This window comes from Lacrimispora brassicae (assembly GCF_054772055.1).
Window position 1 is genome coordinate 57,497 of record NZ_BRYH01000026.1, and the last position, 57,671, is coordinate 115,167.

Here is a 57,671-nt window from a genome sequence, read left to right on the forward strand (position 1 = left end):
GACAGGCTGCAGCAGCGGTATGTGGCAAATCTCAACGCAATCCTAAGGGAGTATCCTGAGCTGCAAAACATGTCTTTGGAGGAGCTCCTCTCAAACCCGGAAAACCTTCCTGAGGAGGCCCGCCAGGGCATCATAAATAATGGAGGGGGAGTTTATAACCACATCCTTTATTTCGCCGGAATGACCAATTCCATGACACGGTCCCAGGCAGAAACATTGTTTCCTGCCATCGTGCAAAGATTTGGAACGGTGGAACAGTTTTTTGATGAATTCAAAAGATACGCAATGTCGGTATTCGGATCCGGATATGCATGGCTGGTGTCGGATTCCAACAACACGCTGATGTTTGTAACAACACCAAACCAGAATTCCCCTATCTCAAACGGCCTTTGTGTAATTGCCGGCATCGACGTCTGGGAGCATGCCTATTTTTTAAAACGGTTTAATGACCGGGCTGCATACATAGAAGACTGGTTCCACGTGGTAAGCTGGGAGGCAGCGGACGAACGTTACAAGCTGTGCACCAACGCTGAGTCTTAATATGGGCGGCCCGGATTATATAATTCAAATCGTCTCTGTTTTTATTGCTGTCCTAAAAAAACCTTCAAACTGATGAGCGGATCTGTTTGAAGGTTTTTATTCATCGGTCATTTCCATCCAGGCCGGCCGAGACCCACTTTTTATGGCATTGGGGACCGATTCAATATTAGACCAGGCCGCGCAAAAAAGGAACCTTTCCAGAATATTTTAATAATCAAAAAGAGGAACCGGCAAAGCGACTCCTCTTTCTCCAAAAGTAAAATCCCCTGTAAAATCAGGACTTTTCCTAGGATTTACCCTCTCTTGCAGCTTCTCAATCGAAACTGTGAGGACTGGATTTTCAAGGGTTTTAGGGGTGTTTGTGAGCTATGAGTGTGCTACTGTGCACTGCTGATTGCTCCCTTTAGCCTTACCTGCGTGTATACAAATATTTATCAACGAATCACTTTATCAAACAGCCTTTCCATTTTTTCGTAATCACAAATAAAAGAAGCGATACTGGCATTTAACATTTCAGTCTCACCAATATCAGCAAAGTAAACACTATAACCTTCATATAAAGCAAGTTCACGTATAAATTCTCTTTGTGCCCTGCCATTTCCCTCTCGAAAAGGATGCAGCGCATTAATCTCAGAAAAATAGTATGCGGATTTTTTAACAAATTCTTCTCTGGATATTCCATTCAAAAAATTATCAGACTTAAGATTGCTGAAAATCTCGTTTGCCTGTGTATCAATAAACTGAACCTTACAAAACATATTTGACTTTGCAATATCAACGGTACGAATTTTTCCTGCCCACTCATAAATGTCTTGAAATAGATATTTATGGATACTTTGCAGATGTTTCAAATCAAATTTCCCTTTTATCGGATTGTTAAGCAAATCATCCAGGCGAAGCATTGTAAGTCTACGTTCTGCCTCATGGAGTCTGTCTATTTTTCTAATGTCTAGTTTATTGACCAATACCTCCGAATCAGGGTAACAATAGACTTTATCGCTCATTCAGTCCTCCCTGTATTCAGCCATTAACTGCTTTCTTATCTTTTCCTTATCCTCTGATAACTGATACTCTTTCAATAATTGTATATCCTCTGATGTCAACTGCATATTTTCCATTGACATTGTAGCTTGTATTTCACTGAGTTTTTCATCATTGGTATATGTTTGAGGCATTTTAATCTCAAAGGGAATACTTTTCGTTAAAATAATCTGTTTTAACAACATATTTACTACAGAAGAAATATTTGTACCCAATCCTTCAAGTATCGTATTTGCCTGCTCTTTATCGCTTTCATTTGTTCGAACTTGCAAAAATGTCTTGCCCATACAATCACCTCCATCAATATAATTTTAAATCAACGTCATGACATTGTCAATACAATTCTCTGATATTAGAAAAATCAAAAAGCTGTACCAACCATAAGATGTCAGTACAGCTATCAAAAAATCTTATTTTATACAGTTTTTCTTAAAATCTTCCTTCTTTAGCAGCCATCTCGATCCCAACAGCCACAGCCACGGTAGCTCCAACCATAGGGTTGTTGCCCATACCGATCAGACCCATCATTTCCACGTGAGCCGGAACTGAGGAAGAACCTGCGAACTGGGCATCAGAATGCATACGTCCCATGGTATCGGTCATACCGTAGGAAGCCGGGCCTGCTCCCATGTTGTCCGGATGAAGAGTACGTCCTGTACCGCCGCCGGAAGCTACGGAGAAATATTTTTTGCCCTTCTCTGTACATTCCTTTTTGTAGGTTCCTGCCACTGGATGCTGGAATCTGGTTGGGTTGGTGGAGTTGCCTGTAATGGAAACGTCAACGCCTTCCTTCCACATAACAGCAACGCCCTCTGTTACATCGTTTGCGCCGTAGCAGTTGACCTTAGCTCTTAAACCTTCTGAGTAAGACTTTCTCCAAAGCTCTTTTACTTCGCCTGAGTAATAATCCATCTCTGTTTCTACATATGTAAATCCATTGATTCTGGAAATGATCTGAGCCGCATCCTTTCCTAAACCATTTAAAATAACTCTTAATGGCTTCTGACGGACCTTGTTTGCCTTCTCAGCAATACCAATTGCGCCTTCTGCTGCCGCAAAGGACTCATGGCCTGCCAAAAAGCAGAAGCAGTCGGTCTCTTCTTCCAGAAGCATCTTTCCTAAGTTACCATGTCCAATACCTACTTTACGCTGGTCGGCAACGGAACCTGGAATACAGAAAGCCTGAAGGCCTTCTCCAATAACTGCTGCTGCGTCTGAAGCCTTTCTGCAGCCCTTCTTGATTGCAATTGCCGCGCCCACAATGTAAGCCCAACAAGCATTTTCGAAACAGATTGGCTGGATCTTCTTCACCTGCTCGTACACATCCAGACCTGCATCTTTTGTAATCTTTTCAGCTTCTTCTATAGAAGCAATGCCATAGCTGTTTAATACAGAATTGATTTTGTCAATTCTTCTTTCATATGATTCAAATAATGCCATTATCTTGTCCTCCTTATTATTGGCCAAATATCTTCACTTTGATAACCGGTAACCGACAGTCTTCCGTCAATCCGATTATTCATGTCTTGGGTCAATGATCTTAGCAGCTTCGGCAACGCGACCGTACTGTCCCTTTGCTTTTTCCCAAGCAGTATTCGGATCATCGCCTTTCTTGATGAAGTCAGTCATCTTTCCAAGGCTTACGAACTGATAGCCAATAATCTGATCTTCCTCGTCCAGGGCAATACCGGTTACAAAGCCTTCCGCCATCTCTAAGTAACGAGGACCTTTCTTCAATGTTCCGTACATGGTACCAACCTGTGAACGGAGACCCTTTCCTAAGTCTTCCAGACCTGCACCTACTGGAAGTCCGTCTTCAGAGAATGCGCTCTGGGTTCTTCCGTATGCGATCTGTAAGAATAATTCTCTCATTGCGGTGTTGATGGCATCACAGACAAGGTCTGTATTTAATGCTTCTAAAACGGTCAGTCCTGGCAGAATTTCTGCCGCCATAGCAGCAGAATGAGTCATACCGGTACAGCCGATTGTCTCTACTAATGCTTCCTGAATAATACCCTCTTTTACGTTAAGAGTCAGCTTGCATGCGCCCTGTTGGGGAGCACACCAGCCAACTCCATGTGTCAGACCGGAAATATCTTTAACTTCTCTGGATTTTACCCATTTCGCTTCTTCTGGGATTGGAGCAGCGCCGTGGTGAACGCCCTGTGCCACTGTGCACATCTCTTCTACTTCCTGTGAATAAATCATGTTAATACTCCTTTCGAATAAGTAATAATTGTGAACAGTACTTTGTTAATAATATCACATCATACTTGATCATATTTTCTCATATATTGTCGGTTTCCGCAAGCGTTTTTTCCAAAAATAGGAGGGAGGAACGAATCCCTCCCTGCTTTCCATATTCTCTATAAAACTCTCCTGACAGAAAGAATCGTCCGGTAGGTGGCTGTTCCCACTTTAATTCCCGTTGCAGGAGAACTTGCGTGAACAATTTGTCCATTGCCGATATAAATCCCTATATGGCCTGCATAGCAGATTAAGTCTCCCGGCTGGGCCTCGGAATAAGATACCTCCCGGCCTGCGGAGCGCTGCTCCGAAGAGCTTCTTGGAAGAGAATAGCCGAAATGCCTGTAAACAGACTGTACGAAACCGGAGCAGTCCGCACCACTGGTCAGGCTGGTTCCTCCAAATACATAGGGGTTCCCCACAAACTGAAGTCCGTAATCTGCAACCGCACGGCCTTCCGCTGTTCCGCCGTTGCTCTTGTTGGCTGTGGGACCGGTATACTTGTTGTTGGCATTGGAGGACTTAGGTTTGGAGCTGGTGTTTGCCGCAGCCTTTCTTCTGGCCTCTTCCTCTGCCTTTTTCCTGGCTTCTTCTGCTGCCTTCTTCCTGGCCTCTTCTTCTTTTGTCTTGCGGATCTCTTCATTCTTCTTTGCTACCGTCTGGGCATAAACAGTCGCATCCTGCTTGGCCTGTGCAAGCTGGCTGTCGAAATTGGAAACTTCCTTTTTCTTCGTGGAGATCAGCGTTTCAAGAGCGGACTGCTGTTCCTTATACTCCAGCTCCATGACCTCCATCTCAGCCTTGTCCTCTTCAAGGTCTGACTTATAATCGGCAACCTTCTGCTTTGTCTCCTGATAGGTGATCAGCATATTCCGGTCGTATGTATAAATTCCTTCTACGTATTCCGCCTTATTGAGAAGATCAGACATGTTTTTCACCTGAAGGAAAATATCCAGATATTCCGTATCCCCCTTCTCGTACATGTACTGGATTCTCTTTTTCATGGAAGAGTACTGCTTTTCTTCATCTTTCTTAGCCGCAGAATAGTCCAGCTCTGCCTGATTGATCTCTGCTTCCTTACTGGCCATATCACTTTCCAGAACCTTGATATCAGACAAAAGTGCAGTCAGATCAGTGGTCAGCTTGGATACCTGATTTTGGGCGGCGCTCTTTTTGTTTTCTGCTTCCTGAGCTTTTTTATTAGCCTCTTCTAACTTTTTCTGGGCTTCCTGTTTCTCTTTTTCCACTTTTGACGTTGCCCAGGCGGGAACAGTCTGGCCGCAGACCATTGCACTTACCAGCAGACCGCAGAGAAGCTTTTGCAGCATTTTTCTGTTTCTTTCATACATAATCTGTATTTTTCGTTTCATCGTCAGTCCCTTTTCCCTTTTTTTCTACCTTATATGTTACCGTAAAACCATGGTATAATTCAAGTCCTATTTTGGAAAATTTTGATATTTTTAAGAAGCAGCCAATGTTTCATTTACCAGCCCCTTCCATGAAATTTATTCAAGCCCCTCTTCCATCAGGACGCATGGTTTATCCTGGGGCAGTTTTCCTGCCACCACAAGGAAAGAGAAAAAGAATAAAATCCCTTTGATGATGCTTGAAATGGTAAAAGCCCACCAGACTCCGTCAAGTCCAAGAGCTGTGCTGCTTAAAACTATGGCAAAAGGGATCCTGGCGGAAGTAAACACAACACTGATGACTGAGCAGAGCAGGGTCTTTCCAAGGCCGGAAAGGGCCCCTATGGTTGTCAGTTCTATGCACATAAACATCTGGCAAAAGCCAAGGATCACCAGGTAACGCACTCCCATGGGAATGACCTCTGCTTCGTGGATGAACAGCCCAAAGATATGCTCCGGAAGGGCGAGCAAAAGGAATGAGCAGAACAATCCCCAGACAAACATGACCCCGGCCGCTGTAAAATAGCCCTTTTTCACTCTTCCATACTGCCCGGCTCCGTAATTTTGTCCTACAAAGGAATTAATGGCTGCTGCAAATCCGTCTGCCGTCATCCATGATATGGACTCGATCTGCCCGCCCACGCGCAAAACCGCCACGGCACTATCGCCGAATCCGGTCACAAACCGGGTCAGGACCATGGAAATGCTGGTATAGATAAGGTTCTGTACGGAAGCAGGGAATCCGATCTTGATCATGGCTTTCATATGATCCCAGGATACCTTATGGAACACCTTCACCTTATGAAACAGCAGCCGGTCCTTTTTCACGGCAACAAAGAATACCATGGTGACAACCGCCTGAGCCATGACCGTGGCAATGGCGGCCCCTGCCACCCCGGTGCCCTTTATGGGACCTATTCCAAAGATCAGGACAGGGTCCAGCACCATATTCAAAACCAGGCCGACAAAGTTAGCGAGCAGCGGTGTTCTGCTGTCTCCCATAGCTGTCATGATCCCGGTAATAATCGAATTCAGATAGGAAAATATGATCAAGCCGCAGGTGATCTTTAAATAAACCTGGGCATTATGTACCACAGAAGCATCGTTCAGTCCGAAAAACCCAATCAGGGGCTTTGCTCCGAAAAACGCTGCAGCTCCATACAGAAGGGCAAATAAAAGCCCCATCTGGATGGCACCGGAAGCATAAATAGCCGCATCTTCCTTATCGCCCCTTCCCAGGGAATGGGCCACCTTTACCTGGCCGCCCATTTTTGCCAGGGCAACAACGCCCTGGGAAAGCCAGACATACATGCCCCCTGCGCCTACCGCCGCAACAGCCGGGGAACCTACGAACCCGATCCACGCCATATCTGTTAAGCTGTAGGCCATCTGAACCAGGGCTGTGACCATGATGGGCAGGGCAAGACCGGTCAGGGAGGTAAAAATATTTCCTTTTAGCAAATCAATTTTCTTATTCATAAAATATTGTCACAACCTTTCAAAAGGGCCGCCAATGAAATGGCAGCCCTTTATTTCTGCAATTATTCTTTTTCAGAAAGGTATTCGTGAATTCCTCTTGCTCCAGCCCGTCCGGCTTCCATAGCCAGAATCACGGTTGCGGCTCCTGTTACCGCATCTCCTCCGGCATAAACTCCATCCTTGCTGGTTCTTCCTGTAGATTCCTCAGCAATGATGCATTTACGCCTGTTGATATCAAGACCTTTGGTTGTGTTGGAAATAAGCGGGTTAGGTGAAGTTCCCAAAGACATGATAACGGTATCCACATCAATGATGAATTCGGATCCCTCTACCTCCACAGGCCTTCTTCTGCCGGAAGCATCGGGTTCGCCAAGTTCCATTCTCACGCATTTCATTCCATTTACCCAGCCTTTTTCATCGGTCAAAATCTCCACCGGATTGCTTAAAAGGTTAAAAATGATTCCCTCTTCCTTTGCGTGATGAACCTCTTCGGCTCTTGCAGGAAGCTCTGCCTCACTTCTTCTGTACACCACGTGTACCTCTGCTCCAAGACGAAGGGCTGTCCTTGCCGCATCCATAGCAACGTTTCCGCCGCCTACGACTGCTACCTTATTACCTGCCACGATTGGGGTATCATAATCACTGCGGAAGGCTTTCATCAAATTGCTTCTGGTTAAATATTCGTTGGCGGAGCATACGCCGTTGGCATTTTCTCCCGGAATTCCCATGAACATAGGAAGACCTGCTCCTGATCCGATGAACACGGCCTGGAAGCCTTCTTCATCCAAAAGCTCATCAATGGTCACGGACTTGCCCACGATCACATTAGTCTCGATCTTAACTCCCAGCTTTCTTACGTTGTCGATTTCCGGCTGAACTACCCCTTCTTTTGGAAGACGGAATTCCGGAATGCCGTAGGTCAATACGCCGCCAGGCTCATGGAGTGCTTCGAAAATAGTAACTTCATAGCCCAGCTTAGCCAGGTCGCCGGCACAGGTCAGTCCGGAAGGACCGGAACCGATAACAGCTACCTTCTTGCCATTGGTCGTTTCCGGAGCATCCGGTACAAAACCGTGTTCTCTGGACCAGTCTGCCACAAAACGCTCCAGCTTTCCGATGGAAATGGGTTCCCCCTTGATTCCGCGGATGCACTTACCTTCGCACTGGCTTTCCTGAGGGCATACCCGGCCACAGACTGCCGGAAGGGCGGATGACTGGGCAATGACTTTTGCAGCCTCCTCGTGATTTCCATTTTCCACTTCCTTAATGAAGCCTGGAATATTGATGGATACCGGGCAGCCGGCTACGCACTTCGGGTTCTTGCACTGAATGCAGCGGCTGGCTTCTTCCCTTGCCTCTTCTTCATTATATCCAAGACAAACCTCTTCAAAGTTTGTCGCTCTTACCTTTGGGTCCTGTTCTCTTACTGGTACTTTCTTTAATACATCCATTACTCGTTACCTCCACACAATCCGCAGCCGCCGTGATGAGTATCGCCTTCACGTGTTTTTAAAGCCGAGCGCCCTTCTTCTGATTTATACATCATCTGGCGCTTCATAGCCTCGTCAAAATTAACCAGGTGGCCGTCAAACTCCGGTCCATCCACGCAGGCAAATTTTACCTCGCCGCCAACTGTCACACGGCAGGCGCCGCACATACCGGTTCCGTCTACCATGACCGGGTTTAAGCTGACAATCGTCGGAATGCCCAGTTCCTTGGTTACAAGGCAGGTGAACTTCATCATGATCATGGGTCCGATGGCTACACATACATCGTATTCTTTTCCCTGATTCTGAACAAGGTCCTTGATCACCTCAGTAACCAGACCCTTTCTTTCATAAGAGCCGTCATCTGTTGTCACATATAAATTCCCGGCCTGCGCTCTCATGGCATCTTCCAGAATCAGTAAATCCTTGGTCTTGGCTCCCATGATAACATCCACATCAATGCCGTGTTCTCTCATCCATTTCACCTGAGGATAAACCGGAGCCGTTCCCACACCTCCGGCTACAAATAAATATTTCTTTTTCTTCAATTCTTCTATGTCATCGTGTACGAATTCTGACTCATTGCCCAAAGGACCCACCACGTCTGTAAAGCTGTCTCCTGTCTTTAATTCAGCCATCTTTTCTGTGCTGGACCCCACTGTCTGAAATACAATGGTAATGCTTCCCTTCTCACGATCATAATCACAGATGGTAAGCGGAATTCTCTCTCCTCTGTCATCTATCTTAACGATAACAAATTCTCCAGGCTGGCAGGCTTTGGCAATCCGAGGTGCTTCCACATCCATCAGATAGATCTTGTCAGCTAACATCTCTGCTTTTAAAATCTTATACATCTTCATCCTCCTAATGTCTTCGTGAATATACCTGTACACCGTTCCTGATAGCCTTCCCCAACAATCAGGTGAATAGTACTCGTAACATCTTACCATTTTTAAGGGTTACTGACAACATTTATTGAGAAATATCATTGATTTTTTATGGATACCGGTGATTTTTCGCTATTTTTTTCCAGATTTTGCGTACTAAAAAATCAACTGAATATGCAGGCATATCCAGTTGATTCACAAACCTAGGGGTTGAAAGACGATTTTCTTTTAACCTTTTCTCTGATATAGGCGAAACGTATAACATAAATCAAAATAAGTCTGTTCCTCGCTCTCCGCCGTCATTTCCCATGACGGATCCTTATCCAGATTAGTAAAATAAGTGTCGGCGCTGTAGGTATAGTCAATATAGGTCACATGAGCCGTATTACAATATGGAAGGAACTGTTCATAAACGCTTTGCCCGCCTATGATAAAGCAATCCTCCACAGAAAATTTACTAAGCTCTTTCAGGGCCTCTGAAAGGCTGTGGCAGACCACTGCTCCTTTCACTTTGTAGTCCGGATTTCTGGTCAAAACGATGTTGGTCCTTCCATAAAGCGGCTGCTTTCCAGGAAGACTCTCCAGGGTCTTTCGTCCCATGACAATCGCCTTTCCCATGGTTTCTTCCCGGAACAGCTTCTTATCCTCAGGGATGGAAACAAGAAGCTGGCCCTGATTGCCGATGGACCAGTTTTTATCCACTGCAACGATGATATTCATAGGTCAACCCCTCCTTTCTCTTTATTCCTCTTCCCCAAGGATCAGATCTTTTCCATAGGGAAGGTTTTCAATCCACCGGCAGAAGGTATGCCACTCTTCCAGCTTGTGGCTCCGCCTTGCAAAGTAGATGTTGATCAGTGTCTCGTAATTTAAGGTGCATGTCCTCATCTGATTATAGCTGGAGGGAAGAAGCTGGATCAGATCATACCAGTCCTCTTTTTTCTTTGTCTCTATGTAACGGAGACGGATCTTTTCCAGTTCAGCTACCACAGTTTCCATGAAGGCAACTGTTCCCTCTGTCATATGATCGTGGCTGAAATCCTCCAGCTCAAAAGGCTTGCTGTGGATCTTATGCATGGTGCTGGTGGAGTTGGCTACAGTAGCCACCTTATAGGTATCGTATTCTTTCCACCAGTACATGGGCGCCGTAATATCCACAGATACCAGAATCTGACGAATGTATTTGCGGTGGTCGCTTCCAGCCTTTCTTAACCGTTTGGCAAGTCCAAGATCGTTAGGGCCAAGGATGTATTCTCCCTTTTCGTTATAGCCGCTGTCCATCCGGTCCCAGCTATTCATGGGGTTTCTTGCGCCCCTGATGGCATTTTCTATGTTCATCACACTGACTCTTTCACAGTTTAACATGGTATCTTCCTTTCTTTTTCTATTTCTTGTTTTATGGTCCTATTTAATTATAGAGCAAAAGGCCTGTTTCATCCATTGATTTATTTCTCAAGAAGTCTTATGTTGTACGATTTTTTTTGAGCCGTATAGATGGATCTGTCTCCATTGAATATATAGGCAACGCTGCATACAGCAAAAAAATACGGAAGATAAGAATAACCAAAAACCTCAGCTCCTATAAAAACAGGCGCTAAGAGTGTATTTGTGGCGCTTCCGAAAACTGCCGCATATCCCATTGCGGCAACAAATTCAACAGGCAGTCCCAGAACTCCTGCAATGGCAGCTCCCAGGCTTGCGCCAATTGCAAACAAAGGAGTGACTTCTCCTCCCTGAAACCCTGCTGAAATGGTAATGATGGTCAAAATGAGCTTTAAAATCCAATCCCAGCCGTAAATAGGTCCTCCATGATACCATGACCGCCCCAAAAGATCCAGTCACTTTATATTTTTACATTTTCATAGGAATTCAAACACTGACAATTAAGAAAAACACGCTTTGTAAGTTTTTTTTAATTGTTGCGGTATTCGCCCAATGAATATGTAAGGATATTTGTTGGGCTCATTGCCCGTGCAAATTAAAAAGCTGATGGCTTCTGCATATTCATTCAAAATATACAGAAGCCATCAGCAAATTGCGGTTTTGATATTCCTATCACGGGAGCGCTTCATTCCCTTTTCTTACTTATTATACAGGCATGTTTTGTCTTGTCAAGTTTTTAATCGTCCCATTGAAATTGTCTCATGAGAATTGTCCTGTTAGCCTAAAAAATGATCCTTTCACTACCAATATTGTAGTTCCATTATTATCCATAATGATATCTAAATAATCATCGTTTCCTTTGAGTTGGAAAGATACACATAAAAATGGTGGAAATATGTCACTTAACACGTAAGGAGATTGTCGATATATTTCAAACAATTCATTCCAGTCAGAGCAATAATAACCTAGTTCAGTAGGTGGAAAAAATGACACAACGTTTTTTTTGTCAATCACAAGTATTTTGTCCAAATACCTTTCCTTTGTCTCTAAGATGATTTTATCATGCTCAATCTGTTGTGCATCAGTTTTCACTTCGACCTCATGGTACTCAACGCCTTCGCCTAAATATTCTGTAACTTTCCAATCTCCTGTGACAGCAAGAAATTCTTCTGATGCTAACTGCTTATTTAGATAATTGTCGTTATGCGTTGATAGAGAGTTGTAATAAATAACTATGGATACAAAAATAATCGATATGATGAACAAAATTATTTTAATTCTTCGGCTTCGTAAAATCTCTATTGACATCATAATCCCTCACAAAATCACCAAATTTTAGTATTTCATATTGATCCATCCGCCTAAGTTTTAATCCTTCATAATACACGCCGTCTAAATTTTTTGTTTCTTCCATGAGAATTTCTAGTATCTTTTTATCATTCTTTTCTGAAACGGCGACTATTAAAATGGCTAGTGAGCTATAAGGCTTGCCAGATGCTTTTAATTCAGGACGCTTAACAAGACCACCACCCCTATTAAAAGCAAAATCAATTAAAAACAATATTTCGTTCTCAGTAAAATTATTAGCATCAATATTATAACCGAATTCCGAATTTAATGTTTTTACATAGCCCTTAATAGAAACATATTTTGAATTCAAATCATCAATCGCCAATTCTAATGCATCTTCCATGCTTAGACCGCTCTTATAAATTCCGCTTTGCTTTTCGGTCTCATTTAAATCATGACCATAGCCTATTGTTTGTCCGGCATTATCTAGCACAAATCTTCCATCAAGCATTTTGTGCGTTTCGTAAGCCTTGATTATGCCATCAATATATGCTTTGGGATATCTTTCAATATAGTCCCCCGTGCCCTTAGTTATTTCTGTTTTTGGAACCTCTACAATCCTTATAATTCCCCCATACTGACAAACCAAGACCGCGTTATCCAATAACAATGGTGCATAGCCTTTTGCATATGTTTTTGCCATAACTCTATGATCTACCTGTTTCCATTCCGACCCTTCCGGTATCAACGGTATGCATATGTGAGCATATTCGTTACCTGCCGCTTTTCGGGCTGGTTTTCCATCACTATGTACCCCTGGATTCATTGACAGGCGACCTGAATAGTTTGATTCAGGACATAAGCAAGAGCCAAAAGGGGCGATGTTTGCCTTTCCGCAGTCTACCGTTGTCAGCACCGGTACATTTCCATTATAAATTCCATGATCAAGCACCAGATCCAGACACGAATAATCGGTTCCATATGAGCAGCTCAAGATAGAGCCACGAAGTACATATTTGTGATTTTGAATGATCCCATTGTATTGCTGGTGCACATACATCAATTCCAGCGACTGCTTCTGCTGTTCTTTTTGTCCCTTTTCTTGCTTTTCTTTCTCCTCACTAGCCCATACAAAATCTCCAATCTTATTAAAACTTGACATGATAACCTACTTACTTCCTGTTTAGATAACCTACTGCCCTCCTGTCAAACACCTCCGGAAAGCGTATCCATATCCCACAAAATCCTGCTCCCTTTTTCCGTCTTCTTCACCAGAATCTTCTTTCCGATCTGTTCCTTTAATTCCGTTACATGGGAAACAATCCCGATCAGTCTGTGTCCACCGGCAAGCTCCTGGAGGATACGGACTGCTTTAAGCCTGGATTCCTCATCCAGAGAACCAAAGCCTTCATCAATGAAAAGCGCATCCATACTTACATTCCCTGCCGTGCGCTGGATGATATCCGTCATGCCAAGGGCCATGGCAAGAGCTGCCATAAAAGACTCTCCGCCGGAAAGGGTTTTAACATCCCGCACCTTATCCGTTGCCATACTGTATACATCCAAATCCAGGCCAACCTCTCCCTGCTTTCCTAGGGTCTCCAAATCCCTACACTGAAGCAGAAATTGGCCATCCGTCATGATGTCAAGCCGTTTGTTTGCCGCATGAATCATCTGGTTAAAGTACTGCCTCTGGACATAGGTCTGAAAGTCCAGGCTGACGGAGCCGGCCATTTTCCCGTTGGCAGCCTGAAACAAGGTGTGATACAGCCGGTACTTCTCTTCCAGCTGTGCTCTCTCCTTCCACAGCCGGCCCAGATTTTCTGCAGCCTGCAGCGCCCGGCTGCCAATGGCTGTAATTTTTGCTTCCCTGGTCTGCAGCCGCCTCTGTTCCTCCTTAAGAGCTTCCGCCTGTTCCTTCCACTGTTTCGTTTCTATCCTTTCACGCCCCTTTGTCTGCTCCTTATACTGGCTGTAAACGGTGCGGGCCTTTAACAGCTCCTTTTCATAATTCCCGGTTTCCTGCTCCCACTGCCTAACAATTTCCGGTGCCTGCTTTGCTTTATGGTAATCCTCTTCTCCCGTAAACCCCAGCACCTCCAAGGCCGACTGAAAAGCGGCATATGCCTGCTCTAATGCAATTCTTCGCATCTCTTTGTTTTCCTCTTCCGAGGCCAGACGTCCTTTTCCTTCCTTTTCCTTTTCTATCATCTGCCGGAACCGTTTATCCGTTTGCTCTTCTGCTCTTAAAAGCTCTTCCTTCCTCTTTTTAGAGACAACCAGCTTTCCCATGGCTTCCTCTTCCTCTGGGTATGGCAGACGCTTTTTTACGTGATCTGCCTCTGCGAAAGCATCTGCCCGATCCAATTGTTTATCCTGCCAGTCCTTCATGGCCGCTTCTTTTTTATGTTCCAGTTCTTCAAGTCTCCCCCGGTCCGCTTTCCTTTCCTCCAGAAGCTTCCCTAACAGGCGGTTCGATTCCAAAGCCTCCTGCTCTTCCTTCTCCGCCTCTCCCAGAAGCGTGCCGACCCGTTCTCTCTCCTCAGACAGACAGGCATGAAGTTGGTCTTGATGGAAGGTAGTCCCAAACCATTTTTCTTCCTCCCCCTCCAGAAGCTCCTTTAAGTGGCGGCATGCTTCCAACGCCCTGACAACAGCCTGGGCGGCCTGGGAACGCCGTTCTTCCGCATGGTTCCTGGTCTTCTTTGCCTGTTCCACTTCTTCCTGGGTGACAGCGCCCTCCGTCAGCTCCGCTTTCCGGGGATGATTGGTAGAACCGCAGACAGGGCAGGGCTTTCCCTCGGTCAGCTCCTTAGCCATAATTCCGGCCTGCAATGCCAGAAACTCCCGGAACCTGTCATTGTAATACGTTTCAGCCTGTTCATAATCTCTCTGGGTGCATAATGCCTCTTTCTGGCATTCTTCTTTTCTAATTTCTGCCGCCTCCCCAGCCCTGACCGCTTTCCCAAGGCTTTCCATGGCCTGTTGCCGTTCCAGGAGCACCGCCTTTTTTTGTCTTATTTCCGGCAGATTCCTTGCCCCTGTTTCCAGTTGCTCCTGCCTTGCTTCGTTTGCAGACAGGCGTCCCTTAATCCGGGACAGCTCTGTCTCAATGCTATGTAAGAGTTTTCCAGCTTCCTCTTCTTCTCTCTTCTTTTTAAAGGAAGCCATTTCCATGATTTTCCAATGACTATAGAGCGGAATGGCCTCCTGCATCCGGTCAATGAAGACCGACAGCTTTGGCACTTCTGCCTCAGAAGCTTCTCTGCTTTCCTTTGCCTCTTTTTCCGCAGACGCAAGGACAAGGGTTAAATCCTCCAATTCCTTTTTAAGCTGACCTGCTCTCTTTTTGGCAATCTCATATTCCTTATTTTTATCTAAAAACTGAGTTTCCGGGCCCTTTGCCTTTTCCGCCCGGACAGCTTCCTTTAACTGCTCCTCTATTTCCAGCCATTGTCCCTTCTGGCCTTCCAGAATATCCAGCTGAGCCTTTGCCTGCATAAGACCGTCAAAAAGCCGGTTCACCTCCTGGGCCCGGCTTAACTGCCCTTCTACTTCAGAAAGAAGATTCCCTTTGAAATTCCGTTCCTCACGAAGCATCTGTTCCCCCTCATCTATCTCTTCCAAAATGGAACCTAAAAGGCTTTGGATCTCCTCCGTCCTTGTCTCCTTAAAATTCAAGAGTTCTTGCCAAGATTCCTGATGAGCACTTTCCTCCAAAAGCACCACTTGATCCAGTTCATGAAAACACAACCTGCGGTTGTTCTCCAGGCTGTCATAATAAAGATTGTTCTGCTCCTTTAACTTCAACTGGATGCGGCTGTAAATTCCGGTGTTAAAAATCCTGGAAAATATCTCCTTCCGTTCTCTGGAAGATGCATGAAGAAGCCTTAAATAATCTCCCTGGGCGATCATGGCGATTTGGGAAAACTGATTCAGATCCACGCCTACGATTTCCTGAATCTTCTGGTTAATATCCCGAAGATTGCCTGCATATTCCGCCCCATCAGGCAAGAGTAGGGATGCCTTTGCCGGAACAGGAACAACGGAATATTCCCCACTTTTATTTCTTCTTTTGCTGATCCTTGTATAGGAAGGGCTTCTTGTAATTTCATACTTCTCGCCCCCTTCAGAAAATTTCAGGGAAACATAAGTTTCCCGGTCTTCTGCCGCATACTGGCTTCGCATCATGGAGGGTTCCCGTTTCTGCCCGCTGGTTTCCCCGAACAGGGCAAATGACACAGCATCAAAAATGGTGGTCTTTCCAGCTCCCGTATCTCCTGTAATAAGGAAGATGCCGTGGCCGATTTTCTCAAAATCCACGGTTTCCGTTCCTCCATAGGAACCAAAAGCGGACATAGTCAACTGCAATGGCTTCATAATCCCTCTTCCTCCTTTGCTTCCTGAACGATCCGCTCCATGGCCTTTTCTTCCTCCTTTGTCATCTCTTCCCCTCTTACCGCCTTGTAAAACTGCCGGAATGCCTCCAAAGGCTTAAGGACCGGTACCGCCTCTCCCTCTTCCTGGCGCTTTTGTCTGGTCCGCTTATTATCCACCCGAAGCTCCAGCAAATGATCGAACACCTCTTCCAGACGTTCTCTGACCCGGTAAGGCTCCTCTTCATCGGTAATCGTGACACTGACAAAGTCATGGCGTTTTTCTTCCGTAGCCCTTTTAAGGATTTCAGACAAAGTTCCTCTTTCCCGCCTCACATCCTGGATTCCCCGGAGCGGAAGGAATTCAAATTCCGGTTCCTCTCCTTTTTTTCCTATATTCACCACAGTGACCGATTTTTTATGGTTTTCCTCGCTGACAGAATATTTATAAGGAGTCCCGCTGTACCGGACCGAAGCCTTGCCCACCTTTTGGGAACCGTGGAGATGGCCCAGGGCAACATAATCAAAGGCGGATAGAAGGTCAGCCTCCACCCGGTCCAAGCCGCCCGCCATAATGACCGCCTGCTCCGATTCACAGGTTTCCGGATCCTTATTGCCTGATACATAAAATTGATGGGATAAAAGGATGTTGCGCTCTCCGGCATCAATGGTTTCCCTCTCCAAAACAACTTTTACTGCGCTCTCGTACCCTTCCGGCTGGCTATCAGGAAAAAGCTGCCTCACATATCCTGGCTTTAAAAAGGGCAGAAGGTAGAAATTCACCGGACCGTTTTCATCCCGTAATACCACCTTTTTTAAATATTCCTCCCGGTTCCTGGGCGGAAACACGGATAAATGGATGCGATGACGTTCCAGAAAGGCTGAGGCATAGGACAGCCGTTCCGGCGAATCATGGTTTCCTGCTATGATCAGGACCGAAAGCTCAGGCTTTATCCCGGAAAGGGCTTCCAGGAAATTGCCGAACATGGTGTAGGCCTCCCCGGAAGGAGCCGTTTTATCATAAATGTCGCCACAGATCATGACCGCATCCGGATGATGTGTTAACCCATAATCCACGATCTGATTTAAGACCGCTTCCTGGTTTTCCTTTAAACTATAGCCATTTAACTGCTTTCCGATATGCAGATCCGACAGATGAAAAATCTTCATGTTTTCCTCTTTCCTACCCATGCTTTTGGGACATGTAGGTATTCTCGTAGGGTGTTTCTTTTTTCCTGCCCACGATTTTGGGGCCTGTCCAGCTTTATGGGGCATAATGCTATGTCCATGGGCTGTCACCTCCCAGGCATTTTTTATCTTAAATGTTTAAAATACTCTTCCAGCACATGTTTTATATAATAATACCGCCTTGCATAAGAGTTCTCCACCCGGATCAGCTCAAATCCGTGTTCCCGGCATATGGCTTCTTTCCTTTTATCCCGTTTTTTCACGGACTCGTCTGCCAGATGTTCCTTTCCATCCAGTTCAATGGCCAGCACCGGGATCTCTCTGTCACCAAATTCCTTTTCGTACAGGACAAAATCAAACCGGCCGTTATAAAACAGGCCGTCTCCCGTGGTATTTTCTTCAAATACCTGGGATATGGCTACTTCCTTTTTTACGGAGCACTTCCTGTTATCATTTAATATGTTTTCAAGGGCATGATTTAAGCTGGTCAAAAAGGCCCTTTCCGTTTCCGTGCTGTAAGGCTTTACGCCCAGAGCCCTGGAATGGACCTCATCGGGAGTGACTTCACAGTTTCCCTTTGCCTTTACGTATTCCACCAGCTCATATACATCATCCTTTTCCTCTTCCCGGTGAAGCCTGTCTAAGTTTTTTCTGTCTGAAATAATCACAAGCTGTTCCCTTGCCCTTGAGGTGGCCACATTGATCAGCTCCCGGTTGTTTTTAAGCCACTCATAGGTCTTTTCTGTCGTCTGGTCCGTTAGAGCCAGGGAAAACAGGATAATATCCTTTTCATCACCCTGAAAGGCATGGACCGTTCCGCAGCTTACGTCATGGATCCCATTTTCAGCCAGCATTTCGCTGATACATTCTTTTTGATTGGTAAAGGGCGTTATGATACCGATTTTCCGGTCAGGAAAGGCTTTTACATATTCTACGATAGTTTCCGCCTCCTTAGGCGCCGTATTCTTGTAATCCGTCCGGTTGTCCCGGACATCCATAAAGACCAGAGGATTTTCCGACTGGACCCTGCTGTCTATATTCAGCCGGTTGTTATAATATTTCATGTTATTGAACTGAATGATCTGTTTGCTGCAGCGGTAATGATGACGAAGCAGGATCTCGTCGCTGACGGAATCATTGGCAAGAAATGCCTTGTATATGGAATTTTTGCAGTAATCATATTCATCAGGAACCATATACCGCTTCTTTAAGATGTCATTGTCCTTTTTATCCAGAAGAATCACCGGGTTTAGCTGCTGGGGATCGCCTACCAGCATTAAATTCTCCCCCCGGATAATGGGAACCAGGGAAAGGGCCGTGTTGCACTGGCTGGCTTCATCCATTACCACCAGATCAAAATACGGCTCCGGATGCCCGATCTTGTGGGATGAAATGCAGGTAGAAGCCACCACGGGAAAGATGCGGAGAAATTTCCTTACATTTTCAGGATTTCCCAGATATTCATTAAAGGCTTTCACCTGATCCGCCTTGTCCTTCATCTCCACAATATTCCAAAGGTCTTCGTTCTTAGGCTCTCCAAGGCGTTTTAAATATTTCACAGAAGTGAAATAAAGATATTTTTTAAACTCCTCTTCCTCATCGTCAAGAAGAGCCAGAGCCTGTTCCTCGGTCACCTCTCCGATTTTTGCCAGCCTTTCCTTCACCCGTTCCAACTGGCGTCCCTGAAGATCTGTCTGAAAGGTCAAATGTTTATTGGCAGCCATCATACATTCAATGGCTTCCTTTTGTTCCCTTAAAGCCAGAATCTCCTCATGCCTTTTAAGAAGAGTGGTCAACTGCTTCATGCGTTTTGCCTTATCGTCCCTGTTCTTTTCCAGAGTGTTTTCAAAGACCTTCCATTTCTTTACCTGCTCATAAAGCTCTTTCATATAAGAAAGGGCCTCAGATACCCTTTCATCGCTGCCCAGACGGATGACAGGAAAAGGGATGAGGCCGCTTCCTTTGTAGGAAATGGACCGGAGGTCCTTTACCACAGTATCAATGGGATGATTATTATAGGAAGTGAGAAGCACCGTTTTTTCATTAAAAAATGCCGTCACAATGGTATTAACAATAGAGTAAGATTTCCCGGTCCCGGGAGGGCCCTGGACATAGGTCACCGGATATTTCACGGCATTATGGATGGCAAGAAGCTGGTCTAGGTTAGCCCGGCGCTGCAGTAAGGTAATGGGATAATCCTTTCTTCTGTCTGCCTTGGCGGTGAGGTTTCCAAAAAAGGCCCTGACCGGATAGGTTGCCCGGTCCTCCTCAAACATGGTGAGTATGCCGCCGTATTCGTAGTTTAAATCCACCTTCACCTCAGATTCCAGGGCAATGAGATAGGGCCTGTCATCCACTCCTCCCGCAGCATGGCTGCTGCTTATGATCCGGTCTTTTATAAGCTCCTGGTTTTTTTCAAAATCCTCCAGAAGCTCATATTCGGAAGGATCCAGAAACTTGCGGATGCTCTGGCATTCTCCGCCGACGGTAAATTCCCTGCATATGGTGATCTCTTTTGCCGGTTTCAGCACACGCCGCTTTACATCCAGAAAAAGCCGTTTGTATGCTAAAACATACAGGGCCTCCCGCTGCCGCCCTTTCCCCTTAACCACAATGCTTAAGACATTCATGGAAAGCTGGCGCAGCTTCCAGTTTTTCCTGCTTCCTGTTCCCGCCGCCTCTTCCTGGAAACGATTCACAATCTCTTTAAACTGCTGGTCACTTAAGAGATACTCCCCCTGGGTCAGACATTCCCCATCTAAATGATGAATGAGAGCATAATCACTTTGATAAGGTCTTGTGTCCAGACGACTGCAATCCGTCAAATAATCCAGTATCTTTAAATTCACAGAGGAGGCAAAGAGATTCCGGTACTTTTCAGGATTTTCACTGATATCCCGGACAAGGAACGGATTTCCCTCATAATAGGAACCGTCCACCACAGAAGAAGATAAGATGGAGTCCACATAAATATACGGAAATTTATCCACTGTAAACAAGGAAAGATGAAATCCCTCCACCTCCAGGGTCTTGTTCTTTGGGTCAATGCCGTGAACGGCAATCCAGTATTTGGTTATCTCATCCTTTTTATTTCTATATTCAATGCTTAGCCACTTACTTTCATGGACTGCTCTGAAAATGTTTCTGGCCGTCTGCTCCATAAAAATTCATCCTTTGCTCATTGTGCCTGTGATCCGTTTTTTTAATCATACCATAATTCTAAAGCCCTGAACAGGGAGCGACAAGAGGTTATTGCAGCAGACAGGAGCGGTCCATTTGGAAAATAGAAGAAACAATTACAGGAAAACCTCCAAAAAACTTTTCCCATACTTCTCAAATTTAAATTCTCCGTCTCCGGATACTGACAGCGCCTCTTCCTTTGTCTTTGGTCTTCTTACGGATATATGTACCAGAGTTTTGTCAAAAAATACGATATAGGGCGACACCTAAGCCATATAATATTTTCTAAAAATGGTATGGGATTTTTTTGAATTACGATTTCGGCAGTTTCCGACAAATGGGCATAGTTAGACTGGTATTGATTTGTGACCGGATTATAATGTGCGCTGTAATTACTTTTTCTTTTGTCTTCCATGGTGTCATTTCCTTTCCCATGCAGGTAATCTGAGGATCGGTGACAAAAATGTTTTATATTTTTAAATAACTCCACTCAATATTAGTACGTTTCAGGTACGATTAAATCAAAGAAAAAGTATCAGGGTGGTTTTTGCTTTATACTAATGGCTGATCAAATAAATGAATGTCAGTAGCGCTAACAAAAATAGTCCGAACTGCATCAAGTCACTAAAACTGAATTTGTTCTTTATAAGCACCACCCCCATTTTATGTAGAATGAAGGTCAAGCTACCCTGTAACACGTTTGTTCCATGTATATATTCTATCACTACCCTTACATTGTATCAACTATCCGTTCATAAGTTCTATAATTTCATATAACGCAAACTTATGTTGTGTTTTTTCAATATGTGCTATTCTATTTACGTCAAATACTCTATTCGTGGATTGAAAGACATTTTATGAAATTTGTGACTCTGTTTTAAAAAGGCAGTTGCTTGCAAAAACAAGCAGCCGCCTTTCTCATTTACCTACATTTTTTCAATCTCCGTTTACTAATCCGCTTTTAACCTCAATTTCAAATTCTACGCCTTTGTCCTTCCATCATTTAAGCGTAATTCCTTCACACAGGCTAAAATCAGCTCTCCATACGCCATCATCTCCAGGTCCCCTGAACGTGAGAATATCAATGAGGTCTTCACAAACCTCTTTTGCTGCACAACCGTATTACTTTACAGCCTGGTTTAAACAGTTAAAACCGCACCCGGTTTCTGCCTTCTTTTTTAGCCTGATACAGAAGACGGTCAGCGTTTTCAAGAAAGCTTTCCAGTTGTTCGTATTGATATGGAATCGTGCAGATTGCACTAATGCTGGAAGTTATCCTTGTAATTTCATTAGAATTACTCCTGAGCACTTCCAAAGCCTCGATTCTTGAACGTATTTTCTCTGCAATTAATAATAATTCTTCCTGACTGGTTTCCGGTATGAGAACAGCAAATTCTTCTCCGCCCCAACGGCAGGGTAAGTCAGTAGAACGGTTTAAAGTCTTTTTCAAAACCCCTGCCACAGCTTTTAGCATGGTATCTCCCTGCCTGTGGCCATATGTATCATTGTAATTTTTAAAGTTATCCAAATCCAGCAGCAGCAACCCGATGGTAGTCTTTTTCCGTAATGCCCGCTGCCATTCATATTCCATATGATAATCAAACTTACGGCGGTTCGCAAGGTCGGTCAATGCGTCGTAAAAACTAAGTTTTTCGATAGTGAGCATTTGTTCTACGATTTTAATATGAATTTTTACACGCGCATTCACTAAAACTTTGTTAAAAGGTTTCCGTACATAGTCCACCGCACCTAAATGCAGTGCTTTCTCCTCAGCCACATCGCTATCCAACCCTGTGATAACGATAATGGGAATGTTCTGAGTGGATTGGTCTTCTTTCAGTTTCTTTAGGATATCGAACCCGTTTGTATCCGGTAGTATGATATCAAGCAAAATTAGATGAGGCCGAAATCGCTTGACAATTTGCAGTGCTTCTTTGCCAGTCGAGACAACGTTGACGTTATATGTATCTTGTAAGGCATCCACCAACATCTTCTGGCCTATTTTTCCATCCTCGACAATGAGTATTTTATATACAGTTTTACCTTCCATTATAATCCTCCTGTGTTATGGTCGAACAAAATGGCCAGAAACAGCCAATGTGCGAATGCTCATAAAAATACTGGCGGCTGCTATTTGAATGCCGTCCATTTAGTCATGTACATTGGCAGAACTTATGTTTTACAATTTTACCCTGTGGCATTTATATTGTCAAGATAAGCTTATCCTTATTACGCCTCTTTTCGCAGGAATTACGTAAAATGTTCGCTCTGCCGCCTTAATGATCAGACGTTCTTTTATCTGTCTTGGTTTTCGTGGACCATTTCTATTTATCCAGCCAGCCTGACCGGCAAGCTTTCAACCATCTCAAAAACCACCACTCGATTCCTTCACACAGACTAAAAACCGCTCCCCGTACTTCTCGTACTTAAATTCCCCCACCCCGGATACTGACAGCATTTCTTCTTTTGTCTTCGGCTTCACCATACACATATGCACCAATGTCTTATCCGAGAAAACAATATAAGGCGGCACCTTTTCCTCTTTGGCAATCTCCATACGAAGTGCCCGCAAAGCCTCAAACAGCTCTTCCTCTTTTTCGGAAAGACTAGCACTGGATGCCGCTGACATTTTGCTTTTCTTTGATTTCTTCTCTTCCTTTATTTTCGCCGTATGCTCCTGTTCTTTTGCCATTTTCATGACAATTGACTCGCCATCCCCTAAAACTGCCTTTGACTTTTCGGTTAGTTTTACAATCGCATACTCGTCATTTGTGACTGACAGGAATTCATTCAGCATCAAATAATTTATGACCTGCCTAAGCTTGTAAGCAGGCACCTTTGCCAACGCTCCATAATAAGCATTCTGATCCATCCGGTAGTTCCGAATTTTCGCAGTATTAGCTCCATGAACTGTATCAATAATCACATTCACACCATACCGCTGACGGCAAGATTCCACACAGCCTGTCAGTCCCTTTGCAATATCCGTCACATCCACTGTCTCGAACTGGCTTAAACAGTTAGAACAATTCCCGCAGTAATTCTCCCCATACTCCCCAAAATACCGAAGGATGTAATCCCTGAGACACTCATTGGTAAAGGAATAAAAGGTCATCTTCCTAAGCCGCTCACGGTCCCGTTCCATAACCATTTGGTGGGTAAGAGAATCCAGCTCCTGATTGTCCTGGTTGTTGTCGATAAACATCTGATTGGTCACCACGTCCTGGCCGCTGTACAGGAGAATGCATTCTCCCGGTTCCCCGTCCCTGGCGCACCGGCCTACCTCCTGATAGTAAGATTCCAGATTCTTAGGCATGTTGTAATGGATGACAAACCGCACATTGGATTTATCGATCCCCATGCCAAAGGCATTGGTTGCCACCATGATCTGGCTTCTGTCGTAGATAAAATCATCCTGGTTCTTCCGCCGTTCTTCATCCCTTAGCCCTGCATGGTACCTGGTGGCCGAAAATCCTTCCTGATTTAACCGGTCACATACCTCTTCCACCAGCTTCCTTGTCAGACAGTAAATGATCCCGCACTGATCGGGATGGCACTCCACATAGTTCTTTAAGGTGGCATACTTATCCTTGGGAGACTGGACACCCAGATAGAGATTGGGCCTGTCATATCCCGTAGACACCACAGAAGGCTCCCGGAGCATAAGGATATCGATCACATCATCCCTGACCTCTTTTGTAGCGGTTGCTGTAAAAGCACTGATAACCGGACGCTTGGGCAGCCTGTCAATAAAATCTACGATTTTTAAATAGCTGGGCCTGAAATCCTGTCCCCACTGGGATACACAATGAGCCTCATCCACGGCTACCATGGAAATGTTTGTGTGCAACGCAAAATCCAGAAATTCATCCGTTACAAGACGCTCCGGTGCTACATAAATAATGGGATACCGCCCTTCCCGCGCATAGGCCAGGGCCTTATAATACTGACTTGCAGTCAAAGAACTGTTAAGATATGCGGCATGAATGCCTGCCTGATTGAGAGTTGTTACCTGATCCTTCATAAGGGAAATCAGAGGGGAGATGACCAGTGTGATCCCTTCCATCATAAGGGCCGGAATCTGGAAACACAGGGACTTTCCCGAACCGGTGGGCATGATTCCAAGGGCATCCCTTCCAGCCAAAATACTGTCAATTAGTATTTCCTGCCCTTCCCGAAAACTGTCGTAACCGAAATAATGCTTTAATACTTGAATTTTATCCATATAACGTTTGTTTCTGCTCCTTATCCTTTGTTTTTTCCATTATACCATTTTTACTGGAAATATGCCACTGGCTTTCTTTTATTGGGTGCAGTTTTTAGTCTTTTTTTATAAATCCCGAAAATTGCAGTTGAGAACTGATTCCCGGTTCCGGTCCCGGATTGGAATCGGCCTTATGATTGCATTGACCAGAAAAGCTGATTTCCGGTATGGTAAGGCTCAGTCATCTGTATATTGTATTTTTATAACGGTTTTTAAAACTTGCCGGAAATGCGAAATAGCGCTGGCTTTTCCCAAACGATCATAATATAATTACTTATGCATTCCATTGCATCATGTATTTTATCATTACAACTAGGAGAATAACTTTGAAAACTAATATTGGATTGTACCTGGCTTTGTTTTTTGGCGTCTTTTCCCTTTCCACTTCCGCAATTTTCGTGCGCTTGGCAAATGCCCCATCCGCCATAACCGCATTTTTTCGGTTATTTTTTGCTTCATTGATCCTTTTGCCATTTTTACTTGCCAGTAAGCAAAATAAGCGTCAATTGCTGTCTCTATCGAAAAAGCAATGGGCACTTGGGATTTTGTCAGGACTGCTTTTATCCGCCCATTATATGCTGTGGTTTGAATCCCTGAGACATACGTCGGTGGCAAGCTCAACCGTTATTGTAACATTGCAGCCCCTTTTCTCCATTGCCATCGGATACATTTTTCTAAAAGAACGGTTCCATAAGCTGGCAATCGGAGGATGCCTGATGGCCATTGCCGGCTGTTTTATGATAGGATGGGGAGATTTTCAAATAAGCTCCCAGGCCCTGTTTGGGGATCTGTTGGCATTCTTGGCGGCAGGTATTATCAGCGTCTACTTTTTTATCGGCCAGGCAATAAGAAAGGAATTATCCGCGGTTCCATATTCCGTCATAAGCTATTTAAGCAGTTCCGTTTTCCTGGGAGGCTATGCCATGATAGAGCGCAGCTCATTTACCGGCTACTCCGCTGCCACCTGGATGGCCTTTGGGGGATTAGCGCTTATTTCAACTGTTTTTGGACAATTTATTTTTAATTGGCTGTTAAAGTGGATTCCTGCAACAGTTATATCCATGAGCATTTTAGGGGAAACCATAGGCACATGTATTCTGGCCTATTTTATTTTAAATGAAGCACTTTCCCTTCAACAGGGGCTGGGGATAACAACGATTTTGTTAGGATTGATGCTCTTTTTCCTCAGCCCGGCAATACATAGGGATCGGTGACAGATTGTATCAATTATGAAATGAAGTATAATGGAAGAAGTAAATTTAAATTGCAGCCGAATATATGGACATCAGCTTTTCAGCCGCAGTTTAGCTTCTTCCATTTTCTGATTTTACTTCTAAAGGACTTAAAGGGCGCGACCGTATTGATGTGGATCCATTTCCAGACCGGCCAGTTGGAAGGGGTTGAAGCCGCCCACCTTCTGCCTCCGGGCTGAAAAATCTCGGCATCAATGTAACCTTCCGTCAAATCCACGATCTTCTCCACCGTTTCCTCAAACATGCCGCATAATTCCTGTAAACTGCATTTTTCGTATTGCCTGTAAAAGTTCTCATACAATCCGCCCAGATTGTTCCACTTATAATCAGGATGAGGGGTGATAACTGTATTTCCCTGCTGCTCCTGCTCCTCCCATTGAAGAAGGAGGTTAAGCCACCCTAATTGATAGGCCACCATCTGTGCAGGCGTTCTGTCCACGCCGTCAATTGATTTGTCCTTGTCAGCTTCCCGGACGAGGGAAAATTCATCAATGAACAGCTTCGCCCGATTTGAGATTTCATCTATCAATTCCTGCTTATCTTTATATTCCGTCATATGACACCTTCCTTTCCTATTCTTATCTTCTATTACTGCCGGCCGGTGATCATGCCTGTATAAGCCCACGGAAAATCAGTAGGGCTGATTTTCTTCCTTTATTTATGGGTTTTTCAGATGACCGCAGCCTTTAGCAAATCAGTACTGGACAGCAAAAGGAGGATTTCCGCCATAAAGGTATCATGGAATCCATAAAAATCAGGAAAATCACCGTGAAAAACAGAGTAGCTGATAAATGCATATATCTCCACCCTGACGAATTTGCAAGGTCCTGATTGCCCCCTGGTCTCTCACTTGGCCGCCTGTGGTTTCATTTTCATTATTCAAATTTATTCCGACTTCATATCTATGTCCAGTTTCTTTATTTCTTCATCCAAATGCCTGCTATACTTTTCCACAAAGCGAAGCATACTGTCAAATTGTTCCTCGGTTACCTGCTCAAATATGGCTTTATCCCGCTCTTGAAACTCTTTGTGCAATTCCTCATGGAGGTTATAAACTCTTTGCCCTTGTTCCGTAAGCCGGAAATAGATTTCCTTCTTATTATCTGGTTTCTGATAGCTTTCAATGATCCCCTTTTTTATGAGCTTTTTTGCCATCTTGCTTATGGCGCCCCTGGTCATATAAAAGGACTCCGCAAGTTTTGTCACGTTGGAATCTGCATTTCTTCCAATGTGTTCGATGTAATGTACCTCGGAAGACTTAAAACCTTTAAGGCTGTTTTCCATCTTAATCTTATTAAGCCAAGACATTTTATTAACTAGTTCCCTGAAACCCATTATGACCTGTTCTTCTTTGTTCATGACCAGTCCTCCCACCTATTGATGCATTAATAACATTATAATGATTTTTTGTTTCTATTACAACAATATTAAAATAATTATTTCAGGAATTGAGCCATGCATGAAAAAAGTGAACTGAAAGCATGAATGCCCTGACTCACATACACCCAAACCCAGGCCGTGACTCTGGAAATAGTATCCGCCTACATCAATCAATTTTATTTTAATGTTCATTTCTACATTTCCATGATATACTTTGAAATATTACATATAAGGCGGTGATAGAATGATTTTTCAGATCAGCATATTTGCGTTAATAACCTGTTTTTACATTGGGTATTTTATGAAACAGATCCTTCTTCGAAAAAAAGGCATTCATACAAACCGGCTGGCAAAGGGCCGCAAGCCTCCTAAAACGGCTGCAATAGAAACGGCTCTCCTTGCAGCTACCTACGGCATTGCAGTCATTCAGTACGCAAGCGTTTTCTTTTCCCGTTTCATGCTTACTCTTTCATTCCCTGCAACTGTGCGGTGGGCAGGAATCGCGGTCACGGGAGGCGGAGTCATTTTCTTTGTGCTGGCTATTACCTCCATGGGGGCTAGCTGGCGCGCAGGTGTGGACGAAACCCAAAAGACTGCCATTGTCACAAGGGGGATTTACAAAGTCAGCAGGAATCCGGCTTTTGCAGGCTTTGATATGCTGTATATTGGTTCTGTGCTTGCCCTGCCAAACGCCATCCTTCTCGTTGCGGCGGTCATTGGCATCCTGCTGCTGCATTTTCAGATTTTAGAGGAAGAAAAATACTTGCCTCGTGCCTTTGGGGATGAGTATTTGCGGTACAGGAGCAGAACGCCCCGGTATTTTCTGTTTTTCTAACCTTTCCTTGAAGCAATGAAACCGGTCAAAAGGATTCATTAATAACTGGGAGATGCAACTGCTTCTATATACATCCCTGCGCCCCAGCCTTGAGGGATCTGAACCTCCAAAAGTTTGTGAAGTATACTGGTTGGTCATCATTACTGCTGCCGATCTCATACATACCAGCATATACGTCCGAAATCCGGCCGGCTGCTTCCAAACTTCTCTCTCCATTCCCAGAATGCGCCTATGATCAGGGCCAGGCCTATACGCAACGTAATTGTGACCGCATTCAGTTCCTGAAAATCACCTGCGTTCAGCCTACGAGTCACCATCCACACTCACTACAGAAAATCCTTTTCCTTCCAACAGTTCTTTGCAGTCAGAATCCAAATGCATGCAAAACACTCTTTTTCTCATCTCACGAGGAATACATGCCTCCAGTTTACTATAATGGCAGTGGGTCGGGTGATCGGAATCATGAGTGCTTGTATCATGATAAATGGTTTTGATTTCTCCCTTTAAAAAATCCTCCAATAAGCTTGGGGGCAATTGAGAGGAATCCCCGCTGTAAAAAACTTTTTCCCCATGTACTTCTATGATATAGCCAAAGCACTCCATATTGTCCACATGCTCTACAGGAATGGCATCAAATTTTACACTGCCACCATCATAGGCCTCTTGATAACGGTAATATTCCCTTCTGATCCCCATGAGGCTTAACAGCTCAACAATGGTGTGTTTGGGATAAATAACGGTAACCTGCTTTTTATTTACCATGCAATAATTATAAGAAACCAAAGAAGCCAGGCTGCCCACGTGATCCGCGTGAAGGTGTGTAATCACAATGTAAATTTCCCTGTATTGTTCAAAATCAACCAATGGAAGCAATGCCTCAAATACGCTTTCTCCGCAATCAATTAAATAGAGGTCATTGTTTAATTCAAAATATGCACTGGTATTTTTATATTGAGGACAAAACGCCGATCCACTGCCCAAAAAATGTAATTCCATCGTCCTCTCCTCCTACTCCTTGATGCCTGCGCTGACAAAGCTGCTCATAAACTGCCTCTGCAGGATGAAAAAGGCTATTAATAACGGCAGTATGATAATTAATGTGGCTGCGCAGACATTTGCCCACTGCATATTTGCCTCCTTGGACTTTGCAAAAATAGCCAGCCCCACCGTCAGGGTGCGGTTTGCAGGAGAATTTGTCACGATCAGCGGCCACAAATAGTTGTTCCAATGATAACTGACCGAAATGACCGCAAATGACATGTATGCCGGCTTTGCGCATGGCATATATACCTGCCAGATGGTCTGCCAGATATTTGCACCGTCAATTCTTGCCGCTTCAGATAAGGCCCTGGGTATTGTCTTAAAGTGCTGCCTTAAAAGGAAGATTGCCAGAGCACTTCCATAGAACGGCAGCATGATGCCCAGCTTTGTGTCCGTAAGTCCCAGCTCCGACAAGGTCATAAAGTTAGGCGTAATAAGTACATCATTAGGTATAATGATCTGCATGAAAATCACTGCCATCACCAGATACTGCCCTTTAAACTCCATGACCCCAAGAGCATATCCGGCCAGGGTGGATGTAACAAACTGAATACAAAATGTTACTGCAACAAGGATGAGCGTATTTAAATAATACCTGCCAAAGGGTATGGCATTCCACACATACTTAATATTGCCCAATGTAAACCTGGTATTGGGAAAGAAAGTCATTTTAAATGTAGGTTCCGTCAAAGCTGTACACACAAGCCAGAACAGAGGAGTCAGCCACGCGGCTGCCAGCAGCACGGATCCTATGGATATTAATAGTTTTTTCAAGTTCTTCATAACCTTCTCCCCTCTAATTATAATGAATCTTCTTATCCTGGCTTATAAATCTCGGCAGTGACACAATTAGCAGCAATACAAGCATGATAACCGTCAGTGCGGAAGACACACCATAATTAAAATTGGTAAAGCCCTGCTGGTAAATGTAGTAAAGAAGAAGTGTGCTGGCATTGTTTGGGGCTCCTTCTGTCATGATCACAACATGATCCACAAGCTTAAAGCTATTGGTAAATGCGATGGTCGATACGAATAGAAATGTAGGCGCCAGCAATGGCAGGGTGATCTTTTTAAAGATTTTAAAACTTCCTGCCCCGTCGATCTTTGCAGCCTCCATGACCTCCGCTGATATGCTCTGGATCCCGGACAGGAAAAATACCATTAAATATCCGGCCTCCTTCCATACGTACATCACCGCCATGGCAGGCAGCACCGTACTCTTCTTAGACAGGATATTCATGGGCCGAACCCCCATGCTTATGAGCATCTGATCGAACAATCCGTTCTTTGCCATATAGATGAACATCCAGACACTGGCTATGGCTATCATAGGCATTACAACCGGATAAAAGAAGGAGGTTCTTACAAAACCCATTGTCCGGCTCCTTCTATTCACCAGAACAGCAAGGCCCAATCCCACGGCCATGCTGGGCAATACAGTAATCAGCGCAAAAAAGACCGTATTTCCCATTACCTTCCAAAACAGCTTTGATGAAAACAGTTTTCCATAGTTTTCCAGCCCAATAAGCTCCGGTGCCGCCATTCCCATCTTGTATTTCATAAGGCTTAAATACAGGCTCCTGAATACAGGATACACTGTAAAAACCAGCATGAACGCCAATGCCGGCGCAGCAAGCATCCACGCCGTGAAATTATGATTAAATTCCTTTCTCTTTTTTAAATCACGATTCATCGATCCATCCCCCTTCTTTAAAGAAAGGGGTTTGCAAGCTGCAATCCCCTTCCGGTTTCTATATTATTGAAAATCTGCCAAGACTTCCTCCGCTTCCTCCTGGGCCTGATCGAGAGCTTCCTGTGCCGTCATATCTCCCACTACTGCCGCCTGGATGTTATCATTTAAAATTCTCCATATTTCTGCTGCATTATATGTAGTCAGCTCCGGTTTCGCATATGGAAGCTGCTCATAAGCGATGGAGGCCTGAGGAACCTTTGCGTAATAATCCTTAATCAGATCCGTATCATAGCAAGACTGTCTTGTAGCTACGTAACCCGTATCCAGACTCCACTGGGCAGCCCTTTCCGTAGAAGCAGCAAACTTGATGAATTTCCACGCTGCATCCCCACGCTCTTTTGAAATGCCGTTTGAGATATAGAAATTTCCGCCGCCTGTGGGAGCCGCATCCCGTGTATGTCCCGGCAGGAATGCCGTACCAAACTCAAACTTGGCGTTGCCGTTGATATTGGCCATATTTCCGGTGGTATGATAGATCATAGCCACTTCCCCTGCCAGGAACTGTGTGGGCAGATCAGTCCACTGTACAATCCCTTCCGCCATGCATTTGTACTTATTCTGCAGATCCAGCCAATACTGAAGGGCCTCTACATTTTCAGGGGTATTAAAGTAAACGGTTTTGCCATCCTCACTCATAAGGTTTTTGCCGTCGGTACTGTTCTGTAACGCAAAGCCTGTAAACGTCCACTGGGCAGAACCGGAGTTCAAAGCAATGCCCACGCCATAATGGTCGCTGTTTGTCAGTTTCACCCCATAATCCGCCAACTCTTCCCAGGTTTTCGGCGGCTTCTCCGGATCAAGTCCGGCTTCCTTGAACAAATCTTTGTTATAATAGAGGATCTCCGTACTTCTCTGGAAGGGAATGGAATAAATCGCTCCATCCACATAGGAGTCTTCCATAAAACCGGACAGAAAATCTGCAATGAATGCTTTTCCTTCTTCTCCGTCTGCTGCAATAAATTCATCCAGCGGCATGGCCATACCTGTAGACGCCATGGTAAATCTCTGAGTCGCCAGACTAACAAACACATCCGGCGGAGTTCCTCCCTGTACGGCCGTCTGGATTTTCGTAACAGTGTCATCATAATTTCCTGTATAAACCGGTTCAACAACAATATTGGGATTTTCCAAGTTAAAGTCCGTGCAGATCTTCTCAATAAGCTGTGCTGCCGATCCGCCTACGTTGACCGGATAGTAGAAGGTCAGGTGCAATGCCTCCCCCGCAGCTCCCTGGGTCTCTGTTTTTGCAGAATCTGTATCCGCCAAAGCTGATTCAGCCTTTGTTTCTGCTTGCTCTGCCTTTGCTGCACCCGTTGAATTGCCTCCGCAGCCAGCCAATACACCTGCTGCTGCCATGACCATTGCCAATGTGGTTGCAGATAAATGCTTCATTTTTTTCAAAACAACCCCTCCTTAAATTCAACAATCGATGGTTACATGGATAGTCTATCACTACAATTGAAACGTGTCAATATTATTTTTATATATTTTATACAATAAATTAACTAATATATGCGCTTTAATGTTTGTTTTTCACATTAATAAACAGGTTTTATTTTTTATTTTATGTGATATACTATAGATAAACCATTTGTCTTTGGTAAATTATGGAGGTATTTTATGGTTACTATTAAAGATATTGCCAGGGCCGCCGGTGTTGCTCAGGGAACCGTTTCAAATGTTCTGAATGAAAAAGGCAACGTCAGCAGCGAAAAAATAAAACAGGTAATGGATGCAGCCGCATCTCTTGGATATATCCCCAACGAAAGAGCCAAATTACTGCGCAAGGGGCGCTCCGACTTATTAGCCGTAATTCTCCCAAACCTGCGCTCCAAACAATACATCGATTTCTTTATGAGCTTTAAGGCTTACGCCGAAAATCATAATTATTCCGTATGCCAGTATCTCACCAACGACGATCACCTGGAGGCTGAGGTCAATGCCTTACAGGATATACGTTCCCTCATGCCTGCCGGAATTGCTTCCTTCACCTCCTTTACCTCTCAGTCAGACTCTATCCCCTATCAGGATGGGAAAGGAAAGATCAGGGAAAATATCATTTTCATTGAGCGGGATCCTGATATACCCTGTAAATATATTGGATTTGATTATGGACAGGCAGGAAAGGAATTAGCCAGGAAGGCTCTGGAAAAGAAATATACGAATATCTGTATTTTGACCGGCAGTCTGCGGCTGTCAAATGAGCTGGCATTTTATGACGGCTTTATGGACACGATGAAGCACTCCTCCTGTTCCGTGTATCACATACAAACGGACTCATACAGAAAACTGCAGAACATCATGCAGATCTTCCATGATTCCCCGCCCCAGGCCATTTTTATATCCAATTACGGTTTTGCTGAATCTGTAAAAGATATACATAATACCTTTTACCCGGAACTCAGCTTAAATATATACACCGCTTCTCCTGTGTTTACAATGCCTGAAAATGACTTTGAAAAATACGAACTGAATTACCGCCAGTTGGGAAAAATCGCCGCAGAAACCCTTATCAAAAACATTCATCCAGGTAAATATCCAGAAAAAAGAATTTTAGAAAATTCAGGCTTCCGTGATTGGTTTTCAAATATTATATACAGCGATGACAAAGCACCTTTAAATATCCTGACCCTTGACACCCCCAGTGCTTACACCCTTCGCAGCCTTTCCCGCCTGTATACGCAAAAAACCGGGATACCTGTTAACATTACCATTTATTCCTACGATGAAATCTATGAAGCTTTTACAAATATGCCAAAGGATTCCGTATTCGATATCCTGCGTCTGGATGTTACCTGGTTATCCTGGTTTGCGGAAAAAATATTACAGCCATTAGATGAAATCGATCCGTCGGTCTCCCAGTGTCTCAATGAATTTATTGACGGCACCATTGAACCGTATTCAATGATCAACGGACATGTTTACGCTTTGCCTACCTCCCCAAGTATGCAGCTTTTGTTTTACAGAAAGGATTTGTTTAACGACCCTATTTACCGCCGCATGTACTTTGAAAAATACCGGGAAGAACTGCTTCCGCCGGATACTTTTGATAAATTCAACCAGATTGCCGGATTTTTCACTAAATCCCTGAACCCAACCTCCCCTGTGGATTATGGGGCCACTCTCACACTGGGTTCCACCGGAGTTGCCGGCTCTGAATTTTTAGCCCGCTTTTTCAGTTATCAGGATAACTTATATGACGAGCACTACAATGTGATCCTTAATTCCCCGGCTGCGGTCCGGGCATTGGAACAGCTTGTGGAGATACGCAATTATTCCAGCCCAAAGTATAATTCCTGGTGGACCAATACCGCCACCTCCTTTGCCGGCGGAAACATTGCCATGACCCTGCTCTACAGCAACTATGCTTCCGACCTGCTCAGTTCTACTTCTAAGGTTGTGGGAAATATCGGCTATGCTCTGGTTCCCGGGGGTAACCCTGTCATCGGCGGCGGAACTCTTGGCGTTTCAAAATACAGCCGCCGGGCCAGCGAGGCCTTGTCCTTTATCCGATGGATATGCAGTGAAACAATCGCGTCAGCCGAGACACTGTTGGGAAGCGTTTCTCCCTGTAAAAAATCCTATGAAAATTACGAAATCGTCAATTCTTATCCATGGCTGAATTATGCAAAGGACTGCTTTGTGATGGCCAAAGGACGGCGGGTGCCTGAGTTGTCCGGTTTTCCATTTGACGAACGCCGCTTTTTGAGCATTATTGGTATGGCGGTGAAAAACACTTACAGCAATGTTCAATCGCCTGCCGCTGCATTGGATTATGCGCAGAAGATGTATGAGGAACAGTTTTTAAACAGAAATGTGTGATTTGTATCGTGACAAGATATAAGGAATGGGATTTAAAAAATATCTTATGAAGGACTCTTCATGTATGGATATGGAAACAGAATTACAGATTAAGAAAGCCAATGCCATTCATATACTCCTTGATATTTACACCCATCTTTGCTATAATCGTCCAAGGGAATGAAGTTCTCCCTGTGCTGTTAAAAGCCGAACCGCTTATTAAGCTGATGACTTCTGCGATTATTTCATTGCAGAAGTGTCAGCTTTTTTGCATTTCTGCACAAAGGAGGATGTATATGCTTTTCAGTCTTGGAATTATGGTTCTTTGCGGCATGATATTAAGCGGAACCATGCAGAAACTAAAACTCCCCGGCCTTGTGGGCATGCTTCTGACCGGTATTGTGTTAGGACCGTATGCGCTGAATTTAATTGCGCCGGAGCTATTGAATGTTTCCGCTGATTTGAGGGAAATTGCCCTGATCGTGATTCTCACAAGGGCGGGACTTGCGCTGGATATTAAGGATTTGAAAAAGGTCGGCCGCCCGGCAATCCTTATGTGCTTTATTCCGGCAACTTTTGAAATAACTGCCACTACTATTTTTGCGCCTATGTTCTTTCCTGTTTCTCATTTGGAAGCAGCTATCATGGGAACCGTACTGGGCGCAGTATCCCCGGCGGTTATTGTACCTAAAATGCTAAAGCTGATGGAAAATGGCTACGGCAGGGCAAAGAGTATTCCGCAGCTTATTATGGCCGGAGCGTCTGTTGACGATATTTACGTGATTGTCCTTTTTACATCATTTATGGGCATGCACGGGGGAAGCAGCTTTGATGTTATAAGCCTTATTAAAATACCAATCGCCATTGCAACAGGCTTGCTGGTGGGCATTTTACTTGGCCTTGCTTTGGTGAAGCTGTTTCAAAAAGTCCACATGCGGGATACCGCCAAGATTTTGATTTTATTAAGCACAGCGTTCCTGCTTGTTTCTCTTGAAACAGCCATGAAACCGTACGTGCCCATGTCCGGCTTGTTGGCTGTCATGGCTTTAGGAGGTACCATCCTGAAGCAGTATGAGGTTTTAGCAAAGCGTCTGTCAGGCAAATTCTCGAAAATCTGGGTGGCCGCCGAATTGATGCTGTTCATATTGGTAGGTGCAACGGTGGATATAAGCTATGGGGCAGAGGCCGGATTTATGGCCGTCGCTCTTATCTTTATCGCCCTGCTGATACGCATATGCGGCGTATTTATCTGTCTTGTGAAAACCCCAATCAGTCCAAAGGAGCGTCTCTTTTGTGCCATTGCCTATTTGCCGAAGGCAACCGTACAGGCGGCAATCGGCGGACTTCCCCTGGCGGCCGGTGTTGCTGCCGGCAATATTATTTTGACGGTTGCGGTTTTAGCCATCTTGATCACTGCCCCCCTTGGAGCCATTGGTGTGGATGGGACTTATAAAAAGCTGCTTACAAGGAATGACGGTCACGGGAACCCCCTTACGCTTGACAAACAATAAGGAAGCCATACCGGTGTAAGGAGATTTCATTGCTGTCAATCAAGAAATCTTACAACTCAGCCACATGCCCGCCGCTCATATGGGTATGTGGCTTTGCTTATCCCTTGGGCAGGCAGAAAACCTGCTATAATTTACAGCAAAAATGAAGTTGTGAAATACTGATTACATTTAGTAAAAGTTTTCAATATGTCCATAAACTTCCGAAACAAAAGAAACTATAATTTCGTTTATCATTCTGACTTTTCTTTTAGTCTTTCTTTAGTCCCTCCTTCGTCTCTCCTTAATTTTTCCTGAATCACGGAATATACGGTCAGATCTTAATCAATACATTAACTAACTCAATGGATTAAATAACTCAATGCATTAGCTAACAGATATTTGTTGCAATTCATTCATCACTGGCACACCATTTATTCTTTAGGTAAGATAACCATATCCCTAAAATCATTAAATTGTTTTTTTATATCCGGGTTTTGGAGAAAAAACTCCATCAGCACCTTTATTTCCAATACCGTCAAATCACCCAGCATGTGTTCAACCAGTTCTGCTTCTTCCAACGGGCGGGGGCTTCTAAGCATTACAAAAAATCTCTCCAAAATATTATGACGTTCCAGCAGATAATTTCCGGCTATTTTTCCCTCATCGGTCAGCAGGATATTTTCAAGATGATCGTACTTCAGATAGCCAAGCTGGGCGAGTTTTGATACCATCTTTGACGCAGATGACGGACGGACATGCAGCCGCTGCGAAAGCCTGTTTATGCGGGTGCAGCTTTCTTCCTGGCATAACCGGTATGCCATTTCAAGATAATCCTCAAGAGCAGGCGTAAGTCTGCTTTCATTTAGTTTTTGCAGTTCATATCCGCGAACGGTATGGAATTCCTGGGGCGGAAGCTGGCTCATTATCGTTCATCCTCTCTTCTTCTGACTTTATATAGTATATTCGTAACACCTGCCGCTTAGGAGTCATAGATTAGTCAAGGGAAACGTTATTTCCCGCCCCTAACAAATGAAACATGGTAAAACTGTGTTTTCACAGGGAAACCACTTGCATTTTCATTTGTTTAGGCATATAATATAATTAAATTTAGGTATGCCTAAATAATGAACTCGAAATTCAAACTACACAATTGGAGAAAATTATGGATATTTATACAAAACGGCTTTTTTGCCGCAAGATACCTACTCTCATAATAACCGCCCTCATCCTGCTGATGGGATGGTTTTTGAAAATTTTTGCGGTATAACAAAACTTTATACTCTTTGAAACAATATCTTTACTTATACAGTCACCCATGCAGTCCGCGGGGTATACATGTTTAAAACGGAGGAAAATAAAATGACACCAAATAAAGAAGATTACTTAAAGGCCATATATAAGCTGGGCGGTATGGAAGAACTGGTAAACAATAAGCAGATTGCAGAGGCTTTGCAGATCGCCCCCGCCTCTGTGACGGAAATGCTGGGAAAACTGAAACGGGAGGGACTTATTCATTATGAACCTTACAAAGGTTCATACCTGACGCCTGAGGGAATTGAAGTTGCCATTTCCCTGGTGCGCGGCCACCGGCTCTGGGAGGTTTTCCTCATGCGTCATCTTGGCTACTCCTGGAGTGAAGCCCACGAGGATGCGGAAATGCTGGAGCACATCACTCCCTCACGCCTGACCGCCCGGCTGGATAAGTTTCTGAATTATCCGGCATATTGCCCTCATGGCAGTGCAATCCCTCATCCTGACGGCCAAATCAACCACGCTCCGCTAGTGACCTTGAACCTGCTTCCTATGGGCAGTGCTTCTCACATACGTCGTGTGAAGGAAGAAAAGGAACTGTTAGACTATCTGCAGGAAAGCGGAATCACCATTGGAAGCTCCATCTGTATTATAGAAACTGCAGCATATGAAGGGCCGCTAACGCTTGACCTGGAAGGCAGGCGTATTCAAATCAGTTATAAGGCCGCCTGTCAAATCTATGTAGACGAGATAGAAGGACTGTGACACAAAATATTTTTTTAGGAGGTTTCTCATGAAGCAAAAAACCAAAGGCCTTCTTGGCATGATCCTGAGTTTCACATTATTGCTGGCGGGCTGTTCTGCTCCGGCAATAAGCACAGACTCTTCAAAAGATAAATTGAACATCGTCGCTACCACCACCATGCTGGCTGATCTGTCCGAAGTCATCGGCGGAGAACGGGTTACGGTAAATGGTCTGATGGGGCCCGGCATTGACCCACACTTGTATCAGGCAAGCGCGGGAGATGTTTCCCTGATGCAGAAAGCGGATGTGGTAGTATATAACGGCCTGCATCTGGAAGGAAAAATGGGAGAAATATTTGAAAACCTGTCCGTTCAGGGGGCAACAGTCATATGCATTGAAAAGGGGTTAGACGAATCTAAGCTTCTGGCATGGGAGGCTGACAGCTCGATCCATGACCCCCATATCTGGTTCGACGTTTCCCTTTGGAAGGATGCTGCAAAAACTGTTGCAAAGGGATTGGCCGAAGCCGATCCCAATGGGAAAGCAGACTATGAAGCGAATCTGGACGCCTACTTAAAGGAGCTGGAAGAAACAGATGCATACATCCGCGGCCGGGCTGCAGAGCTGCCGGAATCACAGCGGGTGCTGGTAACCGCTCACGATGCGTTTCAATACTTCGGTAAAGCCTACGGCTTTGAGGTACGTGGCCTGCAGGGGATCAGCACCGATGCGGAAGCCGGTACAGCCGATATGAGCGATCTGGCCAATTTCATTGTGGAACGGCAGATCAAGGCAATTTTCGTAGAATCCTCGGTGCCGCCGAAAACCATTGAAGCGTTACAGGCTGCGGTAAAAGCAAAGGGCTTTGATGTTGCCATCGGTGGAGAGCTTTATTCCGACTCCCTGGGCGATGCCAGGTCCGGAGACGACTCTTACCTCCTGACCGTCAAAGCAAATATTGACACGATTGTTGATGCCTTAAAGTGACAGGAGGGAAACGTATGGAAAGACAACAAAACTATGCGGTTGAGGTAGAGGATTTAACCGTAGCCTATGACGCCAAGCCCGTTCTTTGGGATATTGATCTGAAAATTCCAAGGGGAAAGCTGATGGCAGTAGTCGGCCCCAACGGAGCCGGTAAAACAACCTTAATAAAAGCAATGCTGGGGCTCTTAAAGCCTGTCACCGGAGCCGTCCGGTTTCTGGACGGAAACGATGATATACGTACCTTGAAAAAACGCATCGGCTATGTACCCCAAAGCGGCAGCGTGGACTGGGATTTCCCGGCCACGGTGCAGGATGTGGTGCTGATGGGCTGCTACGGCAAGTTAGGCTGGATCCGCCGTCCCCGCAAATCAGATATAGAGCTGACAAAACAAATGCTGGCAAAGGTGGGTATGCAGGAGTACGCTTCCCGTCAGATCAGCCAACTCTCCGGAGGCCAGCAGCAGCGGGTTTTCCTGGCCCGTGCCCTGGCCCAGGAAGCGGAGGTCTACTTTATGGATGAACCCTTCAAGGGGGTAGACGCCCAGACGGAACTGGCTATCGTAGCATTGTTGAAAGAGCTGAAGGAGCAGAACAAAACTGTGGTGGTGGTCCATCACGACCTGCAAACGGTACCCGATTACTTTGACTGGGTTACCCTGATCAATCTGCGTGTGGTTGCCAGCGGGCCGGTGGAGGAAGTATTTCATGAAGAAAATCTGAAAAAAACCTACCACAACTCCGGTACGCTTTTAAGGGGTGTGATGTGATGTTTAACAATATTATTTCATTATTTTCCGACTATACATTCCAGACTGTGGCTCTGGGTTCCGCCCTCCTGGGGCTGATCAGCGGAGTATTAGGCAGCTTTGCCGTGCTTCGCAGGCAAAGCCTGCTGGGAGACGGAGTGTCTCACTCCGCCCTTCCCGGCGTGGTAATGGCTTTTGTTCTCCTGGGCAGTAAAAATACAGAAGTTCTGCTGCTGGGTGCCCTTATTTCCGGCTTGCTGGCAACTCTGTTTATTGTCAGTATTGTGCGGCATACCCGCGTGAAATTTGACAGCGCGCTGGCCCTGGTGATGTCGGTATTCTTCGGTTTGGGCCTGGTGCTTCTCACCTACGTGCAGAAGATTCCAAACTCCAATCAGGCAGGGCTGAAACGCTTTATCTTCGGTCAGGCATCTACTCTTTTGAAACGGGATATCATTCTTATGGAGGTCTGCGGCCTTATATTGCTTGTACTGGTGCTGTTGTTCTGGAAGGAGTTTAAGCTTTTGACCTTTGACAGCGATTTTGCCCAGAGTCTTGGCTTTTCCCCAAAGAAACTGAATCTGCTGCTGTCATTTATGATCGTACTGGCAATCATTATGGGATTGCAGACAGTAGGCGTTATTCTCATGAGCGCCATGCTGATTACTCCTGCTGTTGCCGCACGCCAGTGGACAAATAAGCTGTGGGTCATGGTGACCCTCTCAGCCCTTTTCGGAGCCCTGTCCGGTGTCGCAGGAACGGCGGCCAGTTCTCTCATCCCAAAGCTGCCCACAGGCCCGGCCATTGTGGTTTGCGTCAGTATCATTGTAATAATCAGCATTCTGTTTGCCCCGGGTCGCGGTATTCTCCACAGAATATATCAACGGAGAAAAAATAAGATTCTATACAAACTGGAAGGAGGTGTGCCGGATGGCACCGCAAATTGAAATTCAAATCATAGCCGTCATTGTGGCTGTTGCCTGTGCTCTCCCCGGAACGTTTCTGGTACTTCGGAAAATGTCAATGATGTCCGACTCCATCACCCATACGATCCTCCTGGGAATTGTGCTCGCTTTTTTCGGCACCCATGATCTTTCTTCGCCTCTGCTGATTGTTGGGGCAGCGCTGATGGGGGTGGTGACCGTCTGGCTGACGGAGCTGCTGAGCCGGACCCGGCTGCTGGCGGAAGACGCCGCCATTGGCGTGGTATTCCCCTTGCTCTTTTCCGCCGCCATTATCCTGATTACCCGTTATGCAGGCTCGGTTCACCTGGATACTGATTCTGTACTTTTGGGAGAGCTGGCTTTTGCTCCTTTTGACCGTATGGTCATAGGCGGCATGGATATTGGTGCAAAAGCAATTTACACAACAGGGGTGCTGCTGCTGATCAATCTGGCTGTAATCATCATTTTCTTTAAAGAACTTAAAGTGGCAACCTTTGATCCTATGCTGGCCGCCGTGCTGGGCTTTTCACCGGCGCTGGTGCATTACGGACTGATGACGCTGGTATCCCTTACCACTGTGGGAGCCTTTCAGGCAGTAGGATCCGTGCTGGTGGTGGCCTTTATGATCGGCCCTCCGGTGACGGCTTATCTGCTGACGGACGATCTCAAACAAATGCTGATTTTAAGCGGGATCATAGGAGCTGTCAACGGTATCCTGGGTTATCAGGCAGCGGCGCTGTTAGATGTGTCCATCGCAGGCACCATGGCTGTAGTAACCGGATTGGTCTTCTTCCTTGTGTTTGTTTTTGCACCTCACAGAGGACTGATCCGTTCTTTGCTCAGACGCAGGAATCAGAAACTGGAATTCGCTAAAGCAACGCTGCTTTTTCACCTCTCTAATCATGAAAACAGTGAAGAAGAAGATTCAGAGGCTGGCGTTGATACCATAAAGACCCATCTCCACTGGACTGGTGAGTTTACATCGAAAATCATCAAATCCTTAGAACGGGAGGACTGCATTCAGCTATCCGGTGGTCTGGTGAAACTGACGGCTGAAGGACGGTATGCCATCATGCGTAACTATATCACGCTTTTCTCACCATAATGTTTTTTATAAATATCCAGAACCTTATGGAGTATCTCAAAAAGGACCTGTTGGTAAATTCCTTTTATCATAAAATTTTGTCTTCACCCCCGCATAAATGGGTTGAAAATTTTAATCAAAATGGAATTCGTCAACAGGTCCTCTTTGAATCATTCTGCTTCAACACAGTTACTGACCCAAGGTACAAACATTTTAGATATAGAACCGGCTTAATTATGCATATTCTTACTTTTCCAAGCAGCAGCTATGGCCTGCACTGCCACATACATGATTCCTGCGCAGGGCCAGATAATCCATGTCTTTCCCCAATTTCCCGTCAAAAAACTGATGCCAATATACACCGCTGTAATGGTGCACCAATAGATAGGAGACAGGTGTTCTGTCCTCTTCTTTTCCAGCTTTTTCTCTGCCGCGTATTCCCCCTCCTGCAGCAGCATCTGAAAACATCCTTTTTTCTCTCCAGCCAGTACAAATAAAAATACAGCGCAGGCTACTATGATCAGCAGGAAATCTATGCACATAATATATACAAAGTCCGGACTGTCTAGTGCAGCAGCTATCATCAATGGCAAAGGGCAGATAATGCACAGGAAAACACCTGCTACATTACATATTCTATAGGTTCCGTCATACTCTGCCATCCTTTTCCGCACAATCCCTTCCACCCCATATTCCAGGCGAAAGACTTCCTTCTCCAAATATTCATAAGGTTCCATTTTCATTCCATGCATGACGAAAAATACTGTGGCAATTCCAGCTATCAGAAGTAATATGACCACTCCAAATCCTCCTGCCATGCCTTCACTGATAGTTTTATCTCTAAATTCTGATAATCCCCCAAGAAAAATCAAAGTCAACGGAGACAAAATATAAGCCGCTGTAGCCGAAGCCACCTTTTTTGCCCCTGGGATCTTAGCCTCCATGAAATCATTGGCCGTTTCAAGGGTAACCGCCTTGTATCCCTCTTCATTATCAGACTCCAGAGCAATAGCTGCCGGAGCTGCCTCTATCTCTTCTTTTAATAAATAATCCGTACTGACACCGAATACCTGGCTAAGCTTTAAAATTCGCTCCAAATCCGGAATCGATGTTCCAGACTCCCACTTGGATACTGACTGTCTTGATACGCCCATCTGGTAAGCCAGTTCCTCCTGGGACCATCCGGCCTTCTTACGCAATGCAATAATTTTTTCTGCTAAAATCACAATGAACCATCCTCTCAAAATTTATTTATGCCATTCCATCTTCAAGTGCCCTATAGGAAACACCTGTGCTCACCTGTTGATATACGACTGTCTGTATTATAGGATTTTTACCGGTTGACAACTACCAAGTGCGCTGTATAATTTGTCAACCAATGGTTGCAGATTATACTTTGTTATGTTATTAACGGGTTCTCAAGCATATGTGCGATGAAAAGATAGAAAATCTTTAGGGAAAAGTCAGATGACCTGCATCAATAATACGGTCGAACCGCTAAACCGTGAGATAAAACGCCAGATAAAGGCAAATGGTGCTTTTCAGGATGGGCAAAATGCCCTGATATTTGTATGTGCCAGACTTTGTCACGTAGCAGGAACCAATGGCGCTAAATACTAAATGAATTTGGCCCCCCACTAAGTTTCTGCTATGTAACGCAGTCTGGCACACAGATTGGCACAGATTGGGACGCCCAGAAGACACTTGAAATCAGGACTGAATTGTGTTATATTAAATATGAAAGAAAGCACCCACTCCAAAGGTGGATGCTCCTAAGAAAAGTCAGATGTCCTTACGGACACCGCCTATCCTGTGGTTCAGACAGGATAGGCATTTTTATTTACGCTTGTTTCTCTTGTCGAGAAAGGTAAGCAACGCAATGATTAAACCGCCAAAGGAAATTAGCAAAGCCAATATCCCAAGAAAAACCGTTATAATCTCATAAGCTGTCATATGCGCCACCTCCCTTCCTATGTATTCCGGCGGACCGGTCTTTCATTGGCTTGGGAGGCTACCACCCTGTCATGGGTACTTTCCAAAGGGATTGTATCATACATTCCTATCCGTTTCAACAGAATTTACTTTAACTGAAAAAAGTATACACTTCACTTTCTTAACATCATATTAAACATCACAAGTCATTAAAAAGGCCCTGAAATCCTTTAAGATAAGGATTCCAAGGCTAAATGTCTGTTATTCGAATTCTATCGTAGCCGGCGGCTTCCCAGTACAATCATAAAGCACCCTGTTCACGCCCTTCACTTCATTGACGATCCGCCTGGTCACTATCCCCAAAACCTCCCAAGGCAGTTCCGCAGATTCAGCCGTCATAAAGTCAGAGGTAAGCACTGCTCTCAGGGCAATGGCATAATCATAGGTTCTCTCATCTCCCATGCAGCCAACAGAACGCATATTGGTCAATGCCGCAAAATACTGTCCCAGTTCTTTATCAACACCGGCCTTGGCAATCTCTTCTCTATAGATGGCATCCGCCTCCTGAACGATCCTCACCTTCTCAGGGGTAATAGCACCAATGATCCTGACGCCAAGTCCCGGACCTGGGAATGGCTGACGGTAAACCAGATATTCCGGAATGTCAAGTTCCAGGCCTGCCCTTCTCACTTCATCCTTAAACAGAAGTCTCAATGGCTCAATGATTTCTTTAAAATCCACATGCTCAGGAAGTCCTCCCACATTGTGATGGGACTTGATCACAGCAGATTTTCCAAGACCGGACTCGATCACGTCAGGGTAAATGGTTCCCTGTACAAAGAAATCCACTGTTCCGATCTTCTTGGCCTCATCCTCAAATACGCGGATAAATTCCTCGCCAATGATCTTACGCTTTGTTTCAGGATCTTCCACGCCTTCCAGCTTGTCATAAAAACGGTCCTGGGCATTCACACGGACAAAATTCAAATCATAAGGCCCTTCCGGTCCAAATACAGCCTCCACCTCATCTCCCTCATTCTTACGAAGAAGGCCATGGTCAACAAACACACAGGTGAGCTGCTTTCCCACCGCTTTTGCCAGCATAACTGCAGCCACGGAGGAATCTACACCGCCGGATAAAGCGCAAAGCACCTTGCCGTCTCCAACCTTTTTCCTGATGGACTCAATGGAAGCCTCCACAAAGGAGTCCATCTTCCAGTCACCGGAACATTTGCAAACATTATATATAAAATTGGAAAGCATTTTAACGCCTTCCTGGGTATGCATGACTTCAGGATGGAACTGTACCGCATAAAGTCCCCGCTCCTCACATTCCATACCGGCAACCGGGCATACCGGAGTATGGGCTGTAATACGGAATCCTTCCGGGGCCTTCTCTATATAATCCGTATGGCTCATCCAGCAGACTGACTTAGAGCTAACACTTTCTAAAATTTTGCTGTCAGCTTCCACGTCAACCTCTGTCTTGCCGTATTCACTGACTGGCGCTGTGGCAACCTTGCCGTCCAGCATATATGCGATTAACTGAGAGCCGTAGCAGATTCCCAGAATCGGGATTCCCATTTCAAAGATTTCCTTCTCACAGCGAGGGGACTCGTCCTTATATACGCTGTTTGGACCACCTGTAAAAATGATTCCTTTTGGATTCATTTCCTTGATCTTGTCCAGTGACAGTGTGTAGGGGTGAACCTCACAGTAAACATTGCATTCTCTGACCCTTCTGGCAATCAGTTGGTTGTACTGTCCGCCGAAATCCAGAACGATAATCATTTCTCTCTTCACGGGTATTCCTCCTAAAATAGTCTTCAGCAAATAAAGCTTTGGGTTACATTATATTCTACTTCCAATGGCTTGACAAGCACTTTCTTGAAATCTTCCCAGCTCTCTTGACATGGCTCTTTTACATCTTTATCAAACATCTATCACAAAAAACAGGTGTCTTTATACGGGAAACAGGCGGTACAGCTTCTTTCATTCTTTTTTATATAAAGCTGGCAGAATCTCCTTCTGCCAGCTTCACTTTTTATCAGGAAATATTTCCCTGATCCATTCTTCAACATCTTGTTTTATAACTGATAATGGTACTCCACCTGCTGTAATCAGACAAAACCTTGACTCCAAAAATATCCGGTATCGGTATCATTATCCCATTCAGCCAACCGGCTTATTCAAAATGCCGTTTCACATAATATCCGGTGTATGAGGACGGGCATTCCGCCACTTCTTCCGGCGTGCCCTGAGCGATTATCGTACCGCCCTTTTCTCCTCCCTCCGGTCCGATGTCAATGAGGTAATCCGCAGTTTTGATCACATCTAAGTTATGTTCAATAACGACCACCGTATTACCGCCTTCTGACAGCTTGCGTAAGATCTCAATCAGCTTATGGACATCCGCAAAGTGAAGGCCTGTGGTCGGCTCGTCCAGAATGTAAATGGTTTTTCCGGTACTCCGCTTGCTTAGCTCTGTCGCCAGCTTGATTCTCTGGGCTTCTCCTCCGGAAAGCTCCGTAGAGGGCTGTCCAAGCCTGATATAGGAAAGTCCCACATCATATAAGGTAGCGATCTTCCTTGCGATGGAAGGAACGTTTTCAAAAAATTTCAAAGCTTCCTCTACCGTCATGTTCAGAACATCATAGATGTTTTTTCCCTTGTACCTGACATCCAGGGTCTCACGGTTATACCGTTTTCCGCCGCAGACCTCGCAGGGAACGTAAACATCCGGAAGGAAATGCATCTCGATCTTAATGATTCCGTCGCCGCTGCAGGCTTCGCACCGTCCGCCTTTTACATTAAAGCTGAAACGTCCCTTGGAATACCCCTTTGCCTTTGCATCAGGGGTGGAAGCAAACAAGTCGCGGATCAAATCGAATACCCCTGTATAGGTTGCCGGATTGGACCTTGGCGTCCGTCCAATGGGGGACTGGTCAATGGCAATGATTTTATCAAGCTGCTCTGTTCCTTCAATTCCCTTATGCTTTCCGGGAACGATTCTGGCACGGTTTAATTTCTTTGCCAGGGATTTATAAAGGATCTCGTTAACCAGAGAGCTTTTCCCGGAACCTGATACACCGGTGACGCAGGTCATAACTCCCAGAGGGAAGGTCACATCAACGTTTTTCAGATTGTTCTCTGCCGCGCCTCTCACGGTCAGATAACCGGTAGGCTGTCTTCTCTCCTTTGGAACCGGGATTTTGATCCGCCCGCTTAAATAAGCACCGGTAATGGAATCCTTATTCTTCATGATCTGTTTGGCATTTCCCACAGCCACCACGTTTCCGCCGTGTTCTCCAGCGCCAGGGCCGATATCCACAATGTAATCGGCAGCCATCATGGTATCCTCATCATGCTCCACCACAATGACGCTGTTCCCCAGATCGCGAAGATGCAAAAGGGTCTTTAACAATTTATCATTATCTCTCTGATGAAGACCAATGCTTGGCTCGTCCAGAATGTAAGCCACTCCCACCAGGCCGGATCCGATCTGGGTCGCCAGACGGATTCTCTGGGCCTCGCCGCCGGACAGAGTACCGGTGGCACGGGTCAGGGCCAGGTAGTCAAGGCCAACGTCAATGAGGAAGGAAATCCTGGCCCGTATTTCCTTTAAGATCTGGCCCCCGATGGCGTGCTGCATAGGCGTCAGTTCCATCTCATCCATGAAATTCCGGAACTTGACAATGGACATGTTGGTTGCCTCGTAAATATTCTTATCTCCTACCGTAACAGCCAGAGACTCTTTTTTTAGCCTCATCCCGCCGCAGGAAGGACAGGGGGTGATCCGCATAAAGGATTCATATTCTGCCTTAGAGGACTCGGAGTAAGTCTCCCGGTATCTCCGGGCAACATTCTGAACCAGGCCCTCAAAGGCCACATCATAAATGCCTTCTCCCCGCTGTCCCTTATAATGGACCTTGATTTCCTTTCCATTGGTTCCGTTAACGAGAATATCATGGACTTCCTTTGGATAATCCTCAAAAGGAGTGTCCAGACGGAATTTGTACTCTTTGGCAAGGGCCTCTAAAACAGCTCTGGTATAGCTGCCCTTATCCGTACAGGACTGCCAGCCCAGCACCACAATGGCTCCCTGGTCAATGCTTAAGCTCTTATCCGGGATCATCAGGTCTTCGTCAAATTCCATCTTATATCCAAGTCCGAAACAATCCGGGCAGGCGCCGAAGGGATTATTAAAGGAAAAGCTTCTGGGCTCCATTTCATCAATGCTGATTCCGCAGTCCGGACAGGAAAAACTCTGGCTGAAATTAATGGACTGGCCGTCCACCACATCAACGGTCATCAGGCCGTTTGCCAGTTCCATGACCGTCTCAATGGAGTCGGTCAGACGCTTTTCGATCCCTTCCCTGATGGCAAGGCGGTCCACCACCACTTCTATATTATGCTTGATATTCTTATCCAGCTTGATCTCCTCGGAAAGCTCATAAAGATTTCCGTCAATGCGTACCCTTACATATCCACTCTTCCGGGCATGCTCCAAAACCTTTGCATGCTCCCCCTTCCGTCCCCGGACAACAGGGGCCAGAAGCTGGATCTTGGTCCGCTCCGGAAGCTCCATGATCTGATCCACCATCTGATCAATGGTCTGCCTGCGGATCTCCCGCCCACACTTGGGACAGTGGGGAATGCCGATCCTGGCATATAAAAGCCTCATATAATCGTAAATCTCTGTAACCGTACCCACGGTGGAACGGGGGTTGCGGTTGGTTGACTTCTGGTCAATGGAAATGGCCGGTGACAACCCTTCAATGCTCTCTACATCCGGCTTTTCCATCTGCCCCAGGAACTGCCGGGCATAGGAGGAAAGGGACTCCATATAGCGTCTCTGTCCCTCGGCATAGATGGTATCAAAAGCCAGGGACGACTTTCCCGAACCGCTGAGACCGGTTAAGACAACCAGCTCATTTCTCGGGATATCCAGGGAAATGTTCTTTAAGTTGTGCTCATTAGCACCTCTTATCTTAATATATTGTTTTGCCATACTGTACTCCTGTTATATAGTGAAATCCTGAATCTCACAACATTCGAATGCGGACTCTTCAAGTCCGCATCTTAGTTACTCAACAACCGATTTTTCATATTATAGCATACTTTCAGCCACATTGCAAACGTTTGTTCGATAATTATTTGAATCATGCATTTGTTCCCTTAAGGGATTGACAGATCTCAAATCCTCACGGATTTCTTCAGAAAACTATTTCCCGGAAAGAAAAGCATGATATAATGATTATAAAACAAAAAAGAGGAATGAGAAAGTATGAAATCACATCCATTACTGCCAATTGTGCTGCTTGCACTCTCCCTGTCTGCCGCAGGGTGTAACATGTCTTCCCGGATACAGGAGACCCCTCTATTGCCCGGGGAAACACTTGCCCAAACAGACAGTTATAAGGAAACCTCCTCCAATGCCGGAGAACCTGAGGCAGAAGAAAAAAATCAGGAAAACGTGACCGTAGCTCTCTGGTCCCTGCACAAATATGCAAAATACTCGGACAAAGGGACTTTGATTTACCAGTGGAACAGCCGGGAGCCGGAGGTTATAATCCCCGGTCATCCGGAGTCCCAGTTTCTGATCAACCGGAGTCTGAGGGAAAATGACCAGTATTCTAAGGGGTATGACTTTATCCATGATTCGGAAGAATCACCGGAAGGGAAATCTGTTTTTACCTTTGATTATGAGGTGCTGCAAAACAACGGAAGGATTTTAAGCCTCCGGCAAAATTATGTTGATGCAAGAAGGAAAACAGGCCCGGATACCCACACCTATCTCAATTCCTATGATGTGGAGACAGGAAGGAAAATCACTCTGTCGGCCCTTTCTGATCACCCGGAACCCTTAAAGCTGGCTCTTGCCCGGGAATTAGCCGGGCAGGCGGCGTCAGAAGATGCCAATGCTACCCTAATTGCTCAAATCATGTCTGCGGACTTGAATAATTTTGCACTTTTAAAAGAAGGAATCTTGATATTTCCTGGTTTGGAGATAAACCGGTCCGATTCTTCCCCAAAAGGAGAATATCTGATTCCTTACAGCCAGATCAAAGAAGAGCTGAATGATTATGGGAAAGAAATCACGGCATCTGCCCGGGAATCCAGGGATGAACCCCCTGAAAAAAAAGGAGAGCCGGACTTTATATTTCCGGAAAGCAGAACGGAATATTTAACCGGAGCTGATTTACTTGAAGCAGATGCTTCTGCTCTCAGAATAGCAAGAAATGAAATCTATGCCCGCCACGGAAGAACATTTGACGCTTCAGACCTGCAGGAATATTTCAGCCGGAAAGCATGGTACCATGGCAATACCGCCCCTTCCGCATTTACCGAAGGTGTGCTGACGGAGACAGAAAAAAGAAACTTAAGCCTGATCCGGACCGCGGAAGACCAGTTACAATCAAAAGAAATTTCCGACAGCGGCGTTATTCTGGAACCGAACCGGGATTATCTCCTGGATTTAGATGGTGACGGTATTTGCGAAACCATCCGCTGGATTCCCTTAAACGACTCTTCAGATTGGGCTTATACCCGCATGGAGCTTACGGTTAACGGGCAGAAGCAAACCTGTCTTCCCAAAGATATCTGGGGCAATATCAGGCTGACGGCTCTGGATCTCCAAAAAGAGGATCAAGAGATTGAGCTTCATCTGGAGGTCTCTCAGGATTCCGATACGCTTTCTTCCTTCAGTTTCTACCGGTACCGGGATGGCAGACTGGAACTGATCGGTGATCTGGCCGGAACTGTCTGCGGCGGAAACGGATCCTTATTCCGTGAAAATGGCTTACGGGCAGAAGGGGACGGCATTCTTGCCGTAACGGCAGACACTCCCTTTAGGGGGGCCTCCCTCCAGTTTGGTTGTTACTATGTGGATCTGCTGTTTTCTTATGAGAATGGCAAATTAGCAGAAATCCCTCAGAGTATTTACCCGAAAAAGGATTATGGACCGGTTACGTCGGCGTTCCTTCATGAAAATCCACAGAACTTTTATGTGGTATCCCATCCCTTTGCTGCCGCCAGCAGCATGACAGAAACCGCACCTGCTTTCTCTGCCCTCCCTGGAGAAACCGTATGCCCCATAGCCTGGGCAATAAAGGACGGAAGCTCTTACGTGCTTGTCATGAATGAGGCAGGAACCTGCGGCTGGGTAAAGGAAACACCCTGGGACACGGATCCCGATACCGCTTATTATATCGCGGTCCCTGCCTGGGGATAATCAGCTCCCAGGCGCAACAGGTGAAAACCCATAAAAAAGATATCCCCCGCGGCAGACGCCGCAGGGGACCAAATAATCATTCATTTACATTTCTTTCACACAGCTTTCAGCCACTTCAACCGCCACATCAAGGGCCCGTTTTTCCGGGATCTTAATTTCCATGTTGCAGTAACAGTCCCTGACTGAACGGATCAGCCGTTCTCTTATGTGCTCATTCTTCACAAGCACACTTCCCCACAGCCATAAATGGGCGGCCTGGTCCTGTCTTAAGTTCATTTTCCTGCAGGTATCCTTCACCAGATCAGCCAGAACCTCTGCACTTTCCTTTATGATGGAAATCCCTGCAGTCTCCCCTGCTTCAAAGGAACAAGAGGCCAGAGGCCCTAAGGCTCCGATCACGGCTTTATCCATGATATTTGCATTAATAAACCCATCCAGCCCGGACAAATCCCTGATCCCGGTCTGGCTGCTGAAGTCCCTGTAAAGAACCGGGCACTCTTCTCTCCCATCCATGTGGCTGCCTGCATGCTTCATGACACCCATGCCTATATGAAATGCGCTGCCTTCATCACTGAGAATATGCCCCCAGCCGCCGGTCCTTACCACGTTTCCGGTTTCCGTTTTCCCATAGCTGATGGAGCCGGTTCCTGACACAAGCACCAGAGAAGGTGCCTCTGACAAATTCAAAAATATTTCACAGTCATTTTCAACGATGACGGCATTTTCCTTAAATCCCATATTGAGAAATGCCCTGCGGCAGGACTCCTCCAATTCCAGAGAGTCGATTCCGCTTGCTGCAATGCAGATGCCCCCGCAGTCCTGGGGCCTTAAGTGCCGTTCCTCAAGGGCAGGAAGAACCAGCTTTCTGTACCGTTCCTCGCTTTTCCTGTCTCCATCGGTGTTGATGCTGCATCCCTGTCCGTACACTTCCCCCAGGGACTCCCCCTCCAGGTTTTGCAGCTTCATCCTTCCGGTGGTGCCTCCAATGTCCAGTCCCGCAATGTACCCTTCCATAATCCACCTTCTTTCCCTTAAGCTCCGGCTTCCCATCATTTGCTCTTTGTTCCCAGGCAGTCGTAAAAATCATGGAATTTTGGCCTGTCGCACTCAATGGACCGGTCTTCAGAGCCAAAAGCACTTAAATACTGAAAAGCAGGCAGGATCTCAAAAGGCGTGGTAAAGCTTGCTCCTCCCTTTTCCAGTTCCAGAAGGTTCGCTTTTGTCCTGACTCCTTTGACCGTGGAGATCACCCAGTCATCACAACCCTTTTCCTCACAGTAGGCGGTCAGCTTTTCCATGGCAGAGCAATTGGCCTCCTCTGTCACCACCAACAGATTGCATATTCCTTCCCGGATTGTATTTTGTATCCCATGGGTGTACTCCTCCACCTCATAAGAAAACACCGGCACATACCAGGTCTCAAGGAGCTTAAGCGCACCTTCCCTGGCCGCAAGGCTGCTTTTTGCATCTGCGATCACAACTGCGTGTTCGTGCTTCCTGAAACGGGAAATATTTTCCTTATAATACTCCTCACACAAGGCAATATTGGCTCTTGCAGCCCTTATTCCCTGCATAAAACCGGAAATTATGGTTTCCGCCTCTTCCCTGGAAATCCGCATTTCCTTCCTTGCAGCTTCCAGTATTAACAACTCCAGCACCAATACCGTGGAAGTCATACCCTTTGTTTTCGGTCCTACGGTTTCTTCCCCACAGGGGACCAGATAATGTAAGTCCGCCAGCTTTGCCACCGGGGAAGAGGAATCTGCCGTGATCCCTGCCACAACATATCCTGCTTCTTTCCATGCGCCTATGGCGTTCATTGTGGAAACGCTTTTTCCCGACTGGGAGGAAGCGAGAACCAATGTTTTCCCTCTGTCATAGGACCCCCGGTATCTTATGGCCTCAGCCGGTGTCATCACCCTGCAGTCAAAGCCTGCCACATTGCCGGCAAATTCTGCTGCAATCAGGGAGGCAATGTAGGAACTCCCTGAACCAACAAAAATCAGATGTTCCATTGGCAGGTCTTTCATGTCATGAGAAAAGTCTCCAAAGATCTGTTCTCTGCCTCCAAGTATCTCCTCCCAGACCACAGGCTGTTCCTTGATGTAATGTAATAATTGTCTTGCCATTTATTTATCCTCCGGTTTTTCATACCTGGCCGTAAAGCTGCCGTCTGATCCTTAAATCAAATCAGCAGCGACCCATAGAAAGCGTCCTGGCGGCGTTGTCCAAACCTCTCTGTAGGTGGCGATATTGGCAGGGGGCCAGTAGGGAAGGTCTTCATTTCCTCTGGTCTGGACACCTACCGGCATCTCTCCCACGGTTTCTCCCAGGAGAGCCGTATATTCCTGTCCATAGTGGTTGCCTTCCCCGTAGATCAGGGACTGGCCGAATGGATTTTTTCCAAGAGTCCAGTAAAGCTGCTCTCTGGCGATTTCGATTAATTCCTGATCTCCGAAATACATTCCTATGATGGAAGCCGCTTTTCCCATGGACAACTGGATGGCGGAATTTCCGCGGTAGGAAAACCATACAGGAAATGTTCTTATATAGTATCCGTCTCCCAGGTCAACCCCCTGCTTTAACTGTTGGATGTAATTGACCTGTTCTCTTTCATAATCCACCTTGGGATGCACCACATGGAAGGCTTCCTGATCCTCTGCCTCACTGATGTGATGAATTCCTGCCGGCAGCATGCCGTAGGGAGCCGTGTATTTTTGAAGGCCTTTTAAATACTCCCCATGGAGCTTCAGGCTCTCTTCCCATACATTCCTGTTTTCATGGTCAGTAAGGGCGCCGCACACCTCTGCCAGGGCCATTGCAAACACCTGGTCCCTTGCCTGATGGGAAAAATGCACGATATGGGTCTTATTTTCATCCCTGTAGAAGAATCCCTTCATAGGCAGGTCATCCCTGTTCTCCTGGCAGGAAATAACTTTCTCTGCGTACTGGACAGCCTGGTCATAAAAATAGCTGTCCTTGGTGATCTTGTAAATCCTGGCAGCCGCCCATGCCGCAACGGCATAGTACTGGGAACGGCTGGAACCTGCCGTATGCTCCAGCAAATGATAGGGTCCTTCCACTCCCACTTCCTGAAACCGTTCATGGGCAAACTTAAAGTCTTCCTTAGCCGCATCCGCACACTTCCAAGCCACTTCCCGGTCCAGCTCCTGAAAGGCTTCTCCTGCACCGGCTTCCACCGCAGCAAAAACAAAGTTTTCAAAGGACCGGTTATGGACATCTGCCTCGCAGTCATCCATGTTGCCGATGAAATTGTCGGTCCACCTGCGGATGGCCGCATGAGATGCCCGGTATCCGTCGCCAAAACGCATGCGAAGAACAAAATCCAGTCCCCAGTTGGCTTCTTCCATCATCCTGCGGTAAAGCATGGGATCGGAATCCTTCACTTTTCCTGCAGAAGCGATCATTGCATCTAAGATCTCCGCCGTCTGCATGGTCTGCTGGGAAACATCCGCTGCATCGTGCCAGCCTCCCGCATACACCAGTTTCACCCCATTGTGTTCTGCGATCACATCCTGATGGCAGGTTCCATGGCAGTTGGGAACCGGATAGCCGCACCGCTCACAGTACATAAAATTGGTCAGCTTCCACAACGTGCTTTCCAAGACATCATTTCCTATGATAAACCGCTCACTTACCGTAGTTCCAAACCGGATCCTGTATGCGCCTTGGGTTTTTAAATCTGAGAAATCCAGCACGCCGAAGGTTCCCAGGTGGTTTTCCACCTGTTCAATCTGTCCCCGGTATGCCACTTCTCCCCCCAGACCCTGGCAGGATGAGCCATCTTTAAGGCTATCTTCTTTTACGATCTCAAATTCTTTGGCTGAAGTATTGGCGATGGCTGTTTTCCTTCCATCTGTAAAGTAGCCGGTTGTGGAGAAAACCACTTCCTCTTCTTCACACTGCCAGCCATGGACCACTCCCGGCTTTACCTCCTGAAGCTGGATATCACAGAGTTCATACCCCAGGTCATCTCCGGTGCTCACTTCCTTGCCGTAACGGTGAATGTTAAATGAAATTTCCTCGATTGCATCATGGGCAATGGAATCGATCTCCCAGGTACAGGTATTCCATTGATTATTCTTTAAGTTCATGGCATTAAAGCCTTCTCTGGAATAGACATCCGGTATCTTGGTTTCCCCATTGTTAACAAAGCCCACACGGACGATGGGACTGTGAAGACCTGGGCATATGGGGCGGATCTTAAACCATATCCGGTTTCCTTTTCCCAGATTTAAACCCTTTACATTCAGCCTTGCAATATAGCTTCCAAAGGTGGCATACAAGCCTGCCGCCGCATCATTTGCCCGGACCTCATTATCCGGCCAGTGATCTGCCCGGGCCTTTGTCTCCAGGCTCAATATGTTCCCGTCCTTTACCTGAAATTCTCCCTCGCCGTCAAAGCTCCATGGCTCCAGGCTGGCTCCATCCCACAAACTCACGGAAGACAAAACCGGCTTTTTTAAATTGTAGGTTTCCATGCTTTTGTCATATTCCGGTTTCAGGGGGTAATGTACATATAATGACTCTATTAATTTATTTTTAAATTGATGATCCATTTTGGCCTCCTAATGAACCAAGAGATATGCCTGCATATCCAGTGATTCACAAATTTACGCGGGCAGCCAGCCGGGTGAACATACAAGCATGTTCATTCCGCGACTGCCGTGATAACTACAAGAAACTCGCAAAGCGTGTTTCTTGTAACTCAAGGTTAAAAGACGCTTTTCTTTCAACCCTATCCCTCACCTAAAAAATTATTCTTTGATTTCAAATATGGCTTCCGTTTCAACGGGAATATTTCCAGGCAATACGTTGACGCCGATGGCGGAACGGGCCGGCACATTCTCCCGGCCAAAAAGCTCTGCCAGTAATTCGCTTCCTCCGTTAGCCACCGCCGGCTGCTCATAAAAAGTATCCCCACTTGCCACAAAGGTGAGAATTTTAACCGGACACTTTACCCGGTTCAAATCTCCAATCTTATCCTGCAGCACTGCGAGAACGTTTAACATGGCATTTCTGGAAAAAACTTTTCCCTCTTCTGCGGTAAACTCTTTTCCCAGCTTTCCGGAAACCCGTTCTTCTCCGATCACCGGTCCGCAGCCTGATATGTATACCAGGCCCTTACCAAATTCCTGGCAAGGGGAATACACTCCGCCTTTTGGCGGAGCCGCCGGCAGCTCCAAATTAAGTTCCTTCAGTTTTTCATAAATATTCATGTCTGCTTCCTTCTTTCTGCCCGTCTTCTCAGGGCACACAGGTATCCCTGAAAGGGGTTTCCTTCTTTTTATTTAAAACCTTTTCTTAACAGCTTCCCACTGGCGCGGTCCACAAGAACGCCGTCAGCCAGCACCTGTTTTCCTCCCATAAGCACCAGATCCATACCCGTACAAGGGTCATGTTTACCGGTGTAATCTGCATGATCTAAGAATCTTTCCGGCTGAAATACCAGCACATCCGCCTGATACCCTGGCTTTAAAAGCCCCCGGTCCTGGAGGCCCATTCGTTTTGCAGGCAGACCGGTCATCTTGCTGATGGCCTGCTCCATGGACAGCACCCTGCGCTTTATGACAAAGTCATTTAAAAATCTGGCCGTTGTCCCAAGGAGGCGGGGATGGGCGTTTTTGCTGTCGCCGCCGTAGAGGGAATCGGAAATCAGTATGGTAAAGGGGAGTCTTGCCACAGAATCCACATCCTCCTGTGACATGCTTAAGACGATGATCCCCACTTTCCCGTTTTCCTCCACAAGCAGATCGGCAACAAGATCCGAAGGCTCTTCATATCCCAGCTTCTCTGCCAGGGCGCCAATGGTCTGCCCCTGCATAAAGGCGTTCTTTTCCAGGGTGACGGAGCTGATGAGGATCCGGTCCCAGCCAATGCTTTCCCACATATTGTCCCAGCCTTGATGAACCTTATTCAGCTCTGACCGAAGTCTCTGCTTCCCTTCCTGCCCTGATAAACTTTTCACCAGAGCCTCTAAGGACTCTTCCATGATGGTGGGGGGAAGCAGAGACTGGAGGGTGGTGGAACCGCCGTCATAGGGATAAAAATCTGCGGTAACATCCTGCCCTGCTTCCCTTGCCTCCTGGATCCTTTGAATGGCCTCGAATATCTTGCGGTTCCAGTTTTTGATTCCGGTTGATTTTAAATGGCTGATATTTAAGGGGACACCCGCTTTTGCCGCCACATCAATTACTTCCTCCACCGATTCCACCAGGCTGTCTCCCTCTCCCCGGATGTGGGTGCAGAGAATGCCGCCGCTGACCGCCACTGCCTTTACCACTGCCGTAAGCTCCTCCCGGCTGGAATAACATTCCGGCTGATACATGATTCCCAGTGTAATCCCAAAGGCCCCCTGGGCCAATGCGCCTTTCACATATGCCTGGGCCTTTGCCAGCTCTTCCTC

At 45.8% G+C, this 57,671-nt stretch carries 47 protein-coding genes, 2 pseudogenes and 2 riboswitches (2 of these 51 running past the window's edge); of the genes and pseudogenes, 12 read left to right on the forward strand and 37 right to left on the reverse strand.

Features of this window, described 5'->3' with window-relative positions:
• A protein-coding gene (locus ACYVD3_RS13465; protein ID WP_460643042.1) for a superoxide dismutase crosses the window boundary here: on the forward strand, window positions 1-540 show its 3' portion. 96 nt of this gene lie to the left of the window's left edge; the window shows 540 of its 636 coding nt (coding positions 97-636); its start codon lies off the left edge, out of view; the stop codon is at window positions 538-540.
• Window positions 541-974: 434 nt separating this feature from the next.
• Here ACYVD3_RS13465 and ACYVD3_RS13470 read toward each other — a convergent pair whose 3' ends face one another.
• From ACYVD3_RS13470 to recQ, 19 genes and pseudogenes are all read right to left on the reverse strand, one after another.
• Window positions 975-1,544, reverse strand: a complete 570-nt coding sequence (locus ACYVD3_RS13470; protein ID WP_460643043.1) for a Fic/DOC family protein — start codon at window positions 1,542-1,544, stop codon at window positions 975-977.
• Window positions 1,545-1,868: a type II toxin-antitoxin system RelB/DinJ family antitoxin gene (locus ACYVD3_RS13475; protein WP_460643044.1), complete on the reverse strand. Its 324-nt coding sequence runs from the start codon at window positions 1,866-1,868 to the stop codon at window positions 1,545-1,547.
• Between the two features lie 142 nt (window positions 1,869-2,010).
• Window positions 2,011-3,021, reverse strand: a complete 1,011-nt coding sequence (locus ACYVD3_RS13480) for a GGGtGRT protein (protein ID WP_460643045.1) — start codon at window positions 3,019-3,021, stop codon at window positions 2,011-2,013.
• A gap of 75 nt (window positions 3,022-3,096) precedes the next feature.
• On the reverse strand, window positions 3,097-3,789 hold the full coding sequence (locus ACYVD3_RS13485) for an iron-sulfur cluster assembly scaffold protein (RefSeq protein ID WP_460643046.1): 693 nt from the start codon (window positions 3,787-3,789) through the stop codon (window positions 3,097-3,099).
• 158 nt (window positions 3,790-3,947) lie between these two features.
• On the reverse strand, window positions 3,948-5,198 hold the full coding sequence (locus ACYVD3_RS13490) for a C40 family peptidase (RefSeq protein ID WP_460643047.1): 1,251 nt from the start codon (window positions 5,196-5,198) through the stop codon (window positions 3,948-3,950).
• Window positions 5,199-5,333: 135 nt separating this feature from the next.
• Entirely contained in the window at window positions 5,334-6,713 is a 1,380-nt protein-coding gene (locus ACYVD3_RS13495; protein ID WP_460643048.1) for an MATE family efflux transporter, read from the reverse strand.
• Window positions 6,714-6,775: 62 nt separating this feature from the next.
• Window positions 6,776-8,164, reverse strand: coding sequence for an NADPH-dependent glutamate synthase (gltA, locus tag ACYVD3_RS13500; protein WP_460643049.1), 1,389 nt, complete (start codon window positions 8,162-8,164; stop codon window positions 6,776-6,778).
• Window positions 8,164-9,054, reverse strand: a complete 891-nt coding sequence (locus tag ACYVD3_RS13505) for a sulfide/dihydroorotate dehydrogenase-like FAD/NAD-binding protein (RefSeq protein WP_460643050.1) — start codon at window positions 9,052-9,054, stop codon at window positions 8,164-8,166. Before ACYVD3_RS13505 ends, gltA begins: the two co-directional genes overlap by 1 nt.
• A 261-nt stretch (window positions 9,055-9,315) precedes the next feature.
• On the reverse strand, window positions 9,316-9,807 hold the full coding sequence (locus ACYVD3_RS13510; protein ID WP_460643051.1) for a dihydrofolate reductase: 492 nt from the start codon (window positions 9,805-9,807) through the stop codon (window positions 9,316-9,318).
• A gap of 21 nt (window positions 9,808-9,828) precedes the next feature.
• Complete coding sequence (locus ACYVD3_RS13515) at window positions 9,829-10,452, reverse strand: hypothetical protein (protein WP_460643052.1); 624 nt, start codon at window positions 10,450-10,452, stop codon at window positions 9,829-9,831.
• 80 nt (window positions 10,453-10,532) lie between these two features.
• Window positions 10,533-10,916, reverse strand: coding sequence for a chloride channel protein (locus ACYVD3_RS13520; protein ID WP_460643053.1), 384 nt, complete (start codon window positions 10,914-10,916; stop codon window positions 10,533-10,535).
• A 182-nt stretch (window positions 10,917-11,098) separates the two neighbouring features.
• Window positions 11,099-11,172, reverse strand: a riboswitch (Fluoride riboswitch).
• 57 nt (window positions 11,173-11,229) lie between these two features.
• Entirely contained in the window at window positions 11,230-11,781 is a 552-nt protein-coding gene (locus tag ACYVD3_RS13525; RefSeq protein WP_460643054.1) for a hypothetical protein, read from the reverse strand.
• Window positions 11,744-12,922, reverse strand: a complete 1,179-nt coding sequence (locus tag ACYVD3_RS13530; RefSeq protein ID WP_460643055.1) for a PAAR-like protein — start codon at window positions 12,920-12,922, stop codon at window positions 11,744-11,746. Before ACYVD3_RS13530 ends, ACYVD3_RS13525 begins: the two co-directional genes overlap by 38 nt.
• A 44-nt stretch (window positions 12,923-12,966) precedes the next feature.
• Window positions 12,967-16,140, reverse strand: a complete 3,174-nt coding sequence (locus tag ACYVD3_RS13535; RefSeq protein WP_460643056.1) for an AAA family ATPase — start codon at window positions 16,138-16,140, stop codon at window positions 12,967-12,969.
• Window positions 16,137-17,306 (reverse strand): exonuclease SbcCD subunit D, encoded by a 1,170-nt coding sequence (locus ACYVD3_RS13540; protein ID WP_460643057.1) that lies wholly within the window; start codon window positions 17,304-17,306, stop codon window positions 16,137-16,139. Before ACYVD3_RS13540 ends, ACYVD3_RS13535 begins: the two co-directional genes overlap by 4 nt.
• A gap of 143 nt (window positions 17,307-17,449) precedes the next feature.
• Window positions 17,450-20,485 carry an AAA domain-containing protein gene (locus ACYVD3_RS13545; RefSeq protein ID WP_460643058.1) on the reverse strand — a complete coding sequence of 1,012 codons (3,036 nt, stop codon included), beginning with the start codon at window positions 20,483-20,485 and terminating at the stop codon, window positions 17,450-17,452.
• A gap of 135 nt (window positions 20,486-20,620) precedes the next feature.
• Window positions 20,621-20,770, reverse strand: a pseudogene (locus ACYVD3_RS13550) (HRDC domain-containing protein); the annotation flags it as partial.
• 881 nt (window positions 20,771-21,651) lie between these two features.
• Complete coding sequence (locus ACYVD3_RS13555) at window positions 21,652-22,554, reverse strand: GGDEF domain-containing response regulator (RefSeq protein ID WP_460643059.1); 903 nt, start codon at window positions 22,552-22,554, stop codon at window positions 21,652-21,654.
• 315 nt (window positions 22,555-22,869) lie between these two features.
• Window positions 22,870-24,729, reverse strand: coding sequence for a DNA helicase RecQ (recQ, locus tag ACYVD3_RS13560; protein WP_460643060.1), 1,860 nt, complete (start codon window positions 24,727-24,729; stop codon window positions 22,870-22,872).
• Window positions 24,730-25,094: 365 nt separating this feature from the next.
• On the opposite strand from recQ, the gene ACYVD3_RS13565 reads away from it, so the two are divergent.
• Entirely contained in the window at window positions 25,095-25,982 is an 888-nt protein-coding gene (locus ACYVD3_RS13565; RefSeq protein WP_460643061.1) for a DMT family transporter, read from the forward strand.
• Between the two features lie 79 nt (window positions 25,983-26,061).
• On the opposite strand, the gene ACYVD3_RS13570 is transcribed toward ACYVD3_RS13565, so the two are convergent.
• Together ACYVD3_RS13570 and ACYVD3_RS13575 are read right to left on the reverse strand one after the other, a co-directional pair.
• Window positions 26,062-26,577, reverse strand: coding sequence for a ClbS/DfsB family four-helix bundle protein (locus ACYVD3_RS13570; RefSeq protein WP_460643062.1), 516 nt, complete (start codon window positions 26,575-26,577; stop codon window positions 26,062-26,064).
• Window positions 26,578-26,906: 329 nt separating this feature from the next.
• Window positions 26,907-27,380 carry a MarR family transcriptional regulator gene (locus tag ACYVD3_RS13575; RefSeq protein ID WP_460643063.1) on the reverse strand — a complete coding sequence of 158 codons (474 nt, stop codon included), beginning with the start codon at window positions 27,378-27,380 and terminating at the stop codon, window positions 26,907-26,909.
• A gap of 265 nt (window positions 27,381-27,645) precedes the next feature.
• Between ACYVD3_RS13575 and ACYVD3_RS13580 the strand changes: the two genes are divergently transcribed.
• A complete protein-coding gene (locus tag ACYVD3_RS13580; protein ID WP_460643064.1) occupies window positions 27,646-28,236 on the forward strand; it encodes a methyltransferase family protein in 591 nt (196 codons plus the stop codon).
• On the opposite strand, the gene ACYVD3_RS13585 is transcribed toward ACYVD3_RS13580, so the two are convergent.
• The 6 genes from ACYVD3_RS13585 to ACYVD3_RS13610 form a co-directional block, all read right to left on the reverse strand.
• Window positions 28,147-28,452: an MgtC/SapB family protein gene (locus ACYVD3_RS13585; RefSeq protein WP_460643065.1), complete on the reverse strand. Its 306-nt coding sequence runs from the start codon at window positions 28,450-28,452 to the stop codon at window positions 28,147-28,149. The genes ACYVD3_RS13580 and ACYVD3_RS13585 overlap by 90 nt on opposite strands.
• A complete protein-coding gene (locus tag ACYVD3_RS13590; RefSeq protein WP_460643122.1) occupies window positions 28,392-28,553 on the reverse strand; it encodes a hypothetical protein in 162 nt (53 codons plus the stop codon). Before ACYVD3_RS13590 ends, ACYVD3_RS13585 begins: the two co-directional genes overlap by 61 nt.
• The gene (locus ACYVD3_RS13595) at window positions 28,540-29,232 is read right to left on the reverse strand and encodes an MBL fold metallo-hydrolase (RefSeq protein WP_460643066.1); all 693 of its coding nucleotides are present in this window, start codon (window positions 29,230-29,232) and stop codon (window positions 28,540-28,542) included. Before ACYVD3_RS13595 ends, ACYVD3_RS13590 begins: the two co-directional genes overlap by 14 nt.
• 12 nt (window positions 29,233-29,244) lie before the next feature.
• On the reverse strand, window positions 29,245-30,060 hold the full coding sequence (locus ACYVD3_RS13600; RefSeq protein ID WP_460643067.1) for a carbohydrate ABC transporter permease: 816 nt from the start codon (window positions 30,058-30,060) through the stop codon (window positions 29,245-29,247).
• 13 nt (window positions 30,061-30,073) lie between these two features.
• Complete coding sequence (locus ACYVD3_RS13605) at window positions 30,074-30,970, reverse strand: carbohydrate ABC transporter permease (RefSeq protein ID WP_460643068.1); 897 nt, start codon at window positions 30,968-30,970, stop codon at window positions 30,074-30,076.
• A 63-nt stretch (window positions 30,971-31,033) separates the two neighbouring features.
• Window positions 31,034-32,422 carry an ABC transporter substrate-binding protein gene (locus ACYVD3_RS13610; protein ID WP_460643118.1) on the reverse strand — a complete coding sequence of 463 codons (1,389 nt, stop codon included), beginning with the start codon at window positions 32,420-32,422 and terminating at the stop codon, window positions 31,034-31,036.
• Window positions 32,423-32,650: 228 nt separating this feature from the next.
• On the opposite strand from ACYVD3_RS13610, the gene ACYVD3_RS13615 reads away from it, so the two are divergent.
• A complete protein-coding gene (locus ACYVD3_RS13615; RefSeq protein WP_460643069.1) occupies window positions 32,651-34,852 on the forward strand; it encodes an extracellular solute-binding protein in 2,202 nt (733 codons plus the stop codon).
• Window positions 34,853-34,998: 146 nt separating this feature from the next.
• Window positions 34,999-35,075: riboswitch (Fluoride riboswitch) on the forward strand.
• Between the two features lie 52 nt (window positions 35,076-35,127).
• Window positions 35,128-36,342, forward strand: coding sequence for a cation:proton antiporter (locus tag ACYVD3_RS13620; protein ID WP_460643070.1), 1,215 nt, complete (start codon window positions 35,128-35,130; stop codon window positions 36,340-36,342).
• A gap of 410 nt (window positions 36,343-36,752) precedes the next feature.
• Here the strand turns inward: ACYVD3_RS13620 and ACYVD3_RS13625 are convergent, their stop codons facing one another.
• Complete coding sequence (locus ACYVD3_RS13625) at window positions 36,753-37,244, reverse strand: metal-dependent transcriptional regulator (protein ID WP_460643071.1); 492 nt, start codon at window positions 37,242-37,244, stop codon at window positions 36,753-36,755.
• A gap of 436 nt (window positions 37,245-37,680) precedes the next feature.
• Here ACYVD3_RS13625 and ACYVD3_RS13630 point away from each other — a divergent pair, with 436 nt between their 5' ends.
• From ACYVD3_RS13630 to ACYVD3_RS13650, 5 genes are read left to right on the forward strand one after another with little or no spacing between them, the layout of a single operon-like run.
• Window positions 37,681-38,337 (forward strand): metal-dependent transcriptional regulator, encoded by a 657-nt coding sequence (locus ACYVD3_RS13630; RefSeq protein WP_460643072.1) that lies wholly within the window; start codon window positions 37,681-37,683, stop codon window positions 38,335-38,337.
• Between the two features lie 28 nt (window positions 38,338-38,365).
• A complete protein-coding gene (locus tag ACYVD3_RS13635) occupies window positions 38,366-39,304 on the forward strand; it encodes a metal ABC transporter solute-binding protein, Zn/Mn family (RefSeq protein ID WP_460643073.1) in 939 nt (312 codons plus the stop codon).
• Window positions 39,305-39,318: 14 nt separating this feature from the next.
• On the forward strand, window positions 39,319-40,071 hold the full coding sequence (locus ACYVD3_RS13640; RefSeq protein ID WP_460643074.1) for a metal ABC transporter ATP-binding protein: 753 nt from the start codon (window positions 39,319-39,321) through the stop codon (window positions 40,069-40,071).
• On the forward strand, window positions 40,071-40,997 hold the full coding sequence (locus ACYVD3_RS13645; RefSeq protein ID WP_460643075.1) for a metal ABC transporter permease: 927 nt from the start codon (window positions 40,071-40,073) through the stop codon (window positions 40,995-40,997). Before ACYVD3_RS13640 ends, ACYVD3_RS13645 begins: the two co-directional genes overlap by 1 nt.
• Entirely contained in the window at window positions 40,981-42,099 is a 1,119-nt protein-coding gene (locus ACYVD3_RS13650; RefSeq protein WP_460643076.1) for a metal ABC transporter permease, read from the forward strand. Before ACYVD3_RS13645 ends, ACYVD3_RS13650 begins: the two co-directional genes overlap by 17 nt.
• Window positions 42,100-42,308: 209 nt before the next feature.
• On the opposite strand, the gene ACYVD3_RS13655 is transcribed toward ACYVD3_RS13650, so the two are convergent.
• On the reverse strand, window positions 42,309-43,304 hold the full coding sequence (locus ACYVD3_RS13655; RefSeq protein ID WP_460643077.1) for a helix-turn-helix domain-containing protein: 996 nt from the start codon (window positions 43,302-43,304) through the stop codon (window positions 42,309-42,311).
• A 253-nt stretch (window positions 43,305-43,557) separates the two neighbouring features.
• Here ACYVD3_RS13655 and ACYVD3_RS13660 point away from each other — a divergent pair.
• Window positions 43,558-43,680 (forward strand): annotated as a pseudogene (locus tag ACYVD3_RS13660) (IS256 family transposase); the annotation flags it as partial.
• A gap of 234 nt (window positions 43,681-43,914) precedes the next feature.
• Here the strand turns inward: ACYVD3_RS13660 and ACYVD3_RS13665 are convergent.
• The 3 genes from ACYVD3_RS13665 to uvrA form a co-directional block, all read right to left on the reverse strand.
• Window positions 43,915-44,031 carry a putative holin-like toxin gene (locus ACYVD3_RS13665; RefSeq protein WP_460643078.1) on the reverse strand — a complete coding sequence of 39 codons (117 nt, stop codon included), beginning with the start codon at window positions 44,029-44,031 and terminating at the stop codon, window positions 43,915-43,917.
• 240 nt (window positions 44,032-44,271) lie between these two features.
• On the reverse strand, window positions 44,272-45,813 hold the full coding sequence (gene guaA / locus ACYVD3_RS13670; RefSeq protein ID WP_460643079.1) for a glutamine-hydrolyzing GMP synthase: 1,542 nt from the start codon (window positions 45,811-45,813) through the stop codon (window positions 44,272-44,274).
• A gap of 382 nt (window positions 45,814-46,195) precedes the next feature.
• Window positions 46,196-49,021 carry an excinuclease ABC subunit UvrA gene (gene uvrA / locus ACYVD3_RS13675; RefSeq protein ID WP_460643080.1) on the reverse strand — a complete coding sequence of 942 codons (2,826 nt, stop codon included), beginning with the start codon at window positions 49,019-49,021 and terminating at the stop codon, window positions 46,196-46,198.
• Between the two features lie 372 nt (window positions 49,022-49,393).
• On the opposite strand from uvrA, the gene ACYVD3_RS13680 reads away from it, so the two are divergent.
• Entirely contained in the window at window positions 49,394-51,244 is a 1,851-nt protein-coding gene (locus ACYVD3_RS13680; RefSeq protein WP_460643081.1) for a YARHG domain-containing protein, read from the forward strand.
• A gap of 84 nt (window positions 51,245-51,328) precedes the next feature.
• Here the strand turns inward: ACYVD3_RS13680 and ACYVD3_RS13685 are convergent, their stop codons facing one another.
• The 5 genes from ACYVD3_RS13685 to ACYVD3_RS13705 form a co-directional block, all read right to left on the reverse strand.
• Entirely contained in the window at window positions 51,329-52,258 is a 930-nt protein-coding gene (locus ACYVD3_RS13685) for a BadF/BadG/BcrA/BcrD ATPase family protein (RefSeq protein ID WP_460643082.1), read from the reverse strand.
• A gap of 35 nt (window positions 52,259-52,293) precedes the next feature.
• Window positions 52,294-53,373, reverse strand: a complete 1,080-nt coding sequence (locus ACYVD3_RS13690; RefSeq protein ID WP_460643083.1) for an SIS domain-containing protein — start codon at window positions 53,371-53,373, stop codon at window positions 52,294-52,296.
• A gap of 51 nt (window positions 53,374-53,424) precedes the next feature.
• Window positions 53,425-55,824 (reverse strand): glycoside hydrolase family 9 protein, encoded by a 2,400-nt coding sequence (locus ACYVD3_RS13695; protein ID WP_460643084.1) that lies wholly within the window; start codon window positions 55,822-55,824, stop codon window positions 53,425-53,427.
• Between the two features lie 198 nt (window positions 55,825-56,022).
• Window positions 56,023-56,484 (reverse strand): RidA family protein, encoded by a 462-nt coding sequence (locus ACYVD3_RS13700; protein ID WP_460643085.1) that lies wholly within the window; start codon window positions 56,482-56,484, stop codon window positions 56,023-56,025.
• Window positions 56,485-56,552: 68 nt separating this feature from the next.
• Window positions 56,553-57,671: the 3' portion of an N-acyl-D-amino-acid deacylase family protein gene (locus tag ACYVD3_RS13705; protein ID WP_460643086.1), read on the reverse strand. Its footprint extends 492 nt past the window's final position; 1,119 of the gene's 1,611 nt are visible here — the last part of the coding sequence; the start codon falls outside the window, past its right edge — the gene reads right to left on this strand; it ends in the stop codon at window positions 56,553-56,555.

What these genes read in the sequence shown, in the direction of transcription:
- ACYVD3_RS13470 (WP_460643043.1), bottom strand. Translation starts at nt 1,544, where the DNA reads ATGAGCGATAAAGTCTATTGTTACCCTGATTCGGAGGTATTGGTCAAT.
- ACYVD3_RS13475 (WP_460643044.1), bottom strand. Translation starts at nt 1,868, where the DNA reads ATGGGCAAGACATTTTTGCAAGTTCGAACAAATGAAAGCGATAAAGAG.
- ACYVD3_RS13480 (WP_460643045.1), bottom strand. Translation starts at nt 3,021, where the DNA reads ATGGCATTATTTGAATCATATGAAAGAAGAATTGACAAAATCAATTCT.
- ACYVD3_RS13485 (WP_460643046.1), bottom strand. Translation starts at nt 3,789, where the DNA reads ATGATTTATTCACAGGAAGTAGAAGAGATGTGCACAGTGGCACAGGGC.
- ACYVD3_RS13490 (WP_460643047.1), bottom strand. Translation starts at nt 5,198, where the DNA reads ATGAAACGAAAAATACAGATTATGTATGAAAGAAACAGAAAAATGCTG.
- ACYVD3_RS13495 (WP_460643048.1), bottom strand. Translation starts at nt 6,713, where the DNA reads ATGAATAAGAAAATTGATTTGCTAAAAGGAAATATTTTTACCTCCCTG.
- gltA (WP_460643049.1), bottom strand. Translation starts at nt 8,164, where the DNA reads ATGGATGTATTAAAGAAAGTACCAGTAAGAGAACAGGACCCAAAGGTA.
- ACYVD3_RS13505 (WP_460643050.1), bottom strand. Translation starts at nt 9,054, where the DNA reads ATGTATAAGATTTTAAAAGCAGAGATGTTAGCTGACAAGATCTATCTG.
- ACYVD3_RS13510 (WP_460643051.1), bottom strand. Translation starts at nt 9,807, where the DNA reads ATGAATATCATCGTTGCAGTGGATAAAAACTGGTCCATCGGCAATCAG.
- ACYVD3_RS13515 (WP_460643052.1), bottom strand. Translation starts at nt 10,452, where the DNA reads ATGTTAAACTGTGAAAGAGTCAGTGTGATGAACATAGAAAATGCCATC.
- ACYVD3_RS13525 (WP_460643054.1), bottom strand. Translation starts at nt 11,781, where the DNA reads ATGATGTCAATAGAGATTTTACGAAGCCGAAGAATTAAAATAATTTTG.
- ACYVD3_RS13530 (WP_460643055.1), bottom strand. Translation starts at nt 12,922, where the DNA reads ATGTCAAGTTTTAATAAGATTGGAGATTTTGTATGGGCTAGTGAGGAG.
- ACYVD3_RS13535 (WP_460643056.1), bottom strand. Translation starts at nt 16,140, where the DNA reads ATGAAGCCATTGCAGTTGACTATGTCCGCTTTTGGTTCCTATGGAGGA.
- ACYVD3_RS13540 (WP_460643057.1), bottom strand. Translation starts at nt 17,306, where the DNA reads ATGAAGATTTTTCATCTGTCGGATCTGCATATCGGAAAGCAGTTAAAT.
- ACYVD3_RS13545 (WP_460643058.1), bottom strand. Translation starts at nt 20,485, where the DNA reads ATGGAGCAGACGGCCAGAAACATTTTCAGAGCAGTCCATGAAAGTAAG.
- ACYVD3_RS13555 (WP_460643059.1), bottom strand. Translation starts at nt 22,554, where the DNA reads ATGGAAGGTAAAACTGTATATAAAATACTCATTGTCGAGGATGGAAAA.
- recQ (WP_460643060.1), bottom strand. Translation starts at nt 24,729, where the DNA reads ATGGATAAAATTCAAGTATTAAAGCATTATTTCGGTTACGACAGTTTT.
- ACYVD3_RS13570 (WP_460643062.1), bottom strand. Translation starts at nt 26,577, where the DNA reads ATGACGGAATATAAAGATAAGCAGGAATTGATAGATGAAATCTCAAAT.
- ACYVD3_RS13575 (WP_460643063.1), bottom strand. Translation starts at nt 27,380, where the DNA reads ATGAACAAAGAAGAACAGGTCATAATGGGTTTCAGGGAACTAGTTAAT.
- ACYVD3_RS13580 (WP_460643064.1), top strand. Translation starts at nt 27,646, where the DNA reads ATGATTTTTCAGATCAGCATATTTGCGTTAATAACCTGTTTTTACATT.
- ACYVD3_RS13585 (WP_460643065.1), bottom strand. Translation starts at nt 28,452, where the DNA reads ATGGAGAGAGAAGTTTGGAAGCAGCCGGCCGGATTTCGGACGTATATG.
- ACYVD3_RS13590 (WP_460643122.1), bottom strand. Translation starts at nt 28,553, where the DNA reads ATGGTGACTCGTAGGCTGAACGCAGGTGATTTTCAGGAACTGAATGCG.
- ACYVD3_RS13595 (WP_460643066.1), bottom strand. Translation starts at nt 29,232, where the DNA reads ATGGAATTACATTTTTTGGGCAGTGGATCGGCGTTTTGTCCTCAATAT.
- ACYVD3_RS13600 (WP_460643067.1), bottom strand. Translation starts at nt 30,060, where the DNA reads ATGAAGAACTTGAAAAAACTATTAATATCCATAGGATCCGTGCTGCTG.
- ACYVD3_RS13605 (WP_460643068.1), bottom strand. Translation starts at nt 30,970, where the DNA reads ATGAATCGTGATTTAAAAAAGAGAAAGGAATTTAATCATAATTTCACG.
- ACYVD3_RS13610 (WP_460643118.1), bottom strand. Translation starts at nt 32,422, where the DNA reads ATGAAGCATTTATCTGCAACCACATTGGCAATGGTCATGGCAGCAGCA.
- ACYVD3_RS13615 (WP_460643069.1), top strand. Translation starts at nt 32,651, where the DNA reads ATGGTTACTATTAAAGATATTGCCAGGGCCGCCGGTGTTGCTCAGGGA.
- ACYVD3_RS13620 (WP_460643070.1), top strand. Translation starts at nt 35,128, where the DNA reads ATGCTTTTCAGTCTTGGAATTATGGTTCTTTGCGGCATGATATTAAGC.
- ACYVD3_RS13625 (WP_460643071.1), bottom strand. Translation starts at nt 37,244, where the DNA reads ATGAGCCAGCTTCCGCCCCAGGAATTCCATACCGTTCGCGGATATGAA.
- ACYVD3_RS13630 (WP_460643072.1), top strand. Translation starts at nt 37,681, where the DNA reads ATGACACCAAATAAAGAAGATTACTTAAAGGCCATATATAAGCTGGGC.
- ACYVD3_RS13635 (WP_460643073.1), top strand. Translation starts at nt 38,366, where the DNA reads ATGAAGCAAAAAACCAAAGGCCTTCTTGGCATGATCCTGAGTTTCACA.
- ACYVD3_RS13640 (WP_460643074.1), top strand. Translation starts at nt 39,319, where the DNA reads ATGGAAAGACAACAAAACTATGCGGTTGAGGTAGAGGATTTAACCGTA.
- ACYVD3_RS13645 (WP_460643075.1), top strand. Translation starts at nt 40,071, where the DNA reads ATGTTTAACAATATTATTTCATTATTTTCCGACTATACATTCCAGACT.
- ACYVD3_RS13650 (WP_460643076.1), top strand. Translation starts at nt 40,981, where the DNA reads ATGGCACCGCAAATTGAAATTCAAATCATAGCCGTCATTGTGGCTGTT.
- ACYVD3_RS13665 (WP_460643078.1), bottom strand. Translation starts at nt 44,031, where the DNA reads ATGACAGCTTATGAGATTATAACGGTTTTTCTTGGGATATTGGCTTTG.
- uvrA (WP_460643080.1), bottom strand. Translation starts at nt 49,021, where the DNA reads ATGGCAAAACAATATATTAAGATAAGAGGTGCTAATGAGCACAACTTA.
- ACYVD3_RS13685 (WP_460643082.1), bottom strand. Translation starts at nt 52,258, where the DNA reads ATGGAAGGGTACATTGCGGGACTGGACATTGGAGGCACCACCGGAAGG.
- ACYVD3_RS13690 (WP_460643083.1), bottom strand. Translation starts at nt 53,373, where the DNA reads ATGGCAAGACAATTATTACATTACATCAAGGAACAGCCTGTGGTCTGG.
- ACYVD3_RS13695 (WP_460643084.1), bottom strand. Translation starts at nt 55,824, where the DNA reads ATGGATCATCAATTTAAAAATAAATTAATAGAGTCATTATATGTACAT.
- ACYVD3_RS13700 (WP_460643085.1), bottom strand. Translation starts at nt 56,484, where the DNA reads ATGAATATTTATGAAAAACTGAAGGAACTTAATTTGGAGCTGCCGGCG.